General features: G+C 34.0%; 54 protein-coding genes (2 of these 54 cut by a window edge). 22 read left to right on the top strand and 32 right to left on the bottom strand.

The genetic code is table 11. The features are described from left to right. On the bottom strand, positions 1-1,320 hold the 5' portion of the coding sequence (locus tag HND39_01275; GenBank protein ID QKJ95003.1) for a TonB-dependent receptor. Its footprint begins 1,140 nt before the window's first position; the window shows 1,320 of its 2,460 coding nt (coding positions 1-1,320); it begins with the start codon at positions 1,318-1,320; its stop codon lies beyond the left edge, outside the window. A gap of 98 nt (positions 1,321-1,418) precedes the next feature. Next, positions 1,419-2,297: a hypothetical protein gene (locus HND39_01280; GenBank protein ID QKJ95004.1), complete on the bottom strand. Its 879-nt coding sequence runs from the start codon at positions 2,295-2,297 to the stop codon at positions 1,419-1,421. 338 nt (positions 2,298-2,635) lie between these two features. On the opposite strand from HND39_01280, the gene HND39_01285 reads away from it, so the two are divergent. Both HND39_01285 and HND39_01290 read left to right on the top strand, forming a co-directional pair. Continuing rightward, the gene (locus HND39_01285; protein QKJ95005.1) at positions 2,636-4,309 is read left to right on the top strand and encodes a molybdopterin-dependent oxidoreductase; all 1,674 of its coding nucleotides are present in this window, start codon (positions 2,636-2,638) and stop codon (positions 4,307-4,309) included. Positions 4,310-4,548: 239 nt separating this feature from the next. Further along, positions 4,549-5,349 (top strand): class I SAM-dependent methyltransferase, encoded by an 801-nt coding sequence (locus tag HND39_01290; protein QKJ95006.1) that lies wholly within the window; start codon positions 4,549-4,551, stop codon positions 5,347-5,349. A gap of 1 nt (position 5,350) precedes the next feature. Here the strand turns inward: HND39_01290 and HND39_01295 are convergent, their stop codons facing one another. Beyond that, positions 5,351-5,425, bottom strand: a complete 75-nt coding sequence (locus tag HND39_01295; GenBank protein QKJ97837.1) for a hypothetical protein — start codon at positions 5,423-5,425, stop codon at positions 5,351-5,353. Positions 5,426-5,536: 111 nt separating this feature from the next. Here HND39_01295 and HND39_01300 point away from each other — a divergent pair, with 111 nt between their 5' ends. Beyond that, a complete protein-coding gene (locus HND39_01300) occupies positions 5,537-5,959 on the top strand; it encodes a nucleotidyltransferase domain-containing protein (protein ID QKJ95007.1) in 423 nt (140 codons plus the stop codon). 3 nt (positions 5,960-5,962) lie between these two features. Next, positions 5,963-6,361, top strand: coding sequence for a DUF86 domain-containing protein (locus HND39_01305; GenBank protein ID QKJ95008.1), 399 nt, complete (start codon positions 5,963-5,965; stop codon positions 6,359-6,361). Between the two features lie 79 nt (positions 6,362-6,440). Here HND39_01305 and HND39_01310 read toward each other — a convergent pair whose 3' ends face one another. The 5 genes from HND39_01310 to HND39_01330 form a co-directional block, all read right to left on the bottom strand. Further along, positions 6,441-7,577 carry a PLP-dependent transferase gene (locus HND39_01310; protein QKJ95009.1) on the bottom strand — a complete coding sequence of 379 codons (1,137 nt, stop codon included), beginning with the start codon at positions 7,575-7,577 and terminating at the stop codon, positions 6,441-6,443. An 86-nt stretch (positions 7,578-7,663) separates the two neighbouring features. Beyond that, positions 7,664-8,050: a four helix bundle protein gene (locus tag HND39_01315; protein QKJ95010.1), complete on the bottom strand. Its 387-nt coding sequence runs from the start codon at positions 8,048-8,050 to the stop codon at positions 7,664-7,666. Between the two features lie 145 nt (positions 8,051-8,195). After that, entirely contained in the window at positions 8,196-9,560 is a 1,365-nt protein-coding gene (locus tag HND39_01320; protein QKJ95011.1) for a pyridoxal-phosphate dependent enzyme, read from the bottom strand. Between the two features lie 95 nt (positions 9,561-9,655). Next, on the bottom strand, positions 9,656-10,072 hold the full coding sequence (locus HND39_01325) for a DUF2335 domain-containing protein (protein ID QKJ95012.1): 417 nt from the start codon (positions 10,070-10,072) through the stop codon (positions 9,656-9,658). Beyond that, positions 10,059-10,292 carry a hypothetical protein gene (locus HND39_01330; protein ID QKJ95013.1) on the bottom strand — a complete coding sequence of 78 codons (234 nt, stop codon included), beginning with the start codon at positions 10,290-10,292 and terminating at the stop codon, positions 10,059-10,061. Before HND39_01330 ends, HND39_01325 begins: the two co-directional genes overlap by 14 nt. Before the next feature lie 322 nt (positions 10,293-10,614). On the opposite strand from HND39_01330, the gene HND39_01335 reads away from it, so the two are divergent. From HND39_01335 to HND39_01360, 6 genes are all read left to right on the top strand, one after another. After that, the gene (locus tag HND39_01335; protein ID QKJ95014.1) at positions 10,615-13,671 is read left to right on the top strand and encodes an N-6 DNA methylase; all 3,057 of its coding nucleotides are present in this window, start codon (positions 10,615-10,617) and stop codon (positions 13,669-13,671) included. Positions 13,672-13,698: 27 nt separating this feature from the next. Further along, positions 13,699-14,076: a hypothetical protein gene (locus HND39_01340; GenBank protein QKJ95015.1), complete on the top strand. Its 378-nt coding sequence runs from the start codon at positions 13,699-13,701 to the stop codon at positions 14,074-14,076. 333 nt (positions 14,077-14,409) lie between these two features. Continuing rightward, positions 14,410-14,748 carry a hypothetical protein gene (locus HND39_01345; GenBank protein ID QKJ97838.1) on the top strand — a complete coding sequence of 113 codons (339 nt, stop codon included), beginning with the start codon at positions 14,410-14,412 and terminating at the stop codon, positions 14,746-14,748. Positions 14,749-14,812: 64 nt separating this feature from the next. After that, positions 14,813-15,376 (top strand): hypothetical protein, encoded by a 564-nt coding sequence (locus tag HND39_01350; GenBank protein QKJ95016.1) that lies wholly within the window; start codon positions 14,813-14,815, stop codon positions 15,374-15,376. Between the two features lie 162 nt (positions 15,377-15,538). Next, positions 15,539-16,816, top strand: a complete 1,278-nt coding sequence (locus tag HND39_01355; GenBank protein ID QKJ95017.1) for a DUF4013 domain-containing protein — start codon at positions 15,539-15,541, stop codon at positions 16,814-16,816. 395 nt (positions 16,817-17,211) lie between these two features. Continuing rightward, complete coding sequence (locus HND39_01360; GenBank protein QKJ95018.1) at positions 17,212-19,251, top strand: DUF262 domain-containing protein; 2,040 nt, start codon at positions 17,212-17,214, stop codon at positions 19,249-19,251. Between the two features lie 180 nt (positions 19,252-19,431). Here the strand turns inward: HND39_01360 and HND39_01365 are convergent, their stop codons facing one another. Beyond that, complete coding sequence (locus tag HND39_01365) at positions 19,432-20,379, bottom strand: methionyl-tRNA formyltransferase (GenBank protein QKJ95019.1); 948 nt, start codon at positions 20,377-20,379, stop codon at positions 19,432-19,434. A gap of 7 nt (positions 20,380-20,386) precedes the next feature. Beyond that, positions 20,387-20,950, bottom strand: a complete 564-nt coding sequence (def, locus tag HND39_01370) for a peptide deformylase (protein QKJ95020.1) — start codon at positions 20,948-20,950, stop codon at positions 20,387-20,389. 202 nt (positions 20,951-21,152) lie between these two features. Here def and HND39_01375 point away from each other — a divergent pair, with 202 nt between their 5' ends. Then, the gene (locus tag HND39_01375) at positions 21,153-21,359 is read left to right on the top strand and encodes an AbrB/MazE/SpoVT family DNA-binding domain-containing protein (GenBank protein ID QKJ95021.1); all 207 of its coding nucleotides are present in this window, start codon (positions 21,153-21,155) and stop codon (positions 21,357-21,359) included. Further along, positions 21,356-21,727, top strand: a complete 372-nt coding sequence (locus HND39_01380; protein QKJ95022.1) for a type II toxin-antitoxin system VapC family toxin — start codon at positions 21,356-21,358, stop codon at positions 21,725-21,727. The genes HND39_01375 and HND39_01380 overlap by 4 nt, the downstream gene beginning before the upstream one ends. A gap of 13 nt (positions 21,728-21,740) precedes the next feature. On the opposite strand, the gene HND39_01385 is transcribed toward HND39_01380, so the two are convergent. From HND39_01385 to HND39_01415, 7 genes are all read right to left on the bottom strand, one after another. Then, a complete protein-coding gene (locus tag HND39_01385; protein QKJ97839.1) occupies positions 21,741-22,709 on the bottom strand; it encodes an aminopeptidase in 969 nt (322 codons plus the stop codon). A 17-nt stretch (positions 22,710-22,726) separates the two neighbouring features. Further along, entirely contained in the window at positions 22,727-23,461 is a 735-nt protein-coding gene (locus HND39_01390) for a hypothetical protein (GenBank protein ID QKJ95023.1), read from the bottom strand. A gap of 80 nt (positions 23,462-23,541) precedes the next feature. Beyond that, positions 23,542-24,279, bottom strand: coding sequence for a hypothetical protein (locus HND39_01395; GenBank protein QKJ95024.1), 738 nt, complete (start codon positions 24,277-24,279; stop codon positions 23,542-23,544). A gap of 57 nt (positions 24,280-24,336) precedes the next feature. Further along, positions 24,337-25,848 (bottom strand): MFS transporter, encoded by a 1,512-nt coding sequence (locus HND39_01400; protein QKJ95025.1) that lies wholly within the window; start codon positions 25,846-25,848, stop codon positions 24,337-24,339. Positions 25,849-26,066: 218 nt separating this feature from the next. Further along, positions 26,067-27,527, bottom strand: a complete 1,461-nt coding sequence (locus HND39_01405; protein ID QKJ95026.1) for an aminoacyl-histidine dipeptidase — start codon at positions 27,525-27,527, stop codon at positions 26,067-26,069. 9 nt (positions 27,528-27,536) lie between these two features. Beyond that, positions 27,537-27,911 (bottom strand): PqqD family protein, encoded by a 375-nt coding sequence (locus HND39_01410; protein QKJ95027.1) that lies wholly within the window; start codon positions 27,909-27,911, stop codon positions 27,537-27,539. A 51-nt stretch (positions 27,912-27,962) separates the two neighbouring features. Beyond that, a complete protein-coding gene (locus HND39_01415; GenBank protein ID QKJ95028.1) occupies positions 27,963-29,915 on the bottom strand; it encodes an oligopeptide transporter, OPT family in 1,953 nt (650 codons plus the stop codon). 166 nt (positions 29,916-30,081) lie between these two features. Here HND39_01415 and HND39_01420 point away from each other — a divergent pair, with 166 nt between their 5' ends. Then, complete coding sequence (locus HND39_01420; GenBank protein QKJ95029.1) at positions 30,082-30,291, top strand: hypothetical protein; 210 nt, start codon at positions 30,082-30,084, stop codon at positions 30,289-30,291. Here HND39_01420 and HND39_01425 read toward each other — a convergent pair. Beyond that, positions 30,288-30,491 carry a four helix bundle protein gene (locus tag HND39_01425; protein ID QKJ95030.1) on the bottom strand — a complete coding sequence of 68 codons (204 nt, stop codon included), beginning with the start codon at positions 30,489-30,491 and terminating at the stop codon, positions 30,288-30,290. The genes HND39_01420 and HND39_01425 overlap by 4 nt on opposite strands. 69 nt (positions 30,492-30,560) lie before the next feature. After that, complete coding sequence (locus HND39_01430; GenBank protein ID QKJ95031.1) at positions 30,561-31,355, bottom strand: TIGR02757 family protein; 795 nt, start codon at positions 31,353-31,355, stop codon at positions 30,561-30,563. Between the two features lie 106 nt (positions 31,356-31,461). On the opposite strand from HND39_01430, the gene HND39_01435 reads away from it, so the two are divergent. The 5 genes from HND39_01435 to HND39_01455 all read left to right on the top strand — a co-directional run bounded on the left by HND39_01435 (position 31,462) and on the right by HND39_01455 (position 35,396). Beyond that, positions 31,462-32,133 carry a hypothetical protein gene (locus HND39_01435; GenBank protein QKJ95032.1) on the top strand — a complete coding sequence of 224 codons (672 nt, stop codon included), beginning with the start codon at positions 31,462-31,464 and terminating at the stop codon, positions 32,131-32,133. Positions 32,134-32,227: 94 nt separating this feature from the next. After that, positions 32,228-32,659, top strand: a complete 432-nt coding sequence (locus tag HND39_01440) for a hypothetical protein (protein QKJ97840.1) — start codon at positions 32,228-32,230, stop codon at positions 32,657-32,659. 42 nt (positions 32,660-32,701) lie between these two features. Continuing rightward, the gene (locus tag HND39_01445; GenBank protein QKJ95033.1) at positions 32,702-33,286 is read left to right on the top strand and encodes a DUF1579 domain-containing protein; all 585 of its coding nucleotides are present in this window, start codon (positions 32,702-32,704) and stop codon (positions 33,284-33,286) included. A gap of 104 nt (positions 33,287-33,390) precedes the next feature. Continuing rightward, positions 33,391-33,981 (top strand): GNAT family N-acetyltransferase, encoded by a 591-nt coding sequence (locus tag HND39_01450; GenBank protein ID QKJ95034.1) that lies wholly within the window; start codon positions 33,391-33,393, stop codon positions 33,979-33,981. 20 nt (positions 33,982-34,001) lie between these two features. Beyond that, positions 34,002-35,396: a nucleotide sugar dehydrogenase gene (locus HND39_01455; GenBank protein QKJ95035.1), complete on the top strand. Its 1,395-nt coding sequence runs from the start codon at positions 34,002-34,004 to the stop codon at positions 35,394-35,396. Between the two features lie 21 nt (positions 35,397-35,417). Here HND39_01455 and HND39_01460 read toward each other — a convergent pair whose 3' ends face one another. Both HND39_01460 and HND39_01465 read right to left on the bottom strand, forming a co-directional pair. Further along, a complete protein-coding gene (locus tag HND39_01460; protein QKJ95036.1) occupies positions 35,418-36,134 on the bottom strand; it encodes a pyridoxine 5'-phosphate synthase in 717 nt (238 codons plus the stop codon). Positions 36,135-36,143: 9 nt separating this feature from the next. Beyond that, the gene (locus tag HND39_01465; GenBank protein ID QKJ95037.1) at positions 36,144-36,935 is read right to left on the bottom strand and encodes a CPBP family intramembrane metalloprotease; all 792 of its coding nucleotides are present in this window, start codon (positions 36,933-36,935) and stop codon (positions 36,144-36,146) included. Positions 36,936-37,125: 190 nt separating this feature from the next. On the opposite strand from HND39_01465, the gene groES reads away from it, so the two are divergent. From groES to HND39_01485, 4 genes are all read left to right on the top strand, one after another. After that, the gene (gene groES / locus HND39_01470; GenBank protein ID QKJ95038.1) at positions 37,126-37,422 is read left to right on the top strand and encodes a co-chaperone GroES; all 297 of its coding nucleotides are present in this window, start codon (positions 37,126-37,128) and stop codon (positions 37,420-37,422) included. 38 nt (positions 37,423-37,460) lie between these two features. Next, positions 37,461-39,092: a chaperonin GroEL gene (gene groL, locus HND39_01475; GenBank protein ID QKJ95039.1), complete on the top strand. Its 1,632-nt coding sequence runs from the start codon at positions 37,461-37,463 to the stop codon at positions 39,090-39,092. 150 nt (positions 39,093-39,242) lie between these two features. Further along, on the top strand, positions 39,243-39,962 hold the full coding sequence (locus HND39_01480; GenBank protein QKJ95040.1) for an ABC transporter ATP-binding protein: 720 nt from the start codon (positions 39,243-39,245) through the stop codon (positions 39,960-39,962). A 9-nt stretch (positions 39,963-39,971) separates the two neighbouring features. Beyond that, positions 39,972-41,657, top strand: a complete 1,686-nt coding sequence (locus tag HND39_01485; GenBank protein ID QKJ95041.1) for a hypothetical protein — start codon at positions 39,972-39,974, stop codon at positions 41,655-41,657. Positions 41,658-41,676: 19 nt separating this feature from the next. Here HND39_01485 and HND39_01490 read toward each other — a convergent pair whose 3' ends face one another. The 11 genes from HND39_01490 to HND39_01540 all read right to left on the bottom strand — a co-directional run. Continuing rightward, complete coding sequence (locus HND39_01490) at positions 41,677-42,366, bottom strand: diadenosine tetraphosphatase (protein ID QKJ95042.1); 690 nt, start codon at positions 42,364-42,366, stop codon at positions 41,677-41,679. Positions 42,367-42,368: 2 nt separating this feature from the next. Next, positions 42,369-43,721 (bottom strand): acetyl-CoA hydrolase/transferase family protein, encoded by a 1,353-nt coding sequence (locus HND39_01495; GenBank protein ID QKJ97841.1) that lies wholly within the window; start codon positions 43,719-43,721, stop codon positions 42,369-42,371. Positions 43,722-43,772: 51 nt separating this feature from the next. After that, complete coding sequence (locus tag HND39_01500; GenBank protein QKJ95043.1) at positions 43,773-44,894, bottom strand: alanine dehydrogenase; 1,122 nt, start codon at positions 44,892-44,894, stop codon at positions 43,773-43,775. Between the two features lie 53 nt (positions 44,895-44,947). After that, positions 44,948-45,916, bottom strand: a complete 969-nt coding sequence (locus HND39_01505; GenBank protein QKJ95044.1) for a D-glycerate dehydrogenase — start codon at positions 45,914-45,916, stop codon at positions 44,948-44,950. An 18-nt stretch (positions 45,917-45,934) separates the two neighbouring features. Then, positions 45,935-47,125 carry a spore maturation protein gene (locus tag HND39_01510; protein ID QKJ97842.1) on the bottom strand — a complete coding sequence of 397 codons (1,191 nt, stop codon included), beginning with the start codon at positions 47,123-47,125 and terminating at the stop codon, positions 45,935-45,937. Between the two features lie 507 nt (positions 47,126-47,632). Then, positions 47,633-48,097, bottom strand: a complete 465-nt coding sequence (locus tag HND39_01515) for a hypothetical protein (protein QKJ95045.1) — start codon at positions 48,095-48,097, stop codon at positions 47,633-47,635. 6 nt (positions 48,098-48,103) lie between these two features. Further along, a complete protein-coding gene (locus HND39_01520; protein ID QKJ95046.1) occupies positions 48,104-51,703 on the bottom strand; it encodes a UvrD-helicase domain-containing protein in 3,600 nt (1,199 codons plus the stop codon). A 15-nt stretch (positions 51,704-51,718) separates the two neighbouring features. Beyond that, complete coding sequence (locus tag HND39_01525) at positions 51,719-55,546, bottom strand: HAMP domain-containing protein (protein ID QKJ95047.1); 3,828 nt, start codon at positions 55,544-55,546, stop codon at positions 51,719-51,721. Beyond that, positions 55,546-55,998 carry a DUF4783 domain-containing protein gene (locus tag HND39_01530; protein QKJ95048.1) on the bottom strand — a complete coding sequence of 151 codons (453 nt, stop codon included), beginning with the start codon at positions 55,996-55,998 and terminating at the stop codon, positions 55,546-55,548. Before HND39_01530 ends, HND39_01525 begins: the two co-directional genes overlap by 1 nt. A 71-nt stretch (positions 55,999-56,069) precedes the next feature. Further along, the gene (locus tag HND39_01535; protein QKJ95049.1) at positions 56,070-56,873 is read right to left on the bottom strand and encodes a hypothetical protein; all 804 of its coding nucleotides are present in this window, start codon (positions 56,871-56,873) and stop codon (positions 56,070-56,072) included. 140 nt (positions 56,874-57,013) lie between these two features. Further along, positions 57,014-57,671, bottom strand: partial view of a dihydroorotase gene (locus HND39_01540; protein QKJ95050.1) — the 3' portion only. 635 nt of this gene lie beyond the right edge of the window; only the last 658 of its 1,293 coding nucleotides appear in the window; its start codon lies off the right edge, out of view; the stop codon is at positions 57,014-57,016.

A 57,671-nucleotide genomic window follows, 5' to 3' on the forward strand; every position in this document is an offset into this window, starting at 1 on the left:
GAACTGCGGATTAGAATTAAAGACCGCTTCAAGTTCTTCATCGAGATCAAAAGTAAAATCTATTGTAGTCTTCATAAAGTCAGCACCAAATCCTGATTCGATTATGTGATCATTAAGTATGTAAGTAAATTTATCATCAACAGAATATTTTTCATAAAAAAAATCACCACCGAACGAAAATCGTAAAAGATACGGAGCTAATGTATCAGGAATTGTGTTTTCAAAAGCTCCACGATTTAATGAAGGATCCAGTATCTGAGAATCGAAATCTGTTGTACCATTATTTCTGTAATAAGAGACAATTAATTTGTTTAAGGTATTTCGGTTCGGTGCATAATGCCATGCGCTGGATATTAAATCATTGTTGGTAATATTATAAACTCCAACGCTGTCGGGAGTTGTTCTTTCTTCAGCACTGACAACATCTACTGCATCTCTTGATAAAATACCATTGAATAAAAATTTGTGTCCATCGTACGGACCAATTACAATTTTGCCCTGTAAATCATAAAAACTCGGGAAGCTTGTATTCTCATCTACAAGTCCTGCATTCTTGACGAATGGTTCCATAATCAAATCATAATAAGTTCTTCTTGAATTGAACAGCCAGCTTCCTCTTAAGTTAAACGGATTCTTTCCTTCTAAAACTATATTTGCATCGACAATGGAGATATTTACATTACCACTTAAACTCTTAGAAGTAGTTCCTTCGCGGTTCGTTACATCCAGCACGGCAGATAATCTGTCACCATATTTTGCAGGGAATCCTCCCGAAATTAAATCAACATTTTCGACTGCATCAGGATTGAACATACTCACGACACCATAAAGTCTGTAGGGATTGAATACTTCAACGTCATCAAGAATTATTAAATTCTGATCAGGTCCGCTTCCTCTTACAATCAGTTGAGAAGAAAAATCATTTGGTGCAAGTACTCCGGGTAATGATTGAAGCGTTCTGAAAACATCTTCAACAGCACCGGCAAGAATTTTTGCGTCTCTCGGATTAAGATCAATCAGGCTTGTTCTTGTATCTCTTTGATCCTGGCTTTTTACATCAATGACTTCCACATTCTGCAGCTCAATTGCGATTGGCTCAAGCTCAACATTTAATTCAGTTGTCTTATCTGCTTCAATATTTACATCAATGGTTTTTGACTCATATCCAATCAGACTGAATTTAACCTCGTATCTGCCCAACGGAATTCCGATAATCTCATAAGTCCCATCCAGCTTGCTTGCAGTTCCGGTATGAGTATCAAGAATAATTATATTAACGAATGGCAATGCTGATGAACCATCGGAGATTTTCCCTTTCAATTTTCCATTCTGCGCAAAAGAAATTGAGGAAAGAAAAATCAGAAGCAATATGAAAGAAATAATTTTCAACAAGTCTTAATTAACAATTCTAAAATTATTTAACTATAACAAAATCGGGTGGTAAATAAGTAGCTGAAAAGGTAATAACTCAATTGATATAAAACGAGAAAAGCCCGGAATAAAACCCCGATATAAATTTCCTGGAAACTTGTACCGTTTGTGTGAAAAGTAAAATTGCTTCTGCAGCGAATGTATGTGGTGAATGTATCAAATATTGTAAAGAGACCGACTGAAAATTCAGGACTGATACCCTGATTAGTATCAAAGTTTGAGTAGAGAGTTATCCCGGGTGATACAAATTCTAAACCCGGAACTTCGAAAATTTTTTTATAACCTGCACGAAGATACCCCGGGTCTTCCAAATTAAAAATATAACTGTACTCGATAGAAATAAAACCTGATGGATAGTTTAAACTTTTAGAACGAAATGATATAATTGGAATTTCTTTTGTCAAACTAAAATAATTTTGCTGTGATACTGCTACAAAGCTGGGATATGGAATCAGCAACATCGACGAACCGAATAAACAGATCGTAAGAAGATCAGAGCCTTCTTTAATTTTTGGTTCAAACGGTATATCAAAATCAAATACTTCACTTGTATCTATTGACCCCAATTTAGTTTCTGTTATTATAACAAAATTTACTACGGTATCAATGAATGCAAGATCATTTATAATAATTTCAGCTTTATGCAGATCTACATAATTTGCTGACACTGTGTATTCATATTTTTCTTCTAAAACAACTTTTGATTTGCACACTTCGCTTGTATAAAAGGAAAGTTTAAAGGTGTATGGTAACTCCCGCGTGCAATAAGCATCTATCAGATAAACCTCAATTGAATCTGTTTGACCAAATGATATATTTGAACAAGCAAGTATTAAAATCAGAAATATTGTTCGGGTGAATTTCATTCTTTATATAAATAAAAAGTTACTTCTCTCAAATTTATAAAAATCGAATGTCAGTTTAATACCTTTTTATCATACATAAATAAATCTAGTGTGACTTCATTTCAGGATAAAATATTAATGATACTAATTGTATGAACAAATTTGTTCAATGTGAATTGAACGGATTATACCCAATCACAATGACTATGATTCGCATAAACTTTTGTTGTATATTTAAATGTTCGTTCTTCGGGTTGTCTTGATCATTAAAAATCTTCCACTGCGCCAGGCGCGAAAATCGTTAGCTGTATGTTTTAAACAGCATTTTATTAACTCATCATAATAAATCGATTAGTAATATGTTCACTCATTTTGATGACAAAGAAAAAGCCGTCCTTTATCCACCAGACAGACGGTTATTCATAGGTCCGAAACCTCATGTTTTTTTAATTGCTGGTATTTTGTTTTTAGCAACGGTCGGAGTTGCATGGTTACAATATTTATTTAATGGTTTGCCCGCAGATCCTTCTGTAAAATTACTTTCAATTCCTGAAACAGGTCCCACAGGTTTTCCAATCTGGATAATACTTTGTCATTGGGTAAATTTTTTCTTTATTGTAATTCTGGTAAGAAGCGGATTATCAATTTTAATGGATCATCCCCGACTATATTTTAACAATGGATGTGTACCGGGAAGTGAGTGGATAAAATTTACACCTGTAAAAGTACCTACTGATAGATTGTGGACAGCAAAAGATGATGCTCGTTATATAAGTCCACTCATTGGTTTGCCCGGATATCGACACACAGTAGGCATTGCCCGCGGATGGCATTTTATTCATGTTCCGTTTTTTGTATTGAACGGAGTGATATTCGTAATATTATTATTATTTGCAAGTGATCAATGGCAAAGAGTAGTGCCAACATCATGGCAAATTATTCCAGATGCATGGAGTGTGTTTGTACATTATGCTACGTTTCATATGCCAATAGAACCAAATGGATTTTATTATTATAACGCACTACAAAAAATTTCTTACTTTGGTGTAATATTTATTCTAGCTCCGACCGCTATGCTGAGTGGTATGTGTATGTCACCTGCAATAGAAAATCGATTTCACTGGCTGCCAAAATTATTCATCAATCGTCAGGGTGCCAGATCAGTGCATTTTCTGGTAATGTTTAGTTATGTGATTTTTACAATTATTCATGTTAGTATGGTAGCAGCAACCGGTTTGGTTAGAAATATGAATCATATCACACTGGGAACAGACAACGTATCAGATCCTACAGGACTTTATATCGGATTAATTATCATTGGTTTTACAGCAGGATTTTGTGTGTATGCTCATTGGGTATCATGGAACAAACCGCGTTGGGTTCAAAAGAATGGTTCTCTTGTCAACGAAAAATTATGGGAGGCTACTATTAATCGTTTAAAGCCTGTCCAACATTTTGAAAAAAAAGATATAACTAATTACTTTTGGCCAAATGGTAAATTGCCCACTTCTGATAAATGGAAAAAACTTGCAGTAAATAATTTTAAAGATTATAAACTAAAAGTTGGAGGTTTGGTAGAAAACCCGGTCGAATTATCATTAGATGACATGAAAAAACTTGCAGAGGATCAAACCATAACGATGCATCACTGCATTCAGGGCTGGTCAGGAATTGCACAATGGAGAGGGCTATCTATTAAAACGCTTGTGGAATTGGTAAAGCCACATCCATCAGTTAAAACAGTTGCGTTTTATTCATTCGGAGAAGGATTATTTGGTGGAGTTTATTATGATACTCACACACTGGATAATTGTCTGAAGCCCGGTGCATTGTTAGCATGGGAAATGAATTATGAACCACTACCTGAAGTTTATGGAGCTCCACTCCGATTAAGAATTGAAAATCAATTAGGATACAAAATGGTAAAATGGATTGAACGGATTGAGTTTGTGGAAACACATAAAACTTTGGGAAAAGGCTTTGGTGGTAAAAATGAAGATGATGAATATTTTGATCTGCTTGCCAATACATAATAAGAGACTCCTGAAAAGTTTTAGTTTGTCATATTGAACGACCTGCCTGCCGGTAAGGCAGGAGTGAAATATCTTGTTTTAAATTGAAAAGAGTGACACATTAATAATAATTCAGAAGTCTCAATGACTTATTCACAAAGCAGACGGATAAAATAAAATATAAAACTATTTAACTCACGCTTTGCTAATAAACTTTAAGATAACAAATTTCAGTCAAACGGTTTTCCTTTCTTTTTGAAATGTATAAAACAAGAATAACAGCACTGCTCAGAAAACTAAAACTAATGCATTACAGTGATCGGATGAATTTCTATTATCAGAAATATAGAAACCGATCCATTAACAGGATATTTAAAGAAAAAAATCCGGATGTGGTTCTTCCACCTGATTATATGATTTATGAATCTTTTCAGATGAACTATGAAAATTATTTCAATGACAGTCTTGACACAGCAAAATGGCTTATCAGCTATTTTGAAAATTATATCAGCTTAAAAAATATTAGGCTACTTGAATGGGGCTGTGGTCCGGCAAGAATTATTCGTCATCTTCCAAAATTGCTGGACAACACTTGTGAAATTTATGGATCAGATTACAATCACGAAACGATTGGGTGGTGTGAAAAAAATATTTCCGGAATTGATTTTTCAAAAAACAATCTTGAACCACCCCTCAAATTTCCAAACAACTTCTTTGATATTATTTATGCAACATCTGTCTTCACACATTTATCAGAAGAAATGCACTACGCTTGGCTGAATGAATTAAAAAGAGTATGCAAAACTAATGGAATAATTTTTCTGACTACACACGGAGATAATTGCAAGCCAAAATTATCGGCTGATGAATTGAAAATTTTTGAATCGGGAAAACTTGTTATCAGAGGAAATGTTAAGGAAGGACACAGAACATTTGCTGCATATCAGCCACCTGAATTTATGCGAAAACTTTTTTCTGAAGTTGAAATACTTGAACACTCGACAAGATCACCCGAAGGAAATTATATTCCGCAGGATGTTTGGATTGTCAGAAAGAAATAAATTATTTTTTCAACGCTTGTTCAACATCAGTAATTAGATCTACAACATCTTCAATTCCAACAGAGAAACGAACCAAAGCATCTGTAAAACCATACTTTTCTTACTTAATGAGAGTAAATTGAGTTAGTGTATTAAAACTATATATTTATTAATTTTAATTGTAACTAAATATTTAATTGCTATTGTAATGATTAAAGTAAATAAAGAAAAAATTGCAGAATTATTAATCAGAAATAAAAATATTTCATTCGCTTATTTGTTTGGTTCATATGCAAAAAATAAAATAAGGTTTGGAAGTGATCTGGATATTGGGATATATTTTAATGCTGAGCCAACAATCTTTGAAATCGGAATACTGGTTAATGAGCTTGAAGATATTACGGAACACGAGATTGATTTAGTCAGCTTAAAGAACTTGTACGAAATAAATCCTAAACTCGCCTACTCAGTAGTTGCTGATGGAATATTACTTTTTTCAATTGATGAACAATTATTGGTTCAATACAAAAAAAATGTATTCCTAAAATATCTTGACTTTAAACCTGTAATTGATCTTTTTACCAGAAAATTGAATGAACGTATTTCTAATAACAAATTCGCCGATTTTTAAAAAATGAATATTGATAAATTGACAAGACTTGAAGAAAATTTAAAAACCCTGGAACAGTTCAGAAATAGTTATTCACTCGATGATATTATTTCCAACAAAATTGATGAGTGGGGACTCCGATACGGACTTTTCGAATCAATACAAATTATTATTGATATTTCCTGCAGCATAGTAGCAAATAAAAATTTAGGCACTCCTAAAAATTATTCGGAATGCATATCATTATTAGTTTCCAATGATTATTTAAATAAAGATTTGGGTGAAAAGATAAAAAGTATGATAGGTCTTAGAAATTTATTAATTCACGAATATGGTATAATAGAAGTGAACAAACTATTTGCGAATCTTGATCATATAAATGATGTACGAAATTTTATTCAATCCATTAAGTCAGCACTTTAGTATCTAGTCTTACTTAATAACTGCCCAATCAACATCTCTTATCAAACTTGCCTGCAGGCAGGAGCGTCTTCTACATCTTCTATTTATTTAGTGCATTTTCAACGTCATCTATTAAGTCTTCTACATCTTCAATACCAACAGAGAAACGAACCAAAGCATCTGTAAAATCATACTTTTCTCTTTCAGCTTTCGGAACTGAAGCGTGTGTCATTGAAGCAGGATGACAAATTAAACTTTCAACTCCACCGAGACTTTCAGCAAGAGCAAAAACTTTTACTCCGTTCAAAACTTTTTTAGCTTTTTCAAGTGTACCGAAATCAGCAGAAACCATTCCGCCAAATCCACGCATCTGCTTTTTTGCAAGTGGATGTTGAGGATGATCTTTCAATCCGGGATAAATAACTTTTTTTGCTAATCCAGATTCAAATAAAAACTTAGCAAAAGCTTTTGCATTTTCTTCGTGCTGTTTCATTCGTACTGCAAGAGTTTTTGTTGCACGAAGAACAAGCCAGCAATCAAAAGGAGATGGTATCGCTCCGGCTGCGTTTTGAATGTATCGAAGACGTTCGTGATATTTATCATTATTCATTACTAGTATTCCGCCGATAGCATCGCTATGTCCGTTAATATATTTTGTTGTGCTGTGAAGCACGATATCAATTCCCCACTCTATCGGGTTCTGAAAATACGGACTCATAAAAGTATTATCGCAAACAGTTATCAGATTATTTTTCTTTGCAATATCCGAAACTGCTTTCAAATCAGTTAAAATCAACATAGGATTTGTAGGAGTTTCAACGAAAATCATTTTTGTATTTTTATTAATTGCACTTTCAATATTTTTTAACTCACTTGTATCAACCCACGAGTATTGTAAACCAAATGCAGTAAGATTTTGTTCGAACAATCTGTACGTTCCACCATAAACATTGTTCGAAACAATAACATGATCTCCTGCTTTCAATAAACTCATCAATGAGTGAGTTGCTGCAAGTCCAGATGAAAATGCAATTCCATATTTTCCTTTTTCGAGAGTAGCAATATTTTTTTCTAATGCCTGTCTGGTGAGATTGTGAGTTCGACCATACTCATAACCTTTATTTTTACCAAGTTCTTCCTGTACATAAGTTGAAGTAAGGTACAGTGGCGTAATTACTGCACCGGTTGTTGGATCAGGAATTTGTCCTGCGTGAATTGCATCTGTTGAAAAGCCCATTTTTATTCTTTCAGGTTATTATTTAATATTTTGTAAATGGAATAATGAATATCGAACTTCGAATATCGAATCTCGAACTTTTGTTTTTAATTATCCTTTGTCTTTATTTTATTTTTTTTAGCTGTATCAATACTTTTAACAAATATAGATATGAGTTCATTACATTCAATTAATCCTTTATCAACCGGCTCAATATCAATTATCAAAGGAACACGCTTTGTTATTTTTAAAGCAACTCTTGTTTCTCTTAATTCTTTTAAAAGAATTTTAAATTTATGAATAAAATCACTTAACGATTCAGCACTTTGTGCTTCACCATAATTTAGAGCGGGCGAAGTTCCGGATCGTACTATTTGTCCAGCAATATGATTACCAGCTCTGGTATTTTTTAAATTCTCTGCAATAGTTATTACTAACACAGCAAATTCGATTAATCTGTCTTCAAGATCATATTTTTTATTGTTTGTGCTCATTGATCCGTCTGTATTTTAATTCGATATTCGAAATTCATTATTCGTCATTCGATATTTAAGAAAATTTATTCTTCTACTTTCCCTGTTCAATATTCGATATTCAACAGATTCCTTCTCCGGCAGTTTCCGGATCGCAATGACTCTACTATTTGCTATCTAAATTAATTAGATCATATCTCGTGATTATATCTGTTATCAGACCAAAGTCGGAGACAAGTATAGCTGAGTTGTTTTTTATACATTTTTTAACTTCTTCAATTTCAGTTATTGCGTCGAGAATTGGTAAACTTTCTTCCATCACATCTTTGATAAGATTATTATAAAGCTGAGGATTATCTACCAACTTTGAAAGTAAACGACTTTCCCGAATTGCTCCAATCGACTGTTTGCCTTTTAAAACAGGAATTTGTGAGTACCCTGTTTTAGTTATTAACTCAAGCACGTCTTTTACTTTATCATCTTCTTTTACAGATATAATTTCCTCAATTCCAAAAGATTTTTTCCTATCTGAAATATCGCGAAGAGTTTTTATTTCAGTATCGAGCATCCTGTTTAACTTCAACCAGTCTTCATTATGTACTTTGGATAAATATCTTTCACCCGTATCACAAACAATGAATACAACTACATCATCTTTTGATAATTTTTTGGAAATATCAAGTGCAACATTAACAATTGTTCCCGTACTTCCTCCGCAAAAAATTCCTTCTTCCTTTGTAAGTCTTCTGGCTGCAGCAAAAGATTCCTTATCACTTACGTTAATTATTTTATCAATATACTGGAAGTGAACATTTTCCGGTAAACAATCCTGACCAATTCCTTCAACAAGATACGGAGTCCCTTTAATTACTTCTCCGGTTTCTTTGTAATGTTTAAATATTGAACCAAGCGGATCAGCACCAATCACCTGGATGTTTGGATTTTTTTCTTTCAGGAATCTTCCGGTTCCACTTATTGTTCCTCCTGTTCCAATGCTCGAAACAAAATGAGTTATCTTTCCATCTGTCTGTCGCCAGATTTCCGGTCCGGTTGTCTTGTAATGAATTTCAGGATTTGAAGGATTTGAATATTGGTAAGCAAAAAATGAATTCGGAATTTCAGTGGAAAGTCTTCTTGCAACATTCACATAATATTCAGGATCATCAGGATCAACAAGATTTGAGACGACAATAACTTCAGCGCCAAATGCTTTGAGATAATTTATTTTTTCCGCGCTCACTTTTGATGTAACAACAAAAATACATCTGTATCCTTTTACTGCTGCGGAAATTGCAAGACCAATTCCGGTATTTCCACTTGTAGCTTCGATAATTGTTCCGCTGGATTTTAATACACCTTTTCTCTCGGCATCTTCTATCATTGAAAATCCAATGCGATCTTTTACGCTTCCACCCGGATTAGCAGACTCCAGCTTTGCAAATATCTGCGGCTTTAATCCTTTGTTTATCCGATTTAGCTTTATAAGCGGCGTGTTGCCTATCTGTTCGAGCATGTTGTTTTTGTATTCCACTTAATAATATTTACTTTCTTTTTATAAAAAATTGTCCAATGATAATGATTTGAGTGGAATGATGAAAGAATATATATCGGAAGGGGAAAATTAAACTAATTGGTAATTTGTTTTCTTCTCCTCTCCAACCTTTCTGTTCTTCTCGTTGCTGTTCCATAAATAAACACAGAAACCAAAGCTACTAAAGTGCCCCCACTAAGCAGCGGACCAAAGACACTAAATCCATTGATGGTTAAGTAAATACCTCCCAGAACTCCAACTAATCCCAGAATAAATCCAAAAATTAATCCTATTCTTGAATTAGTTATGTCAGACTGAATAACTTTACTTTCAATGCTAATCCTGTGTTCAGTTTGCCTTTCAGCTTGTTTAATAATTCTATCTGCTGAACCAGGCACAACTTTTTCAAATTTTTCAAGAATATCGGGATGGGGCAAGGGACCAGCATATAGTTCAGCTTTTACAGATTGTATAACCTCCTGCTTAAACTTTTCTGGTTTATTTGAAGTCAAATTGTGGTTCCTTCTCTTCAGGAAATTGCAGTTCCAACTGATCAATAGCTACTTTAATATCATTTCCAATAGCCTTCCAATCAGAAGCGAGAGCTCGTGCATCTGCCTCTTCTTCACTTTCTGAATAGTTATATTCATTAAGTGTACTACCTAAATCTAAAATTCGAGCAATTCCTTCAATAAAGGATGGTCGTGAGAATAAAAAGAATGTGTCTCCCATATAATTAACTTTAAAATTTTATTTTTAATAAATGATTGATAAGTTTAGAAAATTTAGTAACTCCTTATGACTAAAATATCCTTTAGTATTTTCTTTGTCAAGAAATTTTATCATGACTAGTGGGCAAGTTTTATTCCAATTAATAAAATTACAAGTCAAAAAATGATGGGAGGAATCAACATCAACCCGTGGATATTAGTTTCAATTTGATAATGTGATTATTTTTACAATAGTTGATTTTGTAAGGAATATAGATATGGAGAAGTAAAAATGACTGAATATAATATGATTACAAACAGGCGATTACACTAATGTTTATACAATGAGAGAAATCTTTAAAAAATATCTCCACTCAATAGCCACCAAGTTTTCACACCCTGAAACTTCGGAAATGGGATACCGAACCGATTTCGAAATTCTTCTTCAGGGTATATTTGAAAAGATAAATGTCAAAAGAATAGACCACGATCCTAAAGCCAAGCACGGCAACAAACCTGATTTCATTGTGATGAAGAACGATATTCCCATTCTTTACATTGAAGCAAAAACTATTGGTGAATCTCTTGATAAGATTGAAAAGTCAAAGCAGATGGAAAGGTACTTTGGTTATGCTAATCTCGTTTTAACAGATTATGTTGAATTTCGGTTTTACAGGAATGGAATTAAGTACCAGGAACCGATAAAAATTGCACAGTATGATTTCGATTCAAGAACTATTACTCCCCTTCCAGATAAATTTGATTTTGCCGGAAACACTTTACTTCAATTCACTCAATCTCACAAAGAACCAATTAAATCTGGTGAACATCTTGCAAAAATTATGGGTGGGAAAGCTCAACGAATAAGAGACAACATTAAAGAAGTTCTGGCAAAGAAAGATGAAAAGAAACCAGAGATACTGAACGTTTACAACACAATTAAAAAACTTCTTGTGCACGATCTTGATGTAGAAGATTTTGCTGATATGTATGCTCAGACGCTGGTTTATGGATTATTTGTTGCAAGGTACCATGACGAAACTCCTGAAAAATTTTCTCGTCAAGAAGCGCGTGATTTAGTTCCTGCATCAAATCCTTTTCTAAGAAATTTCTTCGATCATATTGTTGGACCCAATTTTGATAAACGACTGGAATACATAGTGAATGAATTGTGTGAAGTGTTTTCTCACGCAAATATTCAACAGTTGATGAAACAATATTTTGAAAGAGGTCATGCTGAATTTATTTCAGCATCTTCCGATGAGACCCTGAAACGAGTTCAGGGTGACAATATCGGTCCTGATCCTGTGATTCATTTTTATGAAGATTTCCTTAAAGAATACGATGCTGAACTTCGCAAGAAAATGGGTGCTTATTATACTCCATTACCTGTTGTTAGATTTATTGTTCGGTCTGTTGATTATCTCCTGCAAAAAGAATTTAACCTTCCTTCTGGACTTGCCGATACTTCAAAACTTGAAAACGGAATTCATCGCGTTCAGATTCTTGATCCTGCTGTTGGAACCGGAACTTTTTTAAGTTCAGTCATTCGTGAAATTTATTTGAAGCTGAAAAACAGCGGACAAATTGGGCGCTGGACAACTTACGTCCATAACGATTTACTTCCGCGACTTCACGGTTTTGAACTGATGATGGCTCCATACACTATTGCACATCTTAAACTTAGTATGGCTTTTAAAGCCACGGGTTTTAAATACTTTAACCGCCGTCTTGGAATTTATCTCACCAACTCGCTTGAAGAAAGTGCACCTCAGCAAGAAATGTTTACTGGCTTTGGTTTTGCTGAAAGCATTGCCGATGAATCTAAAGAAGCTGCTCTTATTAAAAACGAAGCTCCTATAATGGTTGTAATCGGTAATCCACCTTATAGCATAAGTTCTGAAAATAAAAGTCCATGGATTCTTGATTTAATAAAAGAGTATAAGAAAGATTTAAACGAAAAAAATATTCAACCGCTTTCTGATGATTATATAAAATTTATTCGATATGCGGAACATTTTATCGAAAAGAATAAAACTGGTATCGTAGCAATGATTACAAATAACTCTTTCTTAGATGGCATCATTCATCGTCAGATGAGAAAGCACTTACTTGAAACTTTTGATGAAATTTATTTTCTCGATTTGCATGGAAGCACCAAAAAGAAAGAAACAGCAGCTGATGGAAGTAAAGATGAAAATGTTTTTGATATACAGCAAGGTGTTGTCATTTCAATTATGATCCGAAAGTCAGAAAAAAAAGAAAAACTTGGAGCAGTTAAGTTTGCAGAAGTTTATGGGACACGAAGAAACAAATTTTATTTTCTTGATGAAAACGACTTAAGAACAATTAAATGGCAAAATTTAAATTCGTTTTCACCCAATTTCTTTTTTGTACCAAAAGATTTTAAAGCAATTCAAGGTTATAACGAAGGATTTAAAGTTGATGAAATTTTCATAAATAATACTTCTGGTGTAAAAACTCATCACGATGATGAATTAGTAAGTTTTAACGAATTTGAAGAAAATAGTGAACCATATTTATATCGTCCTTTTGATACTAGATGGATTCAATATGATTTAGATAAAGTAGTTCGTCATCGTTATTCAGTAATGAAACATATGTTAAAGGATAATGTTTGCTTACTAACTTGTCGACAACAATCTACTTTTGACTTTCAACATGTGCTTATTACAAAATCCTTAAGTGATTTTTGTTCGGTTTCACTACAGACAAAAGAATCTACTTATGCATTCCCTCTGTATTGGTATTTAGACAATAATACAAAAGAGGTAAACCTCAAAAAAGAAATTGTAGAAGAAATAGAAAAGAAAGTTGGCAAAGTAACGCCGAAGGATATTCTCGATTATATTTATGCTGTTCTTCACTCACCTTCTTACAGGAAAAAGTATAAAGAGTTTTTAAAGATAGATTTTCCTCGTGTGCCTTATCCAAAAAACAAAGAAAGTTTTAAAAAACTTGTTACACTTGGAACTGAACTTCGCCTACTTCATCTTCTCGAATCACCAAAAGTAAATCAGTTCATTACAACATATCCTGTTTCGGGAAATAACGAAGTCGAGAAGATAAGGTTTGAGAATAGTAGTCATGCTGAACTTGGTTCAGCATCTAAGATTCCGAAACAAGCCTGCTTGACGGCAAGGCAGGTTCGGAATGACAACAACGGAAAAGTTTTTATAAATAAAGAACAATATTTTGGTAAAGTTCCTGAGATTGTCTGGAACTTTTACATCGGTGGTTATCAGCCAGCACAAAAATGGCTAAAGGATAGAAAAGGAAGAACACTCACAAATAGCGATATCGAACATTATCAGAAAATTATTGCTGCCTTAACAGAAACTGATAGGATAATGAAAGAGATTGATAAAATTAAAATTTGAAGTAATAATTAAAAACGAGAACTAATTATGAATGAAGAACTAGAGAAAATACCCGAACAATCAAATAGTAATCAAAAACAAAATGAACTGACTTTGCCCGAATTGATAAAGTTAGCTGAACCATTGATTAAATCGTGGACAGAAAATGATAATGAAAAACATCGTCGAGAATTAGATTTCGAAAATAATATCCTAAAGGAATCAAGCCGCCAGAATCGCTTAACGACAATTGGAATCTTTATAATATCTGGTTTAGTTTTATTTATTTCAGGTGTTCTCTTTTATATTGGTCGTGATTCAACTGCAATGGATTTAATAAAACTCGTTGTTGGCTTTGGTGGCGCATTACTTGGTGGATATGGTTATGCTCGAACCAAAAGTAACTCACGAGAGAGCGATAAATAAAAGAAATAGATTCCTTCTTTTCTCTTCTTCTGAAATTAATTATTAATATTTAGTTGCCACTAATAAATATTTAATAATTAATTTGCGTGACCGAACTATGTCATCTATATATTGTCACTTAATATTTTTCGAGTAGAAAGTATTGTTAGCATTTATTTTGTAATCATTGTATGTTTCTGCAAATAAAACTTCTAAATATTTTATTGAAACAATATGAAAACTGCATTAATTATCGTTCTACTTTTTTTAGGAATTCACCAAACTAAAGCGCAACAAACAAACCCGGATTATGATTCAACGCTTGCAAAGAAACTCGGGGCAGATGATTATGGAATGAAAGGATATGTTTTCGTTATGCTCAAAACCGGAACCAATACAACAACTGATGAAGAATTCATTGACAGTTGTTTTTCCGGTCATCTTCAAAACATAAAACGTCTTGTAAAAGAAGACAAACTGATAGTTGCCGGTCCTCTTGGCAAGAACGAGAATAAGTATCGTGGAATTTTTATTCTGGATGTATCAACAATTGAAGAAGCTGAAGAATTAATTCAAACTGATCCTGCCATCAACTCGAAATTACTTGCAGCAGATTTATACAAATGGTATGGTTCTGCAGCTTTACCTGTTTATATAGAAACTTCTGATAAAATTTGGAAAGTTGGATTTTAATCTGTTATTCAGCAAATCATTTTCATTCACCACCATCCGTATAGCGATTTGATACTTAATCTTTATGGAAATCACTGAAACAATTTATATAAAATCAAGAAGCGAATGGCGAACCTGGTTAAAGAAAAATTTCAAAACAAAAAAAGAAATCTGGTTTATTTTTCCGAGTAAAGCTTCAGGTAAAAAAAGAATTTCGTATGAAGATGCTGTTGAAGAAGCTTTGTGCTTTGGCTGGATTGACAGCACGGTAAAGAAAATTGAAAAAGATAGTCACGTTCAAAGATTCACTCCGAGAAATCCGAAAAGCAAATACTCGCAGTTAAATAAAGAAAGATTAAAGAAATTGTTAAAATCGAAAAAGGTCATCGCATCAATTAAAATAACTCTCGATGATCTGGAAAATGAAAAATTTATTTTTCCAATTGATATCATTGACGAAATAAGGAAGAATAAAGAGGCATGGAAGAATTATCAGAAATATTCAGAATCTTATAAAAGAATTCGTATTGCATTTATCGATGGTGGCAGACGAAGACCTGAAGTTTTGAAACAAAGATTGACATACTTTATCAGGATGACTGAAAAGAATAAACAGTACGGTACACCCGGAATAGAAAAATATCTTTAATATTCATCTTTACCTCTTATTCTTATTCAAAATATCCTTTTCTAAATTTTCAGGGGTTTCATAAAAATAAATTATACGACTTTATTCTTTTTTAATATTTATTATATTTAATCTATGAGTTAGATTTCAGAAGTATCAAAACTTTCGGGAGGCAAGAAACAAATGCCAAAAACAGATTTAAGCAACGAAGTGAAAATAGAAGAAGGTAAAGGCAAGAGTATCTTTTTTATCACTTTAATTCTTGTTATCGGTGTAGTAATAATTTTTATTTACTCAATTGCACATGGCGCCGATAAGTTTTTATCCATTCTCAGTATATCCGCTATAATTGCTTTAACAAGTGCAATTGTTGGTGCGTTCATCGGATTCATTTTTGGAATACCCAGAACTCCAGCCGCCAAAGATTCAGAAAATATCGGAGCCAATACTAATCTCGAAGAAATTTCAGACTGGATTACAAAAATAATAGTTGGTGTGAGCCTGGTTCAATTGAATCAGTTAAGCGATGGAATTTATAAAATTGGTAATACGCTTTCGCAGGGAATGGGAGGACAGCCAAGCTCGTTTGTTTTTTCTGTTTCAACAATGATATTTTATTTCGTTGGTGGATTTTTTCTCGGGTATCTGTGGAGTAGAATTTATCTGCCAAAAATATTATTAACTTCCATGGAAGAAGGATATAGAAGAAAGATAAAAGAAAAAGAAGATGAATTGATGGAAACACAATCCCTGGTAGATGATAAAAATATTAATATCGATATCAGGAAGGAAGTTGAGTCATTATTATTGCAATCCGATCCGAAAAATTATAAAGATTTTAAAGGTGAAGATTTTACAAAGGATAAATTGCAAACGCTCATTAATAAAATCATTGATAAGTTTGAAAATAATGATGCACAAATATTATTCGGACAAATTATTATCGCTTTATATAATATCAGAAATTACAATTTAATTAATGAGCTTGCTGATCAATATAAAAAGGATATTGACATTAGTTATAGTACCTGGACAGACATTGCACTGGCGAATATGAATTTATATAACACCAACAGAGATAAAGAATATTACAAACGAATGAACGAAGCAATTGTAAACACACGAAAATCTATTTCCGATTACGGTGTTACTTATGCAATTGAATTATATTTTGAATTAATCGATTTAACCATTGCAATCCAGGATAAAGATGAGAAGATTAAATCACGGGCTGAAGAAAACATTCAGTCAATACTTGATGAACTAAAATTAAAACCCGATGTTGCAGCTTTCGAAGCAATTAATTATATGAACAAAAATGAAGTCATACCAAGATGGATGGATTACAATAAATTATTACGGGATAATTTTGCTGAAGCATACAACCAAATTGATAAGAAGAGTAAGACGTACAAGGAATCAAATCCTGACCAGACGAAATATTATCAGACAGAAGCATAATTGTATTTTGGATTTCCCGATTATTGCGCAATATTGATATGATTCAATCAAAATTTAAGAATAGGGTTATAGACTAATTACAAACACATTAGCTTGCTTGCGAATCCTAAAATCTTAAATCGTGAAATAAGATCAGAAAATTATTCCCGGATAAAACTAAAGCTTCTTAAAAAATTTTCAGCATTTATTTTTTTTGCTGCCTGTTTGTTTTTTAAATTATAACACTTGATGACACAACTGTTTTTAATTAATTTGTATTACAATAAAAAGCATTTGCGTATAACTACCCAAATTGGGTGGATAGACGTAATGTGGTAAGCTAAGAGTTGGTGGCAACCCTGCGAACGACACAGCGTCAACTCAATATTATTTATAACATTTACAAAGGCAACAATATGAGAAGTCTAGACAATCAAATCTTAAAATTATTGTCAAACAATGATGTGACTTTCTTTATTCCACCTTATCAAAGAAATTATGAATGGGGCGAAGAAATGTGCGAAATCCTTTATAAAGATATTGAGAAAGTAGCGAACAGCAGAAACACTCAACACTTTTTCGGAACAGTTATTTATTATGCAGAAAGCACAATTTTAGGACAACCCGATAAATACATTTTGGTTGATGGTCAGCAAAGATTGACAACAACTATGTTGTTTTTAATTGCCGCTCGTGATTGCATTACTGATGACTCATTAAAAAACACTATTGATTCAAAATATTTGAAGAATAATAACGTCAGTGGCGATGTTGAATATAAAATCAAATTAAAACAAGTTGAATCTGACTGGAAAGCATACAAGAATATCATTTTGGGGGAACACTTAGATGATAGTGATAAAAAGTCTAATGTTTTTAAAAACTACAAGTTTCTCAAATCAAAATTAGACAAGTTAGAACAGAACTACATCAGGGATTTAATTGAAAAAGGTTTAGTGAATTTTAATATCGTAACAATTCAGTTAGAACCAGAAAGAAATCATTGGGAAAAGCCGCAAGAAATTTTTGAGAGTATGAACTCGCTTGGAAAACCGTTATCTCTTTCGGATTTAGTCAGAAACTACTTATTGCTCGGAAAAACTTCCGCTCAACAAAATAATTTGTATCATAATTTTTGGTTAAAAATAGAGCAAAATTTATCAGGCGATAATAACGCCTTTTCTGTTTCAGCTTTTATTCGTGACTATATGCAGTTGATTGATATTTCGAGTTACAAAAAAGCAACCGACTCAAACCATAAAGAACTTTATCGTGATTTTAAAGATTTGTTTGGCGATGACAACCACGAACAACTAATTAAAAAGTTGGCAGAATACTCTAATGAGTACGCAATTTTAGCTAGGTATAAATCAAGCGGAAACAATAAAATTGACCAAAAAATTACTGATTTAAGAACACTCAAAGTTTCTGCATTCCATTCTTTCATTTTAGGAATTTTGCGTTTGAGAACTGATGAAAAAATTATTGATGAGGATTGCTTAGTAATATTGGATGCCATTTTTGTATATGTTGCTCGTAAAAGTATTTTAGGAATTAGAAAATCAGAAAATAAAGATGCAGCATTATTTTCAAAGTATTTTGATGAATTAGTTTTAGCGACTAATAAGAGAGAGAAAATGTTAGAAATTTGTTCAAATCAGACTTTTTCCATGAGGCTACCAAATGACAAAGAAGTTCATCAGTTTTTATTAAGTGAAAAATCTAATTTTTACAACTTTGAAAGTGGAAAGTTTTTGTTTAGTTTGATTGAAGAAAGTCTAACAAAAAATCGTCCTGCCTTAAACGATAAACAATTACAAGTTGAGCATATTATGCCACAAACCTTAAATGACACTTGGAAAAATGAACTTGGAGAAAATTATCAAGAAATACACGATAATTACTTGAACAATATCGGAAACCTAACTTTGATTCGCCATAATCAAGAGTTGAGCAACCATTCTTTCAGAGGGAAAAAAGAGATTTATGAAAATAATGCGGGAATGCAAATTGCCAAAAATAAAATCACTGACCAGCAAAATTGGGGTGAGGAACAAATTAAAAACCGTGCAGAGTATCTAATTAAAATTATAATTGAAAATATTTTACCGATTGGCGACAACTTAAAAACCAGCAACAACTATTCAACAGAAAAAAGAAGTATTGGGAATAGATTATCGTTCGAAAGTTTAGACTTAATCGGTAAGACAATTGTGTATTTTGACGATGCAAATATTGTTGCTGATGTTATAGGTAACAAGGAGGTCAAATTTGAAGATAAGATTTGGAGATTATCGCCACTAACTCGTGAAATTGAAACAAGAAAAAATCGCAGAAATCGTTCAGGTGCTTATTGGGGAGTTAATATGTGGAAATATGAAGGAAGAACTCTTGAAGAATGGATGAATGAAATTAAAAATTACGAAGTTGAAGTTGAAGAAAACGAAATAGACTAAACTTGACAACACAAAACGATAGACAAAATAAAAAGACAGAAGGGCAGCCGATAACAGCGGTTTGGCGTAATGGCGGGTGCAGTGCTTCGTATGACGGTTTTCTGCTAGATTCAAGTGCAGCTCTTCTATTGAACTTTTGTGCTAAAAATCCCCACCTTCGGCAATACGTAAACCGTTACCTCAATTTCTAAAACCTCTCAAAAATTCTTCAACACTCATTCTCTTCTTTCCTTCCTGTTGAAGTTCAAGAATTTTTAAAGCATTTTTTCCGCAGCCGATTATTAGTTCATTCCGTCGGGAGCCGGATTTGTCAATTTTTGTTTGTTCAATCTGAAATGGTTTCAGATCATTTCTTCCCATTACCTGTGTTTTATAAATCTTTATCACTTTATCATTGTAAATAAAATAAGCACCCGGATAAGGAGAAAGTCCTCGAACAAGATTATGAATTTCTTCAGCAGATTTGTTCCAATTAATAAGACAAGTTTCTTTTGTAATTTTTGGTGCCGGTGAAGCAAGCGAATCATCCTGTTGTTTCAATTCATATTTTCCTGATTCTCCGAAGGAGTCCTGTCGGACAATAAGTTTAACTGTTTGAAGAACAAGCTTTGCACCAAGTTCGCTCATTCTATCGTGGAGCGTTTCAAAATTATCATCAAGATTAATCTGAACTTTTTCCTGTAGATAAATATTTCCGGTATCAACTTTTTCTGCAAGCTTGAAAGTAGTTAAACCTGTTTCTGTTTCACCATTTATCAAAGCCCACTGGATTGGTGCTGCACCACGATACTTCGGAAGATAAGATCCGTGAAGATTAAACGAACCGAACTTTGGAATTTCAAAAACTTCTTTCGGTAAAATTCTGAATGCGACAACTACAAATAAATCGGGTTGCAGCGATTTCATTTCTTCAATGAATTCTAAATTGCCTTTTAATTTTTCCGGTTGATAAACTGGTAAGTTGTATTCAACTGCAAATTGTTTTACCGGAGTAAATGAAACTTTTTGTCCCCTTCCCCGTTCTTTATCCGGCTGAGTAACAACTGCTGAAATTTTATAATTATAGTCGAGAAGAATTTTAAGTGAAGGTATAGCAAAATTCGGAGTACCCATGAAAATAATGTTCATAGCAGGTCTATTTAATTAAATAATCATTTGACTCGCTGAAAGGGTACTCGATATCAAGTTTGCGCTTCTTAATTTTTTCAAGATGTTTTTTATACTGCTTCTTCAAATCATCACTAAAATAATCAATAAATAATACACCCTGCAGATGATCATACTCATGTTGAATCACACGAGCTAACAACCTGTCAGCTTCAATTGTGTGCTCTTTCATATCAACATCGTAAAAAGAAACGGAAACATTTTCCGGTCGTATTATTTCTTCGCGCAATTCAGGAATGCTCAAACATCCTTCTTCGATAGAAGTTGTTTCATCCGATTTAGAAATAATTTTAGGATTAATCATCACAATAGGTTTGAAATTTTCATAACCCTCAACCGGCGAAATATCAGCAACAAAAATCTGTTTGTTCAATCCTATCTGATTTGCAGCCAGTCCGACTCCGTTTGCATTACGCATAGTATCAAACATATCCGTTATGATTCCGATTATTTTATCATCAATATCAGTAACGACTGCTGTTTTTTTCCTTAATATTTTATCACCGCAAAGGGTGATTGGAACGATTGACATAAATTTATTAAATAATTGAATTGCTTAATATTCTATACAAAATTAAATACTGCAAGTGGAATAAAGAAACCAGTAAATCATCTAACATAAAATTTTGCTTAAATATATACTTACTTTTTTCAAAGTAAGATAAATCACAGGTTTTAACTTGACTTACATTTTCCATATCGATATGTTTGTGTAAAAGTATGTAGAGAAAAGTATGACAACAGTAATAATATCACCCAAATATCAGATCGTTATTCCAAAAATTATAAGGGAAAGACTTAATCTTAAACCTGGTCAGAAACTGCAAATTATTAATGTCGGAGATAAAATTGAGTTCGTGCCAATTCAAGATATAAAACAAGCAAGAGGTTTTCTTAAAGGAATAGACACGAACATCAAACGTGAAAGTGACCGCGAATGAATTTAGTAGATTCATCGGCATGGATGGAATATTTTGCGGGTGGCAAAAATGCAAAACACTTTGCACCTATTATTCAGGATTTAAAAAACCTTGTAGTATCCGTTATAAATATTTATGAAGTTTATAAAAAGATAAGTCAGCATCGTGATGAAAATAGTGCTATTCAGGCAATTGCGGTTATGCAGCAAGCTGAAGTTTTAGAAATTACATCCCAGATCGCTATTGAAGGCTCGAAAATCAGTATCCAAAATAAAATTCCAATGGCTGATTCCCTAATAATTGCAAGTGCAAGAAGTGTAGGAGCAAAGATCTGGACTCAGGATTATGATTTCAAAGGATTAGATAATGTAATGTTCTTCAAAAAATAAGAACTTACTTTAGTCAAGCTAAAAGCTTTCCATCTTTCATCAGCATTTTTCCATCCATCCAGACAGTCGGCTTCTTCACAACGCCGTCGAGATGAATCGGAACATTTACACTTCCGCCCATCGAAACATTATTGCCAAGTGCAATGTGAATTGTTCCCATAACTTTTTCGTCTTCAAGCAGAACACCGCTCAACCTGGCAGAATCATTTGTTCCAATACCAAACTCAGCGATATTTCTTGCTTCTTTACCCACAGAATCTAATTGCTGTTTTAATTTTTTTGCCAGAGTTCCACCGGAAATTTTTGTTGCGTAGCCATTCACGACTTCAATTTTGATATTAACATTTTTTATTAGTCCTAATCCTGCGAATGAACCATCAGTAACAAAAACTCCATTAGCTGTTCCTTCAACGGGAGCTAAAAATGCTTCGCCTGTAGGAAGGTTACCACTTTCACCTTTTGCATGAAATAATCCTTTACTTGCATAAGCTTTTCTTCCTTTAATACTGAATGAAATGTCCGTTCCAGCCGGAGCCGTGACTTTAATTTCACTTCCGGTTTCCAGAAGCTCGGTTAGCCTGATTGTTCTTTTTGAAATTGATTTATAATCAGCATTCATTCCGCGAATCATCACATCTTTTGTGATTCCGGGAAATGTTGCAATGCGTACTCCTTTTGCTGATGCTGCTCTTCTTGCATTTGTATGAGTTAAAGATTTTGCAGTCGGACAAAACACGACATCAAATTTTTGCATTAATTCAGTTACTTCAGGAGATGGTTCTTCTCCATTTATCTTACCTGATTTCATTTCGACAAGAAGCGAAGTATAACCAAGCCTTATTGCATTTTCGTAAAGTGATAGCCCAATTTCTCTTTTTACTTCATCCGTTATTACAAGAATTTTTTCATCTTTCTTCGCACCCATACAATCGCGTATTGCTATCTGAGATGCAGTATCAAGTTTTGTTATTTTTTTCATAATTACCCCGATTAAATTTTTTAAAGAAGTGGAAAACCAACGTTAAGTTGAAGTACGGCAGTAAAGCCACCTGATTCAATGAATTTACTTTCAGTCCATATAGCTTGTTCAGGAATTTGCACCGGATTGAGGAACGGTGTCCCGTTCGCATCATAGACATTATCAACTACCAGAAATGAATAACCGGCTAACCCCTCAAAGCTTACATAATCTTTTATGATCGCTACAATAACTCCCGTACCGATTGAATATCCTATTACTCCGGAATCACTTTTATATTTGCTTACATCTGATTCGCCAGGTAAGTCAGTAGTTTGTGTGAGAGTTACATTGTTAAAATTCAGTGAACCATCAAGAATTTTCCAGCTAATTACTTTTGTAAATTCCCAACCAACATCAAGACCGACTGACCAGCTTTTTAGTGTTAAATCCATTGTGTGATTGTCAGTATTTGAACTACCGCCGACTGTAGCTTTATCATTTTCATTAAGATATTGGTAAAATCCTTTTGCAGTAATCATAATATTATTCTCAAAGGTTGCACGAAAAAAATTCAATCCTACTCTGTAGCCATCAGCAGAAGAAAATTCATTCAAAGGCGAATGAACGTATTCGAGTGAATTCCAGAATCTGATATATTCATTTAAACCTGCAGGATTGTATTTCTGATAAGAATATCCCCCATAACCGCCAACAAATCCAAGACAACCGAAACCAAATGTCTGGCAATGACAGGGAATTGTAAAGGTAATCACAAAAAATATTATTGTTAAAAAATATCCGCTTTTATTCACATCTCTATTCACTGATATTATAATAAAAGCTATTTAAAAAATTAATTAAATGGAATTCCAATTGTTAGAACTGCAGCGGCAAAAAATCCTCCGCCATCAATGAAGTCACCATTTGTTTGAAGATCAACAAAGTCTTCTTTGTCTCTCATGGTTTCAATTGAAAAAAATGAATAACCGCCAAGCGCTTCAATAGCTATGTAAGGCGGAAATGGATAATAAACCATGCCAGCATCAAATGAGAAACCAAGATTAGACTCAGTTGATTCAAACTCTTGTTTTGAATCGCCATTGGAAACAGAATGAATATCATTAGTCAGGTTAACGGAATTAAATGTCATCAGTGCATCGAGCAATCTGATATCAAAATTATTACTAATTACATAAGAAAGTCCAAGACCTAATGCCCAGGTATTCATTTGCAGTTCGAGTTTCTGAGTCTCATCACCTGAACCAGCTTCCTGAATTTCCTTAACCGATTGGTAGTAAACTTTAAAAGTGGCAAGAAGATCATCTTGTCTTAATCCAATAATATTAGCACCAGCTCGCCATCCATGAGCAAAACCAAAATCTTCAAAATTTTCGTTGAGAATAGGGTTAGCTTCAATCAAACCATTTAAACCTTCAGCACTGTATTGCTGGAAACCATAGCCGCCAAAAATTCCGCTGCTCAGAAGTGAGGAGAAGATTGAACCCATTCCACAGCAGTCATCTTGTGCATTGGATCTATTTGCATTTATCAAGATCAATATACCGGTTAAGAAAATGTAAATTTTTTTCATTAAGGCTCCTTTATTAGCTGATGAAATTATGTTGGGAAAAAATAATAATATTAATAATCATGATTTTTTTTGTTTCATTCCAAGCTCAAGTCCATGACCTTTGGGTCCGGTTTCGGATTTACGCAGTAGATAAGCGAACAACAAACCAAGAAAACCAAGAATAGAAAATATCCACATACCGAGATTATAACCAGCAGGATTTTCTGCACTTGCACCGGAAAAGTCATTAGCAAATCCAATCAGTAAATTAAAACTAAAAAGCCCGATGTTTTGAATCATTGTCATTAAACCGTAAGCAGTCCCGAGTTTTGACTGATCTACAATAATTGCAACCGACGGCCACATAACTGCTGGAACAAGTGAAAAAGCAATTCCCATCATTGCCATTGGTAAAATAAGATAAATAGGAATCGCAGCATCTATATCAAAAAATGAAATTGTAATATTCACAAAATCACTTTCATGCATTACATCAGGTTTTCCAAATTGATAAGCCATCATTAAATAAACCGGGATTATTAACAGTGAGCCGAACATCATTAGTAAAGATCTTTTCCCGATTTTATCTGCAAGCAAACCAAATAGCGGAGTGAAAATCATAGCAGCAAGAGTAAGTATGCTCGAAAGATTTCCACCAACTTCTCTGCTTGTTCCGTGAGCTTCCTGAAAAAATTTAATTGCAAATGTCTGGAATGGAAACATTGCCGAATAAAATGTTACGCACAATGCGGTTATGTACCAGAACGATGTTGAAAATGATTTTACTTTTAGAAAGAGGATTAACATCCCAACAATTAATACTATAAGATAAATAGACCAGTTATCTGATGAAATAATAGTTAATATAATTGCCAGAGCAGCAATTCCGGAAAAGATAAGCCATCGCTGTTTTTCTTTTACTCTTAAAATATCTGAAAGCAATATTGCATCCTGCTCGCCTTCTTTTGGTAAATTAAAATTCTTGCTTGCATACAGATCAAGAAAGAAATACAATGCAATACATACTAAAGCAAAAACTCCGCCAGCAACCGTTATCCAGAGTGGTGATTGCCAATATTCATATAAACTTTTTCCCCAGCTTGGAGAATTAAGCGCAAGAAATGAACCTAATCTTGCTACTGTCAGATTTAATCCGAATGCAAATGATAATTCTTTACCTTTAAACCAACGTGCAATAATTGTTGTGATTGCAACTATCATCGATTCTGCACCAAGCCCAAAAATTAATCTTCCGGCAGACATCATCCATATATTGCCTGTCACTGCTGTTACTATCGAACCGAGGGTAATGAGTACGGTAAAAATCAGAACGGAGGTTTTAGTTCCGATTCTATCTATCACCAATCCACCTACAAGCACCATAATAATATTCGGGAATGAATAAATAGCATTCAGCAGCCCGATGTTTGAATCAGAAAATCCAAGCTGTGCTTTTAATAGATCTGCCAGCGGACTAATGCTGTCATAGATATAATAATTGCCCATCATTGCTAAACTTATCAACAGCAATGCAGTCCATCTTAAAAATGATGTAGGCTGAGGTTTCAAAGAAAGTTCAGTTGTATTCATAATATTTTTGATTTTGTCAGTCTGAGCCCTTCGATAAACTCAGAGCAAGCACTGTCGAAGACTGAATTAATTTTTTTTAAGTCACATATCGACCTGCCTGACAGGCAAGCTTGCAAGCTCATTGTGACAGATTGAATAATTTAATTATCAACAACAATAAAATAAAAAGCAGATACCTGATAAAAGTATCTGCCTTTAATGTTACACACATCGATAAATTATTTTACCGGAATATTTTTTAAAACATTCACAAGCTGGCGATAAAATTCCGGTACTGTTGAGATCTGTAATTTCTCATCAGGCGAGTGAACGCCAAACATTGTCGGTCCGAATGAAATCATATCCATATCCGGATATTTTTCTTTTATTATTCCGCACTCCAACCCTGCGTGGATTGCAGTTACGTGTGGTTCTTTTCCGTACAACTGATTGAATGTTGATTTGAAAACTTTCAGAATGTCAGAACTAATATCCGGTTTCCATCCGGGGTATCCATCACCATACGATATTTCCGCACCAGCAAGCTGTAAAACCGAAGTAACCATATTTGTAATATCAACATTTTCTGATGCCACTGAACTTCGTTGACTGGTTACAATGTTTATATTCTTTCCAACCGTTTCTACCACAGCCAGATTGTTTGAAGTTTCAACTAATCCGGGAATATCATTCGACATTTTTATAACACCGTGCGGAATTGAATACAAAGCATTTATTAATCGTTTTTGAGTTTTTTCATCAATAAATTTTTCAGGCATATCATGTTTCTCTAATGAGACTGAAAGATCAGGCTCAACAGCAACAAATTCTGCCTTTACTTTATCATTGTATTTTGAAACAAACTTTTTCAATGTCTTTTCATCTTTTTTCGGAACGGCAACAACAGCAAAAGCCTCACGAGGAATTGCGTTATGTTTATTACCACCATTTATTGATGAAAGTTTAATTAACTCATCTTTCGAATATTCAAAAATTAATCTATTAAGTATTTTGACTGCGTTCCCTCGTCCAACGTGAATTTCAAGTCCTGAATGTCCACCTTTTAATCCTGCAACTTTTATCTCAAATGATGAATAATTCTTTGGTGCTTTTTCCAATTTAGCTTTGAACTTAGCTGCGGTATTTTTTCCACCAGAACAGCCAATGAATATTGTTCCGAGTTCTTCAGAATCCATATTGATTAGTATGTCAGCTTTCAACCAACCTTTCTTCAAACTTGAAGCGCCTGTCAATCCTGTTTCTTCATCAAGTGTGAAAAGACATTCAAGTGGTCCGTGTTCTGCATCTTTAGATTCTAAAACTGCAAGAGCAGTGGCAAATCCAATTCCATTATCAGCACCAAGAGTTGTTCCTTTTGCTTTAACCCAATCACCGTCAATGTATGGTTGAATTGGGTCGTTATCAAAATCGTGTTTGATACCTCTGTTTGATTCGCAAACCATATCAATATGTCCTTGAAGAACAACCGTCTTTAAATTTTCTTTTCCGGGTGTTGCCGGTTTACGAATTAAAATATTTCCGAATTTATCTCTTTCAGTTTGAAGACCAAGTCTTTTACCCACTGAAATTACATACGCAGCAATCTTCTCTTCTTTTTTTGAAGGGCGTGGATATTTACAAATCTCTTCGAAGTGATGCCAGACTAATTTTGGTTCTAAGTGACCTAATACGTTTCCCATGATTTTCTCCTATCTGTTTATTTCATTAAAGGATATTAATTTTTGTTCATACAGTTGAAAAATAAATTTTGTTATTCTTTCTTCTGCCTGATCAAGATTATTACCAAATTTTTCCGTAACGACATTTATTATTTCCTGGACATTGTTATTACCATCAATATTTATCCAGACCGCTGAACCGAACTTTTCCAGATTAATTCTGAAGTCAGCAGATTTAAGCTTTGGTACGATGAATTTTTTGGCAAGCTCGTTTTTAAATTTTGGAACAATAACGGTTACCAGTAACTCTTTATCTACCTCTTCTGAAAAAAGTTTGAATGGAGTAAGATCAAGAGTGTTGCTGTTTTTTAATATTTTCTTTCGTTCTTTTAAGGTTAACTGCATATTAAAAATACAAGGAGCGTTTTTAGGAAACGCTCCGTATAAATAAAATTATTACATAGAAACATGCGGAGGCGGCGGATCGTCAGGCTTGCCTGCATTCTTCAGTGGAATGTTAACGAGCAGCCAGCCAATAAATGAAAATACAATCAAGCTGATAATGAATGACGGTTCTGCGAAAAATGCAAAGAGAGAAACTTCCCAGAACGCAAATGCCGCGAATAACAATCCGATCAAAGCTTCTCCGGCAATTAAACCCGCAGCAATCAATATCCCGGTGTTCTCTACACGCGATTTCTGTGCATCGTTGAATTGTTTCTTATCATTATATTTTTCCACAATACCTTTAATTAATCCGCCAACAAAAATTGCAAAAGTAGTACCTAATGGAAGATACATTCCAACGCTTACAAGCATCGGACTTTTTACATTCATCAGAATAAAACCAACACCCATAAGCATTCCAACGAAAATCAAAATCCAATCCATCTGACCTGCAACAATTCCCTTAGAAAGAATTGCCATCAAACTTGCCTGAGGAGCTGGCAGAGCATCTCCACCAAATCCTGTTCCTCCTGATTTAATATCTCCTTCGTGAAGGATTAATAACGGAATGAACATAACTGCCGCAGATACTACAACACCTATAACATCACCAACCTGCATTTTCCAGGGAGTTCCTCCAAGGATATGACCTGCTTTTAAATCCTGAAGCATTTCACCTGCAACTGCTGCTGCAACACAGACAACAGCAGCAACACCAAGAACGGCAGCAACACCTGCTTCGCCTTTCATTCCTAATGCAACCATTAAAATTGCAGCAACAACGAGAGTTGATAATGTTAATCCGCTAATTGGATTATTACTAGAACCGATTATTCCAACAAGATAACCTGAAACTGCTGCGAAGAAAAATCCAGCAACAATCATAACAATTGTGGCTACTAAAGCCGCAAAAATATCCTGAGAGAAGTAGTTGTAAATAAAGAATGTTGCGACAGCTGTACCGAGTATTCCTATCATCACCCATTTAAAACTAATATCTTTTTCAGTCCTGATTTCAACAAATTCACCTGTAGCAGCTTTCTTTACATCACTGATTGAGCGTGCAATACCTGTCATAAGGCTTTTTCGCATTCTCCATAATGTAAATCCGGCACCAACTAACATTCCACCAATAGCAATTGGTCTCACATAATCTTTCCAGACCTGAACCATAGTAGTAGCCCAATCAAAATCTGCAGGAGTTTCTGTACTGAAATATTTAAAGAAAGCGATTGTTGGCGCAAGTAATCCCCAAGCTAGTACTCCACCACTAAAGTTAAGAGATGCGAGTCTTGGACCGATAATATATCCAACACCGATATATGCTGGACTAACGTCAGGTGAGCGGAAGAAAATATGTCCTTTACCAACATTTATCATTGAAGTCCAGGAAGTAGCAAACAATTTAAATTGACCAAGTGCCTGAATTAAAGCACCGATTCCCATTGCACTGAAGAGAAATTTAGAACCACCGGTGCCGTGTCTGCCAGCTTTATGAATTTCCGCAGCAGCAACTGACTCAGGAAAAGGTAATTCAACATCTTCAACCATTACTCTTCTAAGTAAAGCAACGAACATAATTCCAAGAATACCACCTGCGATCATTATCGCAACTGATATTAAAAAATTTTCAGTTGTAAAGAATGGTACCCAGATTCCACCAATGAAGAATGCAGGTAATGTAAAGATTGCACCTGCAGCTATTGATTCACCAATTGAACCAACAGTACGGGTAAAGTTTTCTTCAAGAATAGAACCTTTCATAATTTTTATCAAAGCCATCCCGATAACTGCTGCAGGATATGTAGCAGCAATTGTCATTCCTGCTTTTAATCCCAGGTAAGCATTTGCAGCACCAAGAACTACAGCTAATATTAAACCGATGATTAATGCACGAATGGTAAACTCAGCCATTGAGGTTTCAGGAGAGACGAAGGGAACAAATCGTTTAGTCTCGGCCATAAGATACTCCTTAACTACGTGGAAGAAATAGTTGTTTTTCCGTAAAACGGATTTGAGTTCAAAAATTAACGAACAAATATAAACAGCTTTTAATAGCTCATCAACAAGTTAAACGAGTATTTTTTTACATTATTTAAGATTTCTTATTAAACGAAGATATAATAGTTTGCGATTTCAGATTTCAGATTTCGGATTTCGGATTTCGGATTTACGAACTAAAATTTATCTTTTTGATTTAGCTGTTTTATTTGTTGATACAAATATTGCAGTAAGTTCATCGGCTTCTTTCAATAAAGATTCAATCTTAGTTTTAGGCAACAATCCGCTTTCAATTATTAGTTCTAACCAAAATGCAGATTCATCAACTTCTTCTTAAACAATATTGATTTTATAAATGAAGTCAGATTTGGATTTTGCCCTGCAAGCAGCCCTGTAATTTGCACCTAAAGATGTTCCTGATCTAAGCAATTGATTCCCAATAACCCGACCAGCTGAATTATTTGGTAGTGCATTGACAAGTTTGATTATTCGAAGTGCAAACTCTTTTGTTCTCTTTTTCAGTTCATCTCGATTCATTCTTTTACCTTTCTAAATGATAATTTTATTTGATGATTAAATCCGAAATCGAAAATCTGCCATCCGAAATTAGAAGACTTGCTTTCTCATTCCGATATGGCATAACGCAAAATCATATTTTACAGGATCATTTGGATCAAACTTTTTTAGATTGTTGGTAATTTCCTCTGCCATTTTCCAGCTTACATTTTTCTTTTTCGTCAATTTGAGCTGCTTACAGATTCTGGCAATGTGAGTATCAACAGGAATAATAAGTTTTGAAGTTGGAATTTCATCCTGCCTGCCGGACAGGCAGGTCCATAAACCAAAATCGAGTTCATCTTTTCGAACCATCCAGCGAAGAAAAAGATTCATTCGTTTGCAGGCACTTCCCTTTTCAGGTAATGGGAACATAAAAGCTATTCCTCTGCTTAATGTCCTGAATTTTTCATTTGCTTTTTCAAGAAAATATTTATTGAAAAATGTGATAGAGTTTTTAAGATTTTCTTCCCCAGCATTGTTTCCGACAAGAAATAAATTGTTAAGTGAACCAAACTCGTCATAAGCGATTTTTAACAACTGAAAAAAGTTGAATATATCTTCCGAAGAATAAAATCTATGCGTAAATGATTTGTGTGAATTTGATATTTGCAAAGAACTTTTTTTGATAAATTCGTAAGGTTTATTATTACAAATAAGTAAAAATTTATTAAGCGAGCTTATTATTTGCTTCATATTTCCAAAAGCAAAAACCGAAGCTATGAATGCCATTACTTCAATATCATTTTCATCGTTAAATCGATGCGGGAATTGAAGTGGGTCTGGTTCAATTTTTGTTTTATCGAAGGCTTTGTAATGATATTCAAGTTTATCGTGAAGCGTCATGAATTTGAAGTATTATAGGTTTATAAGATTATCTTATTGTTAAATGATTTTTAAAATATAAGTCTTAAGTTTTAATTAATTCTTGAAATTCAAATCAAATAAAATTATGAAAACTCAGCAACTAATTTTAGTTTTATTCTTCTTTGGAATAAATTCAATTTTCCCCCAACAATTTCATCAACTTGCAGATGCCGTCATCGAAAAAGATACTGCGAAAATAAATCAACTGCTTCAATCAGGAGTTGATATAAACATTCAGGATGAAACTTCGGGCACAACTGTTTTAATGATTGCAAGCAGCTATTATTACTATGAAGATATTGTTGAGTTCTTAATAAGTAATGGTGCCGATGTAAATCTCAAAGACAAAGAAGGAAAAACTGCACTTCTCTGGGCTGCGAGTAATTCACTGCCAAATGCAAAAATACTAATCGAAAATCATACAAATGTCAACAGTGCTGCTAATGATGGAATGACTGCTTTCCTTCAGGCATCACTCGGTGTGTCATCTGGTAAAGTAACAATTGAAATGTGTGATCTTCTGAGAAAAAAAGGTGCAAATATTAATGCTGCTTTAACAAAAAAAAGTGCGATGGGGTGGACGGCTATTCATTATGCTGCTATAAATGGTGATGCTGCGCTTGTTAAATATTTAATTAAACATGGCGCAAATATAAATAAGGCAACAGGAGAAGGATCATCTCCACTTTATTTAGCTAAACTGGGTAATCACGAAGAAGTCATAAGCATACTGAAAAAAGCCGGTGCAAAAGAATGATTATTCACTTATTCTGAAAAATTTCTATGTATATATTTACAACAAATTAATAATCAAGTCTGAGGATTAAGTGAATAAAATTAAAATATTAGCAATGATTTTTATCCTGTTAAATGTGCCCACGATAAAAGCTCAAAGTAGTGGTATCGGTTTAGGTGTAATTGTTGGAGAACCAACCGGTGTCAGTTTTAAATATTGGACAGGAAGTACTACAGCTTTTGATGCAGCACTTGCATGGTCATTCGTTGATGAAGGTGCTTTTCATATTCATGGTGATTATTTATTTCATAATATGAGATTGATAACTATTCCAGATGGTTTGCTGCCATTCTATTATGGAATAGGTGCAAGAATTAAAACTGCTCACGATACAAAACTTGGAGTTCGTGTTCCGTTTGGATTAGCATATCTGTTTCATAATGCACCTGTAGATATTTTTCTTGAGATTGTTCCAATCCTTGATCTGACTCCAAAAACTGATTTCGGAATAAATGCTGCACTTGGAGCCCGATACTTCTTTAAATAAAATAATGATAACACATTAAAACTCATTAAAAACGGAGGCAACATGAAAATTCATAAAATGACATTTCTTTTTTTATCAATACTTTTCTGTTCGGTTAACATCATTAATGGTCAGCAAGAAAATCCTCAGGCAGAAGAAATGAAAGCCTGGACAGAATACATGACACCAGGACCGATGCATGAAATGCTGGCAACGAGTGTTGGAGATTGGAAAACTATTTCAAGATTTTGGATGGACGCATCAGGCGAACCAATGGAAACAGAAGGAACAAGAAAAACTGAAATGATACTTGGTGGTAGATATCAAAAATCAACGCACAACTCCACTATGATGGGAATGTTGACAGAAGGATTATTTCTCATAGGTTTTGATAATGCAACTCAGGAATTTACTGCAGTTTGGATTGATAATATCGGAACAGGTACAGCAATCGCAAATGGAAGTTATGACGAAAGCACGAAATCAATTAATTTGAAAGGCACTATGGTTGATCCGATGAGTAAATCGAATGTTAATTTCAGAGAAGTCTATAAATATTTAGATAACGATCACCACTTGCTTGAAATGTATATTGTCGTTGATGGAGAAGAATCTAAGTTAATGGAAATAGAATTTTTCAGACAATAAATTAACATCATATTCATCATTTAGGTGAAGAATAACTTCCTGACTTTTTTAGTATATGAGGGTTATGTTTAAATTTGTTATCGTGATATGAAAAATACTGGCGAATGAATAAAGACTTGAAAATAAAACTCAAATCAAAATTCAAATTTTATCCCGTCACAAAAATTAACTGGAAAGATTTCGAAAACTTGTTTGGCGAAAAAGGTGCGTGTGCTGGTTGCTGGTGTATGTATTGGCGAATGCGCAGAAAAGATTATGATTTGCAGCGTGGTTCTGGTACAAAAAAGATAATGAAAAATCTCGTTAATAATGGAACCGTTCCGGGAATAATCGCTTATGACAATAATAAACCCGTTGGATGGTGTTCAGTTGCGCCGCGAGAAGATTTTCCGGTGCTAGAAAATTCAAGAGTGCTTAAAAGAATTGATGAAAAACCAGTCTGGTCAATCGTATGTTTTTTTATTCAGAAAGAATTTCGTAAAAAAGGTTTGAGCCTGGAATTACTGAATGCAGCAATAACATTTGTAAAAATGAATAAAGGAAAAATTATTGAAGGTTATCCGGTCGAACCAAAATCCGGAAAAACTGCTGATGTATTTGCCTGGACAGGTTTAGCATCAGCATTCAGAAAAGCAGGATTTAAAGAACTTGAAAGAAGGTCTGAAACCAGACCTATAATGAGATATATTATATAAATCAATTAGATAGGATCGTAATGACAGATAAAAAATTCGAGAAAAATTTATTGTGTATTGGCGCAGGTTATGTTGGTGGTCCAACAATGGCAATGATTGCTCATAAATGTCCTCAGTATAAAATAACAGTAGTTGACGTTATGCCTGAAAAGATTGCTGCCTGGCAAACAGATGACTTACCAATTTATGAGCCTGGTTTACTTGAATTAGTAAAATCCTGCCGAGGAAAGAATCTTTTTTTCTCCACAGACGTTGAGAAAGGTATCAAAGAATCGGATATCATTTTTATTTCAGTAAATACACCAACTAAAACTTTTGGTGAAGGCGCCGGGAAAAGTGCTGACTTGCAATATTGGGAAAAAACTGCCAGAGATATTTTAAGAATTGCTGATTCAGATAAGATTATTGTCGAAAGATCCACATTACCTGTAAAAACAGCCATTGCAATGGAAAGAATATTGAGTCTTAATGACAAAGGATTAAAATTTGAAGTAGTATCCAATCCTGAATTTCTCGCCGAAGGAACTGCGATCAGAGATCTGGAAAATCCCGATAGAGTATTAATTGGCTCAAAGGAAACTGAAAGTGGATTGAAAGCAAGAAATGAAATCGTTGAGATTTATGCTAATTGGATTCCAAGAAGCCATCTTGTTACAAGCAATCAGATGAGTTCAGAATTGTCGAAACTCGTGGCAAACTCTTTTCTTGCACAAAAAATATCCTCAATAAATTCCATTTCAGCATTGTGTGAAAAAGTAGATGCTGATGTGCGCGAGGTTTCCAAAGCTATTGGAATGGATACAAGGATCGGTGATAAATTCTTAAACGCAAGTGTTGGTTTTGGTGGTTCATGCTTTAAGAAAGATATTTTGAATCTCGTTTATTTATGTGAAACTTTTGGATTGAATGAGGTTGCCACATATTGGGAAAACATTGTTAAGATGAATGACTATCAAATGAACCGGTTTGTTCAAACCATTATGAAAGCAATGTTCAACACTATCACTAATAAGAGAATCGCGCTATTCGGTTTTGCATTTAAAGCCAATACAAGCGATACAAGAGAAACAGCAGCATTATATGTTACAAGAAAATTGATGACTGAAAAAGCGAAGGTTGTAATCTCAGATCCCAAAGCAATTAAAAATGCAAAAAATGATTTGAAGGAATACGGAAATGATATAGAATATCAGGAAGATCCTTACAAAGCTGCAAAAGGTGCACACGCAATAGCTGTTATTACTGAATGGGATTTATACAAGAAGTTAGATTACGAAAAAATTTATGCGGATATGGAAAAGCCTGCATTCATTTTTGATGGGAGAAATATTCTTGACCACGAGAAGTTATTTAAAATTGGTTTTGAAGTTCATCTTATTGGTAAACCACCTTTGATTCACTTTAAAGAAGATTAATATTTTTGGCTCATCGATTGATTATTTATGATTGATGAGCCTTATCATTTCTTTCACAGCTTCTTCAATTCCCACATAGACTGCTCGTGCAATTATTGAGTGACCAATACTTACTTCGTCAATGTCATCAAGCTCTCTGAAAATTTTGATATTCTGGTAATTCAGACCATGACCAGCATTAACTCCGAGACCAAGTTTCTTTGCATGCTTTGCAGCACCTCTGATTCTCTCGAGTTCATCAAACTGTTCTTCTTCAGTTAATGCATTTGCGAACACTCCTGTGTGAATCTCAATAAAGTCAGCACCTAATTCTGCTGATGCATCAATTTGAAGTATATCCGGCTCGGTAAATATTGAAACATCGATATCTGAGGTATGGAGTTCCTCAATAGTTGCCTTTATTAAAGAGGAATTGTCGATAACATTTAATCCTCCTTCTGTTGTTAGTTCTTGTCTTTTTTCAGGAACGAGTGTTGCTAATTCTGGTCCAACATCACAGGCAATCTTGATAATTTCAGGAACCGCTGCCATTTCGAAATCAAGCTTTGTTGTGACAAGCTCACGAAGCAGTCTCACATCCCTTTCATTGATATGTCTTCGATCTTCTCTTAGATGAAAAACAATTCCATCAACTCCAGCCTGCTCTGCAATCAGCGCTGCAGTTATCGGGTCTGGTTGGTTTTCACCTCTTGCATTTCTTAAAGTTGCTACATGATCAATATTTAAAGTAAATCTCATAAAAGCTCCCTAAAAGATTTTAGTAATGATATTAAATAATGATTCTACTCCGAAACCATAATCATTAGCACGATATCTCAATGTTGAAATTAAATCTATTGAATACATTACACCGATATGAGTAATAATACAATAATAAATAGAATTTGTCCGGAACGCCAGTATCCCCAATGCAATACCGCCGGCAATTGCACCAAATGTTTCAGGAATCGGTTTTCCATTATGTAAAATTACAAAAGGAATCATTTGAATCAGCACAGAGTAATAACCAAATTTTTCTTTTAATCCGAAAAGCATAAAACCACGCCAGATAAATTCCCAACTAATCATATACAATAGCATTCCGGCTTCATAAATATAAAATTCTTTCCAACTATTTTTTGTCGATTGAAGATGTGGATATTTATCTGCAAAATCCGGAGCTGCTGAAATGAACCAAATAATCATAATCATAACGACAAGAAATATCGCTGAAAACTGTAATCCTGCTTTGTAATCACCAATCCGCAAACCATACTCTTGAATTTCTTCTTTAAGAACAAATTTTATAATCAGAATTGAAAGAAGAAACAACGTTATAAAATCAGATACAAACCAGTAAAGATATTCGTACAGATAAACATTTGGATCATTTTGATAGAGCGGGAAAAAATTAAATCTGAAAAAATTTCTTGAAGCATAGTACCATGAGATAGTTTGTATGAAAGCAACTGATAGAAAAATTACAATAACTTTTCTATCCATCTTACGAATGATTTCGACAAGCTGGTTGATTTCACTTTTAAAGTCAGAAACTCTCAATTCTATATCCAATTAGAATAAAATGTGCTGGAGGTAAATATAAGTCTCATTTGTTATAAATCACATAAAAGTTATCAGTATTGCAGAAATCTAAACTTTTACACCTTGACAAAAATTGATCAGAACGTTATTTTAGCACTCTCTTTTTCAGAGTGCTAATAAATTTAAAATAATAAATAAGGAGTAAAAAATGAGTAAACTAAAACTCAATCCACTTGCTGACAGAGTTGTTGTTAAACCAGCCGAAGCAGAAGAAAAAACCAGAGGAGGTATAATCCTTCCTGATACAGCCAAAGAAAAACCAGTTGAAGGAACTGTTGTTGCATCAGGTCCGGGGAAAGTTGCAGATAGTGGTGAGCTGGTTAAAATGTCAGTCAAAGTTGGAGATAAAGTTCTTTATGGAAAGTACAGTGGAACTGAAGTTACGATAGATGGCGAGGAATATCTCATCATGCGTGAGAGTGATATCTTCGCAATAGTTCCTTAATTAATAAGAAATTTGAAAACAAAAAAGGATAAATAACTATGGCAAAATTAATTGAATATAACACTGATGCAAGAAGCGGATTGAAAGCTGGTGTCGATAAACTGGCAGACGCTGTAAAAGTTACACTCGGTCCCAAAGGTCGTAATGTAATTCTTGAAAAGAAATTCGGAGCACCAACTGTAACTAAAGATGGTGTTACTGTAGCAAAAGAAATTGAACTTGAAAACAATATTGAAAATATGGGTGCACAGATGGTTCGAGAAGTTGCATCCAAAACAAGCGATGTTGCTGGCGATGGAACGACAACAGCAACTGTTTTGGCTCAAGCAATTTATAGAGAAGGTTTGAAAAACGTAACCGCTGGCGCAAATCCAATGGATTTGAAAAGAGGAATTGATGTTGCGGTTAATAAAGTTGTTGAGTATTTGAAATCAATCAGTAAAGATGTTGAAGGTAGAAATGAAATTGCACAGGTTGGAGCAATTTCTGCGAATAACGACAAATCAATTGGTGATCTTATTGCTGATGCAATGGAAAAAGTTGGTAAAGATGGTGTCATTACTGTTGAAGAAGCAAAAGGAACTGACACCTCTTTAGAAGTTGTTGAAGGAATGCAATTTGATCGTGGATATCTATCTCCATACTTTGTAACAGATGCTGAATCAATGGAAGCAAAACTTGAAGATCCAATGATTCTCATTCACGATAAAAAAATATCAGCAATGAAAGATCTTCTTCCTGTGCTGGAAAAAGTCGCACAGCAAGGTAAAGCTTTACTTATAATCGCAGAGGATCTCGAAGGCGAAGCTCTGGCAACCTTGGTTGTAAATAAAATCCGTGGAACCCTAAAGGTAGCAGCTGTAAAAGCTCCCGGTTTTGGTGATAGAAGAAAAGCAATGCTTGAAGATATAGCAACATTAACTAATGGTACTGTTATCTCCGAAGAGAGAGGATTCAAATTAGAAAATGCTACCATATCTTATCTTGGTACTGCAAAGAAAGTAGTTATTGATAAAGATAACACAACTATCGTTGAGGGCGCTGGTAAAACAGATGACATCAAAAAAAGAATTAATGAAATAAAAGCACAAATTGATAAGACAACATCCGATTACGATAAAGAAAAACTTCAGGAAAGGTTAGCAAAACTATCCGGCGGAGTTGCAGTATTGAAAATTGGTGCTTCAACTGAAGTAGAAATGAAAGAGAAAAAATCTCGTGTTGAAGACGCTTTACACGCTACCCGTGCAGCAGTTGAAGAAGGAATAGTTGCCGGAGGCGGTGTTGCTTTAGTGAGAGCTATTAACGTTCTCGATAAAGTACAGGGTGAAAATATAGATCAGACCACCGGAGTGAAAATAATTCAGAAAGCTCTTGAGGAACCACTTAAGCAGATTGTAAACAACGCTGGCGTTGAAGGTTCAGTTGTATTACAGAAAGTTAAAGAAGGCAAAGATGATTTCGGATTTAATGCTCAAACTGAAAAGTATGAGAACCTGATTAAAGCTGGTGTTATTGATCCAACTAAAGTTACAAGAACCGCTTTAGAAAATGCTGCTTCAGTTTCATCATTATTAATTACCACTGAAGCCGTTATTTATGAAAAGAAAGAAAAAGAACCAGCAATGCCGCCAATGCCTCATGGTGGTGGTATGGGTGATATGTATTAATCCACGGATTCAATAATAAGTCCAACAAAGGCGGAAATTTTCCGCCTTTTGTTTTTTTTTAACATTTCTTGGTCTGAGTTTTGTTGAAATCCAATGCGTTTTGACAAGAATTTACAATAAATCATAAAAATAAAGACGATTTCTCATTAAATGCTCAGATTATCAAACCTCACTAAAAAATTTGGAAATTTTACTGCGGTAAATAATATCAACCTTGAAATTAATGCAGGTGACTTTTTCGGATTTTTAGGGCAAAATGGCGCCGGAAAAACTACAACTATTAAAATAATCACAGGTTTATATTCACCTACAAATGGAACGGTAAACATTGGTGGTTATGATATTCAGAAAAATCATCTTGAAGCAAAAAGATTGATTGGCTATATCCCAGATCAGCCTTTTCTTTATGAGAAATTGACCGGCAAGGAATATCTGTATTTCTGCGGCGGTCTTTATGATATTGACAAGATTAAGTTACGGATTAAAGTCGATGAGACAATTGATCTGTTGAAAATTGACGATTGGATTGACAAACGTACCGAGGAATATTCACAAGGTATGAAGCAAAGAATTGCAATTGCGTCTGCTCTGCTCAGTGACCCGCGATTACTTTTAGTTGATGAACCAATGATCGGTTTGGATCCTCAAAGTGCATTTATTGTAAAGAATGTATTGAAAGAAAAAGCAGCGGAGGGAGTAGCAGTCTTTATGTCCACTCACAGTTTGAATGTTGCAGAAGAGATCTGTTCAAGAATTGGAATTATTAAAGCTGGAAAAATGATTTTTGAAGATGAAAAGGATGAGGTTGAAAAAATTAAGGGCACAGATCATCAAAACCTCGAATCATTGTTTTTACATATGACAAAATAGATGCTCGCAGTGATTCACATAATCAAATTCAAGCTACGCGGTTTTCTGAATCAACAAAGTAAACTCAGCATCAATTCAATCTTTAAAAGTTTACTTGCTTCCGTTGTATATGTTGTGTTTGCCATCGGTACATTTTTCTTTACACAAAACATCATTGAATACTTAATGGAAGATGTAAAAATCGGGATGTATTTACTTCATCGGTTCATCTTCATCGTGCTTTTCATTTTTTTTATGACTGTTAACGTAGGAAATATTGTGGTTTCATATTCCACATTTTTCAAAAACAGAGAGGTTGCTTTTCTGTTAACAAAACCTGTTTCATTTGTAAAGATATTTCTGGTGAAATTTCTTGATAATTTCTTTTATAGCTCTTCTACTCTTTTGTTAATGGTCACCTCTGCATTGGCAGGTTATACATATTACTTCAAGCTCCCCTGGTATTTTATTCCGTTTTCTGTTATTGTGTTGATATTACCTTTTATGTTTTTAGCCGGAACTCTTGGTGCAATTTCACTTTTAATTATTATGCGTTTATCCGGAAAGTTTGGTGTCAGAAAAGTCCTGATAACTATTTCGGCTGTTTACGTTTCAGTGACAATTCTTTTTTATTTATTCAGCAGCCCGGTTCAACTTGTCACACAAATCTTCGAATATTTCCCGAACATTAATAACAATTTTGGGTTTCTTGAAAGCCCGGTTATAAAGTTTTTGCCAAATCATTGGGTCGCAGATGCACTTTACTGGATTTCATCCGGTAAGTATTTAGCAGCAGGTTGGTCAATATACTTACTGATTGTCTTTTCAATTTTGCTTTTCCTCTTTGCTCTATTTCTTTCTGGAAAATGGTTTTATAAGGCGTGGATGACATTCCTGAATTTTTCCAATCAACATTCAATTAAAAAAAAGAATCAGCACAATTCCTCGTTCTCTCTTGAAAAGAATTCCACACTGAAGCCAAAACATGAAGCGTTAATAAAAAGAGAAATACTTTTGTTCATAAGAGATCCGAGTCAATGGACGCATTTTCTAGTTATGACATTTCTAATTACGATTTTTATATTATCAATTTCGAACATTGATATATTGATATTGAATTCTTACAACGTATATCTAAAAACACTTATATATCTAATAATTTATCTGTTCGTTGTATTTCTAATCGCTTCATTGTCACTCAGGTTCATTTTTCCTCTGGTAAGCCTTGAAGGTGAAGCAGTCTGGAAAATAAGAAGCGCACCGTTGAATTATAAAAAACTTATGATGATAAGACTTACAATTTATTTTTCGGTTATTTTTATAATCGGACAAGTACTAAACTTTGTATCGAACTATCAATTTTCGATTGTTCTGGCAATTATCTCACAATTGAATACTGCATTTATCACGCTGACATTAGTCTCTTTTAATTTTGGGATGGGTGCGGCTTATGCAAACTATAAAGAAAAGAATCCCATACGGGTAGCTTCATCGCAGGGCGCTTCATTCACATTCTTATTCACATTGGTGTACCTGGTATTTTTAATCATAATATTATTTGCGCCGTTGACAAATTATTTTAATGCGTTGGATAAGCGAAGCTTTGCATCAGTTTCACAATTACTTTACACAACAGTCTTACTCGGAACAATTGCGTTCATAGTAACATATATCAGCATTGACAGAGGAATAAAAAATTTTACTTGTGATGTCTGATGGAGTAAGATTGAAAATTTTAAGTGATATCTATTTTATCAGTGGGTACAGATAATTTATCAACAATGCTGCTTTCATTAATAATCACGGCTCCGAGCTTATTTCCCGAGCAAGCAGCAGTATCAATATAAACTGTATCACTACCTTCATCATAAGTTATATCCTGAAAACGAGTATGACCTACGACCTGAAGTTTCCCAAGGTTTAACAACTTATCTCGTGTCCAAAGAATTCCGCGGTCTGTATTCAAGTCCTTTTCTATGATACTTATAAGTTTTTGTTTATCTGCGAGCGGATGTTTACCGAGTTTCCTCGTATAATAACTTGAGATACCGGCGTGACAAATGAAACAATCACTCAAATCAAGAATCAATGGTGCTTTAATAATGAAGTTAAGATGCTTGTTCATTTCCACAAATCGATTGCTATATGAATCGAGTGTGGTTTCAGAACCGTTAAATACCCAGGATCTTCCGAGCATACTTGATGGATGCTTTATGAAATAGTAAAACATGTAGTCGTGGTTGCCGGCTGTAAAAGTTATTTTATTTTTTTTAATAAATTCAACAACTTCATAGCTGAACTTTCCCCTATCAACAAGATCTCCAACAGCGCAAACAGGAATGTCAGGATATTTTGTTAATATCAAATCATACAATTTTCTTAATGTATGAAAACAACCGTGGATGTCCCCAATTACTGCTACCATACTTAGATATGTCTTGTTTCTCTTGCATAGTTTGTTAATTCATCGCGGAACTTCGGATGTGCTATCTTGATAAGTTCTCTTGCTCTTTCCTTTAAAGTTTTTCCAAACAGATGAGCAATTCCATATTCGGTTATTACATAATGAACATCGCCGCGTGATGTTACGACACCAGCACCAGGATTTAATTGCGGAACTATTCTGGAAACTTTTCCATCTTTTGTAATTGATGGTAATGCAATAACAGGTTTACCACCTTCAGAATGTGCGGCTCCTCTAATGAAATCAACCTGACCGCCGATACCGCTGAAAATTTTTGTACCGATTGAATCAGAACAAACCTGACCGGTTATATCTATTTCAATGGCTGAATTTATAGCCACCATTTTTTTATTCTGTGCGATGACAAACGGATCGTTTACATATTCCTGCGGATGAAATTCAATTATTGGGTTATTATTAATAAAATTGAAAACTTTTTTTGTTCCCAATACAAATCCTGCAATTATTTTACCCGGGTGAATACTCTTTGCTTCACCATTAATAATCCCTTCTTCAACAAGCCGAATAATTCCATCCGAAAACATTTCAGTATGGATACCAAGATTTTTCCTGGTATGCAAATATTTCATTACTGAATCAGGAATTGCACCAATGCCCATCTGTAAAGTTGAGCCATCCTCAATTAATTCGGCTGTGTTTTTTCCGATTGCATCGTATATCTGAAGCATCTCTTCAGTTGTATTTGGATCAACCTGAGGTAATTCCTGTATTGGTTCTGAATGTTCAACGATATGATGAATTTTATTGATATGTATGAAGCTATCACCAAGTGAACGAGGCATTTCAGGATTGATTTGAGCAATAACAATTTTAGCTCTTTCCGCAGCAGATTTAATCGTTCCAACATCTACTCCATAACTGCAGAATCCATGTTCATCCGGCGGTGAAACATTAAGCAATGCTATTTCAACAGGAATAATATTTCTTTTGAAAAGAAGGGGTACTTCTGATAAGAATATCGGTATAAATTCAGATCTACCTTCCTGAACAGATTTGCGAACGTTGGCTCCAACAAAAAATGCTTTGTGTTTAAAGTGCTTCTCCATTCCAGGATTAACGTACGGAAGTTCACCAACAATCAGAATATGATATATAGTAACATTTTCGAGTTCATCTTTCCGTCTTACCATCGCTCGAATAAGTTCTAACGGAACTGCGCATCCGGGCTGAACTACAATATTATCACCCGATTTAATTTTCTTTACTGCTTCATCTGACGAAGTTACTTTCCTACTATAAATATTGTAAAGATTAGCAGGTAAATTCTTTTTTCTTATTTCTTCAACTGTCAACATTGTTTCTAATTTCTTTCTCACCCTGATTAAATATAAACCGGGAATTCTCTCTTAGTTAGTTGAAAATATATGGAGTTTCTTATAAACCACTTCAAATGATTCAGCAATTGATTCATTTGTGCAATAACCATTATACGTACATACTCCTTTTGCCAAGCCATCATCACCCATTAAAGCATTTGTGAGACCATTATCCGCAATATCATGAACATAATCTAGAACAGAATTGTTAAGTCCATAACTAGCTGTTCTTGCAACCAGTGATGGCATATTCGGGACACAATAATGAATTACATTATGCAAAGTATAAACCGGATCTGAAATCGCCGTTATCCTGCTTGTTTCCACGCAACCACCTTGATCAATAGATACATCAACTATTACGGCACCTTTTTTCATTTCTTTGACCATTTGTTCAGTAACCAGATTTGGTGCTTTTTCTCCCTTAATCAGAACTGCACCAATTAGTACATCGGCAAATTTCACACCACGGGAAATGGTATAAGGATTTGCCATTACAGTAGTGATACCGCGATGAAACTCAGCTTCCATTTGTCTCAAACGTGACAAATCTTTGTCAATTACAATAACTTGCGCACCTCGCCCAAGTGCAGCTTTTGCGGCACTAAATCCTACAACTCCTGCACCCAAAATTACGACGGCAGCTGGAGCAACACCAGTAATTCCACCTAACAAAATTCCACGACCGCTTTTAGTAAAACTCTCAAGATAGCGTTCAGCAACTTGTATGGATAATGGACCTGCGATCTCGCTCATTGAATGAAGAATCGGCAATCGAGCATCTTTTTCTATAAGCTCAAATCCGATTGCAGTTATTTTTTTTGTGAGCAGTCTTTCTATATAATTTTTCTTCCCCATTGTAAGGAGCAGAAATGAAAATAAAATCTGATTATCAACCATTAATTCAGATTCTTCATCTGTAATTGGTGCAACTTTTAGCAGCATTTCAGATCGACCAAAAACTTCTTCTCTGTTATAAACTATTGTAGCTCCAACATCGCGATACTCCTGATCAGTAAAATGACTTGCGTCTCCAGCACCGCTCTGGATATATATTGTATGACCTGTTCTTTTAAGTGAATCAACTCCGGCTGGGGTAAGTGGAATTCGTTTTTCTTCCCAGCGAGTTTCGGTTGGTATCCCAATTCTCATTTGTTTATTTTTTTATTTCAAAGGTACCCATTCCAAAAAATACATGCAACCAATTACACTAATTTATAATTGAAAACAGGCGTAATCGGTGGTTTTCCCTTTATAACATTTATAATATTTTGTGCTGCAAGTTCCGAAATTCCATTCCTTGCTTCGTGTGTAGCACTGCCAAGATGCGGAATTATCAGGACATTGGAAAATTTGAGCAATTCAGGATTTATTTCAGGTTCATTTTCAAAAACATCAAGCCCGACGGCAAATAACTTATTCCGTTTTAACAATTTGATAAGTGCGCTTTCGTCAATTATTTCTCCACGTGTAGTATTGATTATTATTGATTTTTGTTTAAGCTGATTTAATTTAGCCTGATTTAAGAAATGAAAGGTTTTTTCGTTTAATGGCAAATGTAATGAGAGTATATCAGAATTCTTTAACAAAAATTTTAATTGAACCTTTTTAGCTCCCGTTTCTTTCTCAAGTATTAAATTTCTGTTATTATCAACATATATAATTTTAGTTCCGAAGGATTTAGCTCGTCTTGCAACCGCACTGCCAATTCGTCCTGCACCGATAATTCCAAATATTTTATCTTTTAATTCCATTCCGAGAAGCAACTCAGGTTTCCATCCTTTGTAATTACCTGACATTAACATCTTTTCACCTTCACTTAATCTTCTGGCACACGCAAGAATTAACGCCATTGTAAGATCAGCAGTTGAATCAGTAAGTACATCAGGAGTATTTGTAACGATAATTTTTTTCTTCTTTGCATAATCAATATCAATATTATTATACCCGACAGCATAGTTAGCAATTATCCTGCACTCAGGCATACTGTCAATAACTTCTTTATCAATTTTTTCGGTGAGAAGTGAAATCACACCTTCACAGTTTTTTACTTTTCTGAGAAGCAGCTCTCTGGGAATGGGTTCGTCACTTTTGTAATAATCAAACGGTATTTTATTTCGCTTTAAAAGTTTAAAAGCAATTTCAGGGATTTTCCGTGTGATGAATACTTTCATTAAATACTAAAGGGGTTATTATCCAAAAAGTAATTTGACAATAAATAAAGCTCCAAGAATTCCTGCCACATCCGCTATTAAGCCAACGGGCACGGCATGTCTTGTGGCTTTTATATTTACTGCACCAAAGTACAACGCCAAAACGTAGAAAGTAGTTTCAGTACTTCCATAAAAGGTTGATACTAAAATTCCGATGAATGAATCGGGGCCATAAACTGCGAGATTCTCAGACATAATTCCCAATGAACCACTTCCTGAAAGTGGTCGCATTAAAGCCATAGGTAATGCTTCAGCCGGCATACCAATTAAATTTGTCAACGGTGTAAGTATCGTTATCAAAACGTTCATAGCACCACCAGCACGAAAGATTCCAATTGCGATCAACATCGCAACCAGGTAAGGAATTATTTTCACAGCAATATTAAATCCTTCTTTTGCTCCTTCGACAAAACTTTCATATACTTTTACTTTTCTTATAAAACCATATAAGACAAAAGTTACAATGATCACAGGGATTGCAAGGTTTGAGATCAGTTGAATAATATTTTTGAATGAATCAGCCGAAATGAATGAAAATAACTTTCCTGCTTCATACAGTATTCCGGTCATTGATAAAATGATTACTGCAACAATAAATATCAAAACTGAAAATAAAAATTTCAGATTCTTCTTCATCCATAATCCAAAATTCCAGGACTTCAGATAAAATTTCTCAAATATTTTTGCTGCGGTCACTCCTGCAATTGTTGCACATAGTGCGCCGAATATTGTCGTGCCTATAATAATTGCGGGATTAGAACTTCCTGAAGCAGCACGTACAGCTATTGCAGTTGCCGGAATCAGAGTAAAGCCTGCTGTATTGATAGCAAGAAAAGTTACCATTGAGTTTGATGCCGTACCTTTATTTGGATTAATGCTTTCCATTTCTTCCATTGCCTTCAATCCAAATGGAGTAGCAGCATTTCCAAGACCCAGCATATTTGCAGAAATATTCATTATCATTGAACTCATCGCCGGATGTTCAGATGGAATTTCAGGAAATAATTTTTTTGTTATTGGTCTCATTGTATTGGCAATAATTTTAATTAAGCCCGCATCATCTGCAATCTTCATAATTCCAAGCCAGAGCGCCATAATTCCAATTAAACCAAGAGCGATGGTAACTGCTGTGCCTGCATAACTAATAACTGAGTTTGTAATTTCTTTCATCTTTATAAAAGAAATTGATTCAAAGACTATCTCAGCATTAAATAAATTTGGTGTGATTTGTTTTTTGATTATGACTGTTCCCGTGAGATCTTCCTTGTCACCAATTGATGCTGCCATTTCCTTCCATAACGCTGGAGACGATTCATTAATCTTTAATGAGATAAATCCCGAATTCGATTCCTTGCTAAAATTTATTTCTGCTGGAATATCTATATCAGAATTAATTTTTTCATTATAAAACTGATTGAAGTATGCTCTATCAACTTGAATCCGAACTGAATACTTCCCTGCTTTGATAGCATCAACTTCTTCAGAAAAATTTATGGTTGTTTTGAACGGTATTGAATTTCTAAATTTATCTGCGCTGCTATCAGAGATATCCGTGAAAATTGCTGTAACAAAACCCAGAAAAATTAAAGCAATCCAGATATAATTTAACACAAAGTTTCTCCGAAGGTTCTGATATTTTGGATAGTTTCAGATTTCGATATAAAAACAGACATTAAATCAAAATCCAATTTCGTCAAACGCAAGTAATTCCTCTGAATCAACGAGAAGTAATTTGCCTTTTGTTTGAGATTCTTTATCGGAGAGTAAAAGCTTACCAGAATATTTCTCTATAAAACTCTGCGATATACTTTTGATTGTTTTTTGTCCTTCCGCTTCACGTATCACACCGGTTACAACAATTGAAAACAATCTGTAAAGTGGGTCTTTTTTTTCAATCAAATCTTTACTTACGTTTTTGTCCTTTAAGATGGTAAACTTTGCTAAAGAATCGAATTTGATCGTGCGAAGAAGTTCTTCATTATCCAGATAGAAAAAAATATTTTTATTCTGATAGACAAAATTGGTTGCAAACTGCGCAAAATTTTCTTTCTGTAATGATACTGCAACAACTCCACCCTGAGAAGCACTGAGTTCCTTCTCAACTAAGGATAAGTCTCTTATAACTTTTATTTTTTTATTCATAATTTTTTACTGATCTGTGCTGAATAAATTAAACTTTGGATTCTTCTTTATACAATTTGAATGATTATCTGAAAAGATACAGTATGAACATTCATCCAAATTCGCAGTATATTCATTCATCCTGATTGATCGAATCATTTTTGTGATACCAGATTTCATTTCGTCATCAGATTGATTATCATATTCAAATTTGAACGGCTGTTCCGGATGTTTTGTGAAGATTACTCTGCATTCGATATTCTTTTTTTTATTAAAAAGCCTTGAAATAATATACGCATAAAATTTTAGTTGAGGTAAATACTTTTTAGCTTTCGATTGAATTTCGTCTGCATCGATGCTGTCAGTTTTAAAATCAACGATTAAGATTTTTTCATCATCAATTATTAGTTTATCAAGGATTCCAAACAGATAATAGTCTTCCTGCTTTAGATAAACTTCATATTCGTTATGAATATTCGGGAAGGAGTTTAGGAATTTATACTGAGATGATAAATAAAAATCTCTCAATTCAGTTTGTATATTCTTTACTAACGGTTCAGTAATTTCCTGATTAAAAATATTCCTGAACTTTTGATCAACAAAATAATCAAGCTGATCAATATTTATATTTTTTCTTAGAACGTAATGAATGAATTGACCTTTGACTCTTGAAAATTCTTCTCTTACAGTTTCATCATCAAATAGATATGAGTTTAATTCGCTTCTATTATAATCATCTGATTCTTTTGTGCCGAAAAAATTCTTCTGTATTGAGGAATGCCGGAACAACTCACCAAGTTTATAATTATAAATAAAATTGTACTTCAATGGACATTGTGAAAATGTTGAAAACCTTGTTGCTGATATAACTTCACCTTTTGAATTATCTGCAATTTTTGTGAGAATGATTTTTTTATCATCTGAATGATTTGAATTTGATTCGGATGCGTCTTCATAATTTTCAAGTGTTCTTGTTATTGGTATTTCAATTTTAATTGCTTCAGCTTTTGTAGAAAAACTTCCGTTATCTTTTTTAAGATAAGATAGTTCTCCTTCTAAGGTTATGAAATCCTGATTAAAATCCTGCCGTAAACCCTGGTTTATCAATGCTGCAAATGTTTGTTTACGAGTTGATTTTTCTTCATTCATCATTGAAATAAATAGAAAATCTTCTGCTCTGGTAAGAGCAACATAAAGCAGACGTTTTAGCTCTGCAATTTCTTTTTTAGATTCTATAAGATTATAAATTCCAGCTACAGGTGCCGATTGATACTCTCCGAAGAAATTATCACCGATGGGAACTTTTGTAAGTAATCCTAAATCTTTATCTGCAACAAATGATCTGGCTTTAACTTTATTCATCAATGATGATTCACTACAATTGAACAAGAACACTGCTTTAAATTCCAGCCCTTTAGCCTGATGGATGGTTAGAATATTCACACCATTGCTTCCAGCTTTCAACTGAGCCTGAGCTTCATCAATTATCCCTGAAATCGCTTCATTGAGAAATGTCACATAATCATAAAGAGTATTGAATTCGCTCGTAAAAAAATCGCTGGTTAATGAAATTAGCTTATTCAGGTTGGATAATTCCTGCTGACCATCAATACGGGATGAGAGAATCGATATAAAATCCGATTCACTTAAAATTTTACGAAGCAATAATGGGATACTCATTCTTTTTGCAAGTGATTTGTAGTTGCTAAGCAAATTATAAATTTTTAACCAGCTGCTATCACCAGAATTCGCAGTTGCTTCCAGCTTTTCCCAGTATGAACTGCCTTCAGCCAATGACAATTTAAATATTTCAGAATCAGAAACCATGAAAAACGGAGATCTTAAAATTCCCACTAATGCTGAATCATTTTTATCATTCATCAGGAATGAGAAATAATTATAAATATCACTTATACTCTGCTTTTGATAGAAGCCAGTACCGCCAATTACATTGAATGGGATTTGAAACTTAATGAACGACTTCTGCAATTCAACAAATGAGGAACGCTTACGAACCAACACAGCAATTTTGTTCCAGCTATTTAATCTATCACTATTCTCTCTTCTAAGTTTTAAAATTCGTTTGGCTACAAGTTCTGCTTCACTTTCATTTTCTTCATCGGAGATGATGAATTCAACAGTTCCCGGATATTTTTCATTACGTGCTGAGACAAGAGCAGATGCAGAGACTTCATTAAAAAATAAATTCGGATTCTTAAATAATTCACTGAATAGATAATTAATAAAAAAACACAAGTTAGGAGCCATCCTGAAACTGTCAGGAAGAGTTAAAGCGGATTCATCACCATCGACTTTTTGAATATCAGCTTTTGTTCTGGAAAATACCTGCAATTCAGCATCCCTGAATCTATAAATGCTTTGCTTTTCATCTCCAACAATAAAAAGATTGCCACTCTTTAGATCATCAACTACCGGTAAAAATATTTCATACTGAATTTCATTTGTGTCCTGATATTCATCTACTAACAAGTATTTATATTTTTTTGAAATTGATTGTCGTACAGACACATCATCAAATAATTTTTTAGTTTTCAACAGAATATCTTCAAAATCAAGATATCCGGATTCATTCTTCTTTCTTTCATATTCAGTATTAACATTCTGAAAAGTTCTTACAAGAGCGTAACTATAACGAGCGAGCACTTTATTTATTTCCTGATAATTATCAGATAATGCAATTTCATCCAGATCGTTGAAGAAATTTTCAATATCGTTTAATTCTTCTGTCAATTCATCTTTGATTTTTGCAGAAAGATAACCTTGTACACGAACTGTGCCTCCGGATGTTAAAACAATATCCTGAATCCGTTTTAAAGTTTTAATATTTTCTGCGGTGCTGTCATTTAACTTATACTCTCGCAGAATATTACTAACATCTGACGCCCGTTCATTATTTTTTTTGTTCTCAAGAACTAAACTATTTATATGAGCGATCTGATTTAAAATGACGGGGATTTTATCATTGAATAATATTTTAAAATTAGATCCAAATAATTCAGATAAACGATTTACTGTTTCAACTTCAGATACCGAATAAAAACTTTCCGTTAGAAACAATACTTTTTTTCGTTTTTTGATAAGCTCAGCAAGTTCAGCGACCAGTTTAGATCTTGAACCTAAAAGTCGGATAAGTTCTTTCGCATCGGATATGGGATTGTCATCTCTCAACAAATCATTAAGTGTATGTTCAATTGAGAGATCGATCAGTTCAGAAGCTTTCTGTTCATTGATCGGGATAAAGTTTGCATCAATTGATGCTTCTACCGGATATTCTCTTAATAAATCCGTACAAAATGAATGTATCGTAGAGATTTTAGCCGATACAATTTGTTTTCTTAATCTGTCAATCTTTTCAGCTTGTGATTTATCACTGATTACCAAAGAAGCTTTATACAGTTCATCTGAAATTCTTTTAAAAAGTTCACCGGCAGCTTTTTCAGTAAAAGTAATTGCAGCGATCTGGTTAAGTTGTGTATCTGTTGCAAGGAGGATTTCTATAAAACGCTGAGAGAGGACAAAAGTTTTCCCGGATCCGGCATTTGCAGTCAGAGATACTGAACGATCAATATTAAGTGCTTTACTCTGATGTGGAGTTAAATTGTTCATTTCAAGATGCTTAAATTAAGTTTTAATCGGTACTTTAATTCTGAATTCTGTTCCTGAAGAAGAAGATGATAATAATTTTATTTCCCCGTTTGTATTGTCCATAAATCGTTTGATAAGTTTTAAACCAAGTCCAAGCCCTTTTTCCTTTGTCGTAAAATTTGCATCAAAAATTTTATTCTGATTCTCAGGTGCAACACCTTTGCCGTTATCTAAAACATCAATATTCGCAAAACCATTCTCGCAAATAACTCTGATTGTAATTGAACTTGCTTTAGCCTGAATGGAGTTTCGAATAAGATTTATGAACATTCGCCGCATCTGCGAAATATCCGACTCAACAATTACTTTCTCACTATCAGTTACAAAATTTATATCTGCATCATCGTCCCCGAATAAATGTACCGTATCACTGATTACAGAGACTATATCGAATACTTCAAATTTAAGACTTGGCATTTTAGCAAAGGATGAAAATTCTGAAGCTATCAAACTTAAATTGTCAATTTGATTCAGAATTGCCTGAGAAAGTTTACTAAGAATTTCATTGAATTCTGATTTCTTGTCATTATATGCAGCAACAATCTGTTGAACTGATAACTTCATTGGTGTAAGTGGATTTTTAATTTCATGAGCAACTTGTTTAGCCATTTCTTTCCATGCATTTTCTCTTTCAAGTTCAGCAATTTCATACTGATTTTTCTGCAGCTCATTTGTCATTGAATTAAAACCATCGAGTAATTCTTTCAACTCACCTTTTTCCTTATTTGCTAATTGAACGCTTAAATCTCCCTGAGCTACAGCATTGGTTGCACGAGTAAGCTGTCTGATAGGTGAAGATATTTGATTTGCAAAAAGTGTACTCAATAGAGTAATTATTATCACAGCGAATGAATATACACCAAATAGAAATACATCAGCATCTACAGGTGAATAAAAGAGCGTGATTTTATTAAATGCATCATTGACTCCAAGAATGAAAGCCTGACCGGCGAAATCAATTTTTTTGTAGTATGCATCATAGACGTAATTATTAATTGATTCTTTAGTAAGAGTTTCGCGATAGCTGAGATAATTCAGATTGTAGTAAACATCAGAATTTAATTTCCCGGGTATTAGCTGATTTTTGTAATACTCACTTCTTGAACTAAAAATTATTTCTGAATTTTGATAAATAGTAAATACAATTCCTAATTCTTTTCCTGCATTCTCAAAAGCTGTTTGAAAATCGCGGTCAGGATGTTTTTGAATTTGCGCCCGTATATGATTTTCAAGATACTCAGATCTTTTGCTGAGCTCGCTGAAAATTGCAGATTTGGTTCTTTCGCGGACTACTTCACGGTTATAAACTGCCAATGCAATAATCGGGATAATTGATATAAGTAAGAATGCAGCCAGAAGTTTTGTTCTAAAAGAATATTTTAATTTAATGACTCTGAAAAAAATAAAGAAGATAACGAGAATAAGAATAAAGATTGAGTGAACGATAAATATTTTAAAAAAGTTGTAAAGGCTCCAGGCAACTTCCATTTCTTTTATCGAAACAACTATTGTCCTGACTGTATGATCTTTGTTTGTTTTAAGGACATAAGTTATATAATCCTCACCGTTAAATGAGAGGCTTGTCCAGCCGTCCCCATCAGGCGATAATTTAGTCTGCATTAGTTTTTCACGTTGTTCTTTTGATGGAAATACATTCCCTTTTACACTTAGCAATTTTCCGTCTGAATACTCAAATATTTTTATCAGATCCAAATCTACAACTGATCCAATCGCTGCTTTGTTTGACTCCAGAAAATCGGGAAAATCAGAAGCACCGAGATTCTCAATGCTAAACTTTGCTGCAACACCCAGATAACCATCTACAATATTATTATGTACTATCGGCACAATACCTGCATAACCAATACCATAATTTAACTTCGATTCAATTTCGCTTATATGAATCTCTGAATCACTTGTGTTATTCAATAGCTTTTTATAGTCAACTGTTACATCAAAACCAACATTAAACTCACCATTTGGTTTAAGATTTCTATCAAATATCACAAGTTCCGAACTGAGTGACTCTCTTTGAAGAGGACTTTTACTCCACGCTATAAAAGCTTCAGAATCAAAGTTTGAATTCAATTTATATAGAGATGAAATTAACTTTTCGTTTTGTTCGGAATTCCTCAGAGTTTCTTCAACGAGATAAGAAAGTAATTCTTCATTTGCTCTATTCACTTCATTCGCAATTACTTTCAGTGATCTTCTCTCAAGCTCGAGGTTAAAATAATTTAACATTGAGATAACAATAACCGAAGCAGCAAGAGAAGAATATATAACATTTATTGAAGTTCTTTTTTCTCTGAATATTAAGTTAGCAACTACTAATAATACAAGAGATAAAAATGCAAGCCACATTAATGGAGTAACAAGCGGTTCAGGTTGTCTTAGAAAGAAGATATAGCAGGAAATCTGTATTAGAATAATCAGAATAATAAATTTGGGAAATGAAGTTTCTTTTTTAAGAAGTTTTATAAATTTACCTGTCACAAGAATAAAAGAAATAACCACAAATACAACTGCCAACCCAAGTAAAAGTATATTTAAATTCATAAACAATGCTGGTAAGCTTGGTATCAGATCTGGCTCTTTAAAGTATCTGATGGTCGAGTCGAATACAACACTCTTTACTGATGCAGCAAGTCCTCGTAACGAGTAAAATGTCAGAATAACAATTACTGGTGATAATATAAATTTGAATATAGTAAACCGATTGCTGTTACTTTCAGAATAATATTCTGATATATACTTAAAAAGCTTAAAGCCAATAATCAGTAAAAAAATATTTGTTACAAAGAACTCAATAGGTGTTTTGACTATTCCCCATGCAAACATTGAGGAGAAGTAGGATGGATCTACAAGTGCACCGTTAAGAAATTTTGATGGGAAACCTGACCAGTAGAGAATTAATCTGATAGCTGCTAAGTAAATTATTAATGCAATAAGTCTTACCGATTTCCATTTTATACTTTGAAAATCAGCTTTTATACCAAGTGTGAGAAAAATTAATCCAATGACTAATAAAAAAATCTGGATCCGTGTTGCGATCTCCTGAATTTCTGTAATTTCAAAATTAAGCGATGGTTTGAAAAAACTAACGAGTCCAATTTTACTTTTTTGTGAATTAAGCAGAATTACTGAATGCTTTCTTCCATCTTTTGGTGGTTGAGAAAAAGGATCATAATATACACTAAACTGTGTGTTATACCTTTCAGATAATTCCTCGCTAAAACTTATTTGCTTATAAAATTTATTTTGTAATGAATATAAATTTTCAATCGGTTTACTCAGTAAAAGGTAGAATCTGTCGCTGTGTATAATCAGCGTATCTATCAAAGTCAGATAGGTAACGAGTGGTGAGTTGAAAAAGTAAACTTCATTTACAGGATATACAAATGGAAAAACTTCTTCCTGCCTGATTGCACTAATGTTGTTCCAGGCAATAATTTTACCATTCGGAGCAACAATCTCAATTGAGTAAGATTTAAACTCAGATTTATTTATCAAAGAAATTAATTTGCCGTATTCGTACTTTTCTGCAAATAATGTCTGATAGAGTTCATCTTTCAATAACTTTTTAGTTGAAAATAAATCTGATTCTTTTTCAGCGAATAATTCGTTGATACCCTTTTCTATGTGAGAAACTTTCTCAACTAACTGAGTATCCCAATAAGATTTTTCATCATTGATAAGTATTGGTGTAATGATTCCTGTGCCAATTATCAAAACAAAAACAAAAAAGACGATAGTAAAATATTTTCTATCGCCTTTGAAATAGGATAATATTTGTTTCTTCATTAGTTAATTGATAGTTGCGTTATATACCACCTGCTGCCCGATTTATTAAGAGTAATATATAAATGTGCTGATTCTCGTCTTCCTTTTTTCTCATACTGGTAGTCACCTTTTCCAAATGAAACTGTGCCTTCAGTTTTACTTTCTTCCAGTTTAAAAGATACTACACGATATTCATTGAAGAATTTTTCCAGAATATAAAAAGCCTGATTTGAAGAATAGTATCCATTTACTCCATTGATTAAACTAATATATGGCTGAGGTGAAAAATACTGAGAGAATTTTTTCACATCACTATTTAAAATTCCGGATTCAATTTCGCTAAATATTTTGGATTGAATTTTAATTTTATCTCCGGTTGATAAATTCTGCTTGAAGATTTCATCCTGTGCGGCTGAATAGTTGAAAGTCAGTAGAACGATTGAGGTTAGTATATTAAAAAATAAAGTCTTCATTTATCCGAAATTTAATTAATTCATGTTCATAAATCTATAAAACAAAATGGGGCCGAAGCCCCATAATTAATCTATCTGCTTCTTTTAGTTTCGAGTGGCTTTCGCTGACCAAAAGCAGGTTTTAACTGTCTTTCGCCTTCAGCTAATTGATACGCCCAATCAAATACAACTCTGTCGTTTGTGATATTTGATATCCGGATCTTTGCATAATGATTATCCCAAGTCCAGAATACATAAGTATGACCAACTATTGCAACAGCATCTTTAGTAGCTGACCAGCCAGAGGTTGGTGCAAAAGGAATATCATATATATCGTTCGTCGGACCCATATCCTGAATATCAGTATCATCCCAAACATCTAAGTAGAATGTGCCCTGATAATTCTCAAAGAAAAAATCAACATCAAGACTATCATAAGCTACGACGGATTCAAGAGTAAATGAATAGCCAGAGTTATTCGGAAATCTGCGAAAGTCAAATATAGCCTGGTTAAATCCTTCAGGTCTTGCTGTTGCGTAAATTACATCCTTACTTAAATCACTTTCATTGCCGTTGTAGTCATAAGCTGTTACGGCATAATAGTATTTAACACCATTAACAGCTTCGTCATCAATAAAAAAATTATATGCTGATGAACCAATAATGTAGTATTTACCATTGTAAGAGTCACTATAATATACATTATATCCGGCAAGATCCGGCTCTCTGTTTTCGAACCACGTCAGGTCTATTCTGTTATTACCTATAAATACATTAATTCCCGTTGGTGGTGTTGGTGGAAGATTATCCACAATGTATTCGGGTTCATTTACCTCACATCCTGTTAAATAAACCAGTAATAATAATGCTGCGAAAAGTTTAATCGTATTTTTCATTTGGTCACCTCTTTTGTTTTGAATATTGAGGAATCCAATTGAAATGCCACTTAAAAACAGATTAAAATACAATAAATGAGATTAAATTGAACTTATCTTGTACAGAATTGTGGACAACAGCTTAAAGAATAATATGCAGCCTAAAGTTGGATCACTTGATTTTCAAAAAACATTTTCTTCTTATTAATAGCTGCGACTGCTTTTCCTGTTAATAGTTTTTTATCGAATGGAGAGTTTTTAGATTTACTTTTGAATTTCATTATATCAACCGTCCACACAAAATTCGGATCAATAATGGTGAAGTTCGCTATTTCACCTGTTTGAAATTTTGGTAATGGCAGATTTAAAATTTTTCGCGGATTAATGGCGAGTTTTTTTATCAAGTCATCAATGCTTAGTTTGTTTTTATGGACCAGTTCAGAAAGAGCAAGACCAACAGTTGTTTCAAAACCGACTATTCCGTTTGGTGCAAATTGAAATTCAGATTCTTTTTCTTCAAGTGAATGTGGTGCATGATCAGAAGCAATACAATCGATTGTCCCGTCCTTTAGTCCCTTAATAATCGCATCAAGATCATCCCGGGTTCTTAACGGAGGATTCATTTTAAAATTAGTATCATACGTTTTCAATGCATCATCAGTTAGAGTAAAGTGATGCGGTGTAACTTCCGCGGTTACCTTTATCCCTCTCTTTTTTGCTTCACGAACGAGATTGACAGAATTTTTTGTACTTATATGTGCTATGTGTATTCTTCCGCCTGTGTATTCAGCCATCAGAATATCACGGCTTACAATTATA

This window comes from Ignavibacteriota bacterium (assembly GCA_013285405.1).
Classification (GTDB): domain Bacteria; phylum Bacteroidota; class Ignavibacteria; order Ignavibacteriales; family Ignavibacteriaceae; genus IGN2.

Coding starts and splice junctions, on each gene's coding strand:
- HND39_01430 (QKJ95031.1), bottom strand. CDS start 31,355: ATGACGCTTCACGATAAACTTGAATATCATTACAAAGCCTTCGATAAA.
- HND39_01380 (QKJ95022.1), top strand. CDS start 21,356: ATGAATTTAGTAGATTCATCGGCATGGATGGAATATTTTGCGGGTGGC.
- HND39_01435 (QKJ95032.1), top strand. CDS start 31,462: ATGAAAACTCAGCAACTAATTTTAGTTTTATTCTTCTTTGGAATAAAT.
- HND39_01450 (QKJ95034.1), top strand. CDS start 33,391: ATGAATAAAGACTTGAAAATAAAACTCAAATCAAAATTCAAATTTTAT.
- HND39_01515 (QKJ95045.1), bottom strand. CDS start 48,097: ATGAATAAAAAAATAAAAGTTATAAGAGACTTATCCTTAGTTGAGAAG.
- HND39_01520 (QKJ95046.1), bottom strand. CDS start 51,703: ATGAACAATTTAACTCCACATCAGAGTAAAGCACTTAATATTGATCGT.
- HND39_01345 (QKJ97838.1), top strand. CDS start 14,410: ATGAAAGGATATGTTTTCGTTATGCTCAAAACCGGAACCAATACAACA.
- HND39_01480 (QKJ95040.1), top strand. CDS start 39,243: ATGCTCAGATTATCAAACCTCACTAAAAAATTTGGAAATTTTACTGCG.
- HND39_01530 (QKJ95048.1), bottom strand. CDS start 55,998: ATGAAGACTTTATTTTTTAATATACTAACCTCAATCGTTCTACTGACT.
- HND39_01400 (QKJ95025.1), bottom strand. CDS start 25,848: ATGAATACAACTGAACTTTCTTTGAAACCTCAGCCTACATCATTTTTA.
- HND39_01510 (QKJ97842.1), bottom strand. CDS start 47,125: ATGAAAGAAATTACAAACTCAGTTATTAGTTATGCAGGCACAGCAGTT.
- HND39_01455 (QKJ95035.1), top strand. CDS start 34,002: ATGACAGATAAAAAATTCGAGAAAAATTTATTGTGTATTGGCGCAGGT.
- HND39_01500 (QKJ95043.1), bottom strand. CDS start 44,894: ATGAGAATTGGGATACCAACCGAAACTCGCTGGGAAGAAAAACGAATT.
- HND39_01440 (QKJ97840.1), top strand. CDS start 32,228: ATGATTTTTATCCTGTTAAATGTGCCCACGATAAAAGCTCAAAGTAGT.
- HND39_01310 (QKJ95009.1), bottom strand. CDS start 7,577: ATGGGCTTTTCAACAGATGCAATTCACGCAGGACAAATTCCTGATCCA.
- HND39_01335 (QKJ95014.1), top strand. CDS start 10,615: ATGAGAGAAATCTTTAAAAAATATCTCCACTCAATAGCCACCAAGTTT.
- HND39_01525 (QKJ95047.1), bottom strand. CDS start 55,546: ATGAAGAAACAAATATTATCCTATTTCAAAGGCGATAGAAAATATTTT.
- HND39_01280 (QKJ95004.1), bottom strand. CDS start 2,297: ATGAAATTCACCCGAACAATATTTCTGATTTTAATACTTGCTTGTTCA.
- HND39_01305 (QKJ95008.1), top strand. CDS start 5,963: ATGAATATTGATAAATTGACAAGACTTGAAGAAAATTTAAAAACCCTG.
- groES (QKJ95038.1), top strand. CDS start 37,126: ATGAGTAAACTAAAACTCAATCCACTTGCTGACAGAGTTGTTGTTAAA.
- HND39_01290 (QKJ95006.1), top strand. CDS start 4,549: ATGTATAAAACAAGAATAACAGCACTGCTCAGAAAACTAAAACTAATG.
- HND39_01410 (QKJ95027.1), bottom strand. CDS start 27,911: ATGCAGTTAACCTTAAAAGAACGAAAGAAAATATTAAAAAACAGCAAC.
- HND39_01395 (QKJ95024.1), bottom strand. CDS start 24,279: ATGAAAAAAATTTACATTTTCTTAACCGGTATATTGATCTTGATAAAT.
- HND39_01425 (QKJ95030.1), bottom strand. CDS start 30,491: ATGAATCGAGATGAACTGAAAAAGAGAACAAAAGAGTTTGCACTTCGA.
- HND39_01330 (QKJ95013.1), bottom strand. CDS start 10,292: ATGGGAGACACATTCTTTTTATTCTCACGACCATCCTTTATTGAAGGA.
- HND39_01350 (QKJ95016.1), top strand. CDS start 14,813: ATGGAAATCACTGAAACAATTTATATAAAATCAAGAAGCGAATGGCGA.
- HND39_01495 (QKJ97841.1), bottom strand. CDS start 43,721: ATGTTGACAGTTGAAGAAATAAGAAAAAAGAATTTACCTGCTAATCTT.
- HND39_01460 (QKJ95036.1), bottom strand. CDS start 36,134: ATGAGATTTACTTTAAATATTGATCATGTAGCAACTTTAAGAAATGCA.
- HND39_01315 (QKJ95010.1), bottom strand. CDS start 8,050: ATGAGCACAAACAATAAAAAATATGATCTTGAAGACAGATTAATCGAA.
- HND39_01490 (QKJ95042.1), bottom strand. CDS start 42,366: ATGGTAGCAGTAATTGGGGACATCCACGGTTGTTTTCATACATTAAGA.
- HND39_01300 (QKJ95007.1), top strand. CDS start 5,537: ATGATTAAAGTAAATAAAGAAAAAATTGCAGAATTATTAATCAGAAAT.
- HND39_01535 (QKJ95049.1), bottom strand. CDS start 56,873: ATGAAAAATACGATTAAACTTTTCGCAGCATTATTATTACTGGTTTAT.
- HND39_01340 (QKJ95015.1), top strand. CDS start 13,699: ATGAATGAAGAACTAGAGAAAATACCCGAACAATCAAATAGTAATCAA.
- HND39_01355 (QKJ95017.1), top strand. CDS start 15,539: ATGCCAAAAACAGATTTAAGCAACGAAGTGAAAATAGAAGAAGGTAAA.
- HND39_01445 (QKJ95033.1), top strand. CDS start 32,702: ATGAAAATTCATAAAATGACATTTCTTTTTTTATCAATACTTTTCTGT.
- HND39_01375 (QKJ95021.1), top strand. CDS start 21,153: ATGACAACAGTAATAATATCACCCAAATATCAGATCGTTATTCCAAAA.
- HND39_01505 (QKJ95044.1), bottom strand. CDS start 45,916: ATGAAAGTATTCATCACACGGAAAATCCCTGAAATTGCTTTTAAACTT.
- def (QKJ95020.1), bottom strand. CDS start 20,950: ATGTCAATCGTTCCAATCACCCTTTGCGGTGATAAAATATTAAGGAAA.
- HND39_01405 (QKJ95026.1), bottom strand. CDS start 27,527: ATGGGAAACGTATTAGGTCACTTAGAACCAAAATTAGTCTGGCATCAC.
- HND39_01285 (QKJ95005.1), top strand. CDS start 2,636: ATGTTCACTCATTTTGATGACAAAGAAAAAGCCGTCCTTTATCCACCA.
- HND39_01360 (QKJ95018.1), top strand. CDS start 17,212: ATGAGAAGTCTAGACAATCAAATCTTAAAATTATTGTCAAACAATGAT.
- HND39_01365 (QKJ95019.1), bottom strand. CDS start 20,379: ATGAACATTATTTTCATGGGTACTCCGAATTTTGCTATACCTTCACTT.
- HND39_01415 (QKJ95028.1), bottom strand. CDS start 29,915: ATGGCCGAGACTAAACGATTTGTTCCCTTCGTCTCTCCTGAAACCTCA.
- groL (QKJ95039.1), top strand. CDS start 37,461: ATGGCAAAATTAATTGAATATAACACTGATGCAAGAAGCGGATTGAAA.